Origin of the sequence: Thioalkalivibrio sp. ALJ2 (assembly GCF_000378325.1) — a bacterium.
Classification (GTDB): domain Bacteria; phylum Pseudomonadota; class Gammaproteobacteria; order Ectothiorhodospirales; family Ectothiorhodospiraceae; genus Thioalkalivibrio.
In genome coordinates this window covers 1-56,784 of the sequence record NZ_KB899560.1, presented here as the reverse complement: position 1 = coordinate 56,784, position 56,784 = coordinate 1, and the positions used below count along the sequence as shown (strand labels likewise).

The 56,784-nt window shown below is 66.4% G+C and carries 51 protein-coding genes, 2 tRNA genes and 1 pseudogene; 20 read left to right on the top strand and 34 right to left on the bottom strand.

Annotated features, from left to right (window positions below; genetic code table 11):
• Positions 1–164: 164 nt before the first annotated feature.
• On the bottom strand, positions 165–776 hold the full coding sequence (locus F468_RS0112695) for a bifunctional 2-polyprenyl-6-hydroxyphenol methylase/3-demethylubiquinol 3-O-methyltransferase UbiG (protein WP_018995313.1): 612 nt from the start codon (positions 774–776) through the stop codon (positions 165–167).
• Between the two features lie 113 nt (positions 777–889).
• Between F468_RS0112695 and F468_RS0112690 the strand changes: the two genes are divergently transcribed.
• Entirely contained in the window at positions 890–4,024 is a 3,135-nt protein-coding gene (locus tag F468_RS0112690) for an error-prone DNA polymerase (RefSeq protein ID WP_018995312.1), read from the top strand.
• A 27-nt stretch (positions 4,025–4,051) separates the two neighbouring features.
• Here the strand turns inward: F468_RS0112690 and F468_RS0112685 are convergent, their stop codons facing one another.
• Positions 4,052–5,482 (bottom strand): mannose-1-phosphate guanylyltransferase/mannose-6-phosphate isomerase, encoded by a 1,431-nt coding sequence (locus F468_RS0112685; RefSeq protein WP_018173901.1) that lies wholly within the window; start codon positions 5,480–5,482, stop codon positions 4,052–4,054.
• A 5-nt stretch (positions 5,483–5,487) separates the two neighbouring features.
• The gene (locus F468_RS0112680; protein ID WP_018173902.1) at positions 5,488–6,834 is read right to left on the bottom strand and encodes a phosphomannomutase/phosphoglucomutase; all 1,347 of its coding nucleotides are present in this window, start codon (positions 6,832–6,834) and stop codon (positions 5,488–5,490) included.
• Positions 6,835–7,017: 183 nt separating this feature from the next.
• Between F468_RS0112680 and F468_RS0112675 the strand changes: the two genes are divergently transcribed.
• Complete coding sequence (locus F468_RS0112675) at positions 7,018–7,779, top strand: class I SAM-dependent methyltransferase (protein ID WP_018994312.1); 762 nt, start codon at positions 7,018–7,020, stop codon at positions 7,777–7,779.
• A 78-nt stretch (positions 7,780–7,857) separates the two neighbouring features.
• Here the strand turns inward: F468_RS0112675 and F468_RS0112670 are convergent, their stop codons facing one another.
• From F468_RS0112670 to F468_RS0112655, 4 genes are all read right to left on the bottom strand, one after another.
• Positions 7,858–9,132: a sensor domain-containing diguanylate cyclase gene (locus F468_RS0112670; protein ID WP_018649555.1), complete on the bottom strand. Its 1,275-nt coding sequence runs from the start codon at positions 9,130–9,132 to the stop codon at positions 7,858–7,860.
• A 68-nt stretch (positions 9,133–9,200) separates the two neighbouring features.
• A complete protein-coding gene (locus F468_RS0112665; RefSeq protein ID WP_018995311.1) occupies positions 9,201–9,593 on the bottom strand; it encodes a CBS domain-containing protein in 393 nt (130 codons plus the stop codon).
• 13 nt (positions 9,594–9,606) lie between these two features.
• On the bottom strand, positions 9,607–9,954 hold the full coding sequence (locus tag F468_RS0112660) for a hypothetical protein (RefSeq protein ID WP_018173905.1): 348 nt from the start codon (positions 9,952–9,954) through the stop codon (positions 9,607–9,609).
• Entirely contained in the window at positions 9,951–11,471 is a 1,521-nt protein-coding gene (locus F468_RS0112655) for a DUF1538 domain-containing protein (RefSeq protein ID WP_018139704.1), read from the bottom strand. The genes F468_RS0112660 and F468_RS0112655 overlap by 4 nt, the downstream gene beginning before the upstream one ends.
• 60 nt (positions 11,472–11,531) lie before the next feature.
• On the opposite strand from F468_RS0112655, the gene F468_RS0112650 reads away from it, so the two are divergent.
• Both F468_RS0112650 and F468_RS0112645 read left to right on the top strand, forming a co-directional pair.
• Positions 11,532–12,236 (top strand): SDR family NAD(P)-dependent oxidoreductase, encoded by a 705-nt coding sequence (locus F468_RS0112650; protein ID WP_018173907.1) that lies wholly within the window; start codon positions 11,532–11,534, stop codon positions 12,234–12,236.
• A gap of 92 nt (positions 12,237–12,328) precedes the next feature.
• Positions 12,329–12,979 carry an OmpW family protein gene (locus F468_RS0112645; protein WP_018139702.1) on the top strand — a complete coding sequence of 217 codons (651 nt, stop codon included), beginning with the start codon at positions 12,329–12,331 and terminating at the stop codon, positions 12,977–12,979.
• 6 nt (positions 12,980–12,985) lie between these two features.
• On the opposite strand, the gene F468_RS0112640 is transcribed toward F468_RS0112645, so the two are convergent.
• The 3 genes from F468_RS0112640 to F468_RS0112630 are packed head-to-tail and all read right to left on the bottom strand — an operon-like array spanning position 12,986 to position 16,522.
• Positions 12,986–13,405, bottom strand: coding sequence for an HIT domain-containing protein (locus F468_RS0112640; RefSeq protein ID WP_018995310.1), 420 nt, complete (start codon positions 13,403–13,405; stop codon positions 12,986–12,988).
• Positions 13,402–15,378, bottom strand: a complete 1,977-nt coding sequence (locus tag F468_RS0112635) for a M1 family metallopeptidase (protein WP_018995309.1) — start codon at positions 15,376–15,378, stop codon at positions 13,402–13,404. The genes F468_RS0112640 and F468_RS0112635 overlap by 4 nt, the downstream gene beginning before the upstream one ends.
• 13 nt (positions 15,379–15,391) lie before the next feature.
• A complete protein-coding gene (locus F468_RS0112630) occupies positions 15,392–16,522 on the bottom strand; it encodes a ChaN family lipoprotein (protein ID WP_018139699.1) in 1,131 nt (376 codons plus the stop codon).
• Positions 16,523–16,645: 123 nt separating this feature from the next.
• Between F468_RS0112630 and F468_RS0112625 the strand changes: the two genes are divergently transcribed.
• Together F468_RS0112625 and F468_RS0112620 are read left to right on the top strand one after the other, a co-directional pair.
• The gene (locus F468_RS0112625) at positions 16,646–17,434 is read left to right on the top strand and encodes an FkbM family methyltransferase (RefSeq protein ID WP_018995308.1); all 789 of its coding nucleotides are present in this window, start codon (positions 16,646–16,648) and stop codon (positions 17,432–17,434) included.
• Between the two features lie 32 nt (positions 17,435–17,466).
• The gene (locus F468_RS0112620; protein ID WP_018139697.1) at positions 17,467–18,270 is read left to right on the top strand and encodes a creatininase family protein; all 804 of its coding nucleotides are present in this window, start codon (positions 17,467–17,469) and stop codon (positions 18,268–18,270) included.
• Between the two features lie 8 nt (positions 18,271–18,278).
• On the opposite strand, the gene F468_RS0112615 is transcribed toward F468_RS0112620, so the two are convergent.
• The gene (locus F468_RS0112615; protein WP_018995307.1) at positions 18,279–19,670 is read right to left on the bottom strand and encodes a M17 family metallopeptidase; all 1,392 of its coding nucleotides are present in this window, start codon (positions 19,668–19,670) and stop codon (positions 18,279–18,281) included.
• Between the two features lie 88 nt (positions 19,671–19,758).
• Between F468_RS0112615 and F468_RS0112610 the strand changes: the two genes are divergently transcribed.
• From F468_RS0112610 to mnmD, 4 genes are all read left to right on the top strand, one after another.
• Positions 19,759–20,736 carry an ABC transporter ATP-binding protein gene (locus F468_RS0112610; protein ID WP_018995306.1) on the top strand — a complete coding sequence of 326 codons (978 nt, stop codon included), beginning with the start codon at positions 19,759–19,761 and terminating at the stop codon, positions 20,734–20,736.
• On the top strand, positions 20,733–21,515 hold the full coding sequence (locus F468_RS0112605) for an ABC transporter permease (protein ID WP_018995305.1): 783 nt from the start codon (positions 20,733–20,735) through the stop codon (positions 21,513–21,515). The genes F468_RS0112610 and F468_RS0112605 overlap by 4 nt, the downstream gene beginning before the upstream one ends.
• A 264-nt stretch (positions 21,516–21,779) precedes the next feature.
• Positions 21,780–23,150, top strand: coding sequence for a peptidoglycan DD-metalloendopeptidase family protein (locus F468_RS0112600; protein WP_018993152.1), 1,371 nt, complete (start codon positions 21,780–21,782; stop codon positions 23,148–23,150).
• 60 nt (positions 23,151–23,210) lie between these two features.
• The gene (mnmD, locus tag F468_RS0112595) at positions 23,211–25,070 is read left to right on the top strand and encodes a tRNA (5-methylaminomethyl-2-thiouridine)(34)-methyltransferase MnmD (RefSeq protein WP_018995304.1); all 1,860 of its coding nucleotides are present in this window, start codon (positions 23,211–23,213) and stop codon (positions 25,068–25,070) included.
• Between the two features lie 26 nt (positions 25,071–25,096).
• Here the strand turns inward: mnmD and F468_RS0112590 are convergent, their stop codons facing one another.
• The 4 genes from F468_RS0112590 to F468_RS0112575 form a co-directional block, all read right to left on the bottom strand.
• A complete protein-coding gene (locus F468_RS0112590; protein ID WP_026296540.1) occupies positions 25,097–27,373 on the bottom strand; it encodes a diguanylate cyclase in 2,277 nt (758 codons plus the stop codon).
• Positions 27,374–27,521: 148 nt separating this feature from the next.
• A tRNA-Leu gene (locus tag F468_RS0112585) sits at positions 27,522–27,608 on the bottom strand.
• A gap of 43 nt (positions 27,609–27,651) precedes the next feature.
• Positions 27,652–29,625, bottom strand: coding sequence for a M48 family metallopeptidase (locus F468_RS0112580; protein WP_018994302.1), 1,974 nt, complete (start codon positions 29,623–29,625; stop codon positions 27,652–27,654).
• 9 nt (positions 29,626–29,634) lie between these two features.
• Positions 29,635–30,219: a LemA family protein gene (locus F468_RS0112575; RefSeq protein WP_018139689.1), complete on the bottom strand. Its 585-nt coding sequence runs from the start codon at positions 30,217–30,219 to the stop codon at positions 29,635–29,637.
• Between the two features lie 139 nt (positions 30,220–30,358).
• Between F468_RS0112575 and F468_RS0112570 the strand changes: the two genes are divergently transcribed.
• From F468_RS0112570 to F468_RS0112550, 5 genes are all read left to right on the top strand, one after another.
• Complete coding sequence (locus F468_RS0112570) at positions 30,359–31,183, top strand: motility protein A (protein ID WP_018995302.1); 825 nt, start codon at positions 30,359–30,361, stop codon at positions 31,181–31,183.
• A 2-nt stretch (positions 31,184–31,185) separates the two neighbouring features.
• Positions 31,186–32,004, top strand: a complete 819-nt coding sequence (locus tag F468_RS0112565) for an OmpA family protein (RefSeq protein ID WP_018139687.1) — start codon at positions 31,186–31,188, stop codon at positions 32,002–32,004.
• Between the two features lie 119 nt (positions 32,005–32,123).
• Positions 32,124–33,029, top strand: a complete 906-nt coding sequence (locus F468_RS0112560; protein WP_018139686.1) for an HPP family protein — start codon at positions 32,124–32,126, stop codon at positions 33,027–33,029.
• Positions 33,030–33,104: 75 nt separating this feature from the next.
• A tRNA-Arg gene (locus tag F468_RS0112555) sits at positions 33,105–33,181 on the top strand.
• A gap of 62 nt (positions 33,182–33,243) precedes the next feature.
• A complete protein-coding gene (locus F468_RS0112550; RefSeq protein WP_018139685.1) occupies positions 33,244–33,570 on the top strand; it encodes a hypothetical protein in 327 nt (108 codons plus the stop codon).
• Here the strand turns inward: F468_RS0112550 and F468_RS0112545 are convergent.
• A complete protein-coding gene (locus F468_RS0112545) occupies positions 33,478–34,245 on the bottom strand; it encodes an arylesterase (RefSeq protein ID WP_018995301.1) in 768 nt (255 codons plus the stop codon). The two genes, F468_RS0112550 and F468_RS0112545, sit on opposite strands and share 93 nt — an antisense overlap.
• Here F468_RS0112545 and F468_RS0112540 point away from each other — a divergent pair.
• Positions 34,244–34,954 (top strand): ABC transporter ATP-binding protein, encoded by a 711-nt coding sequence (locus tag F468_RS0112540; protein ID WP_018995300.1) that lies wholly within the window; start codon positions 34,244–34,246, stop codon positions 34,952–34,954. The genes F468_RS0112545 and F468_RS0112540 overlap by 2 nt on opposite strands.
• Positions 34,951–37,473: an ABC transporter permease gene (locus F468_RS0112535; RefSeq protein WP_018995299.1), complete on the top strand. Its 2,523-nt coding sequence runs from the start codon at positions 34,951–34,953 to the stop codon at positions 37,471–37,473. The genes F468_RS0112540 and F468_RS0112535 overlap by 4 nt, the downstream gene beginning before the upstream one ends.
• Before the next feature lie 15 nt (positions 37,474–37,488).
• Here F468_RS0112535 and F468_RS0112530 read toward each other — a convergent pair whose 3' ends face one another.
• On the bottom strand, positions 37,489–38,370 hold the full coding sequence (locus F468_RS0112530; protein ID WP_018995298.1) for an undecaprenyl-diphosphate phosphatase: 882 nt from the start codon (positions 38,368–38,370) through the stop codon (positions 37,489–37,491).
• Between the two features lie 258 nt (positions 38,371–38,628).
• On the opposite strand from F468_RS0112530, the gene F468_RS0112525 reads away from it, so the two are divergent.
• The gene (locus F468_RS0112525) at positions 38,629–39,060 is read left to right on the top strand and encodes an Rrf2 family transcriptional regulator (RefSeq protein ID WP_018995297.1); all 432 of its coding nucleotides are present in this window, start codon (positions 38,629–38,631) and stop codon (positions 39,058–39,060) included.
• Between the two features lie 24 nt (positions 39,061–39,084).
• The gene (locus F468_RS0112520; protein WP_018995296.1) at positions 39,085–40,749 is read left to right on the top strand and encodes an ExeM/NucH family extracellular endonuclease; all 1,665 of its coding nucleotides are present in this window, start codon (positions 39,085–39,087) and stop codon (positions 40,747–40,749) included.
• Here F468_RS0112520 and F468_RS0112515 read toward each other — a convergent pair.
• The 11 genes from F468_RS0112515 to F468_RS0112465 form a co-directional block, all read right to left on the bottom strand.
• On the bottom strand, positions 40,746–41,678 hold the full coding sequence (locus F468_RS0112515; RefSeq protein WP_018995295.1) for a mechanosensitive ion channel family protein: 933 nt from the start codon (positions 41,676–41,678) through the stop codon (positions 40,746–40,748). The genes F468_RS0112520 and F468_RS0112515 overlap by 4 nt on opposite strands.
• A gap of 11 nt (positions 41,679–41,689) precedes the next feature.
• A complete protein-coding gene (locus tag F468_RS0112510; protein WP_018139677.1) occupies positions 41,690–42,496 on the bottom strand; it encodes a hypothetical protein in 807 nt (268 codons plus the stop codon).
• 57 nt (positions 42,497–42,553) lie between these two features.
• Positions 42,554–43,639 carry a PA0069 family radical SAM protein gene (locus F468_RS0112505; RefSeq protein WP_018139676.1) on the bottom strand — a complete coding sequence of 362 codons (1,086 nt, stop codon included), beginning with the start codon at positions 43,637–43,639 and terminating at the stop codon, positions 42,554–42,556.
• 287 nt (positions 43,640–43,926) lie between these two features.
• Complete coding sequence (locus F468_RS0112500; protein ID WP_018139675.1) at positions 43,927–44,295, bottom strand: DUF1992 domain-containing protein; 369 nt, start codon at positions 44,293–44,295, stop codon at positions 43,927–43,929.
• 3 nt (positions 44,296–44,298) lie between these two features.
• Positions 44,299–44,790, bottom strand: coding sequence for an O-acetyl-ADP-ribose deacetylase (locus F468_RS0112495; protein ID WP_018995294.1), 492 nt, complete (start codon positions 44,788–44,790; stop codon positions 44,299–44,301).
• A gap of 7 nt (positions 44,791–44,797) precedes the next feature.
• Entirely contained in the window at positions 44,798–45,262 is a 465-nt protein-coding gene (locus F468_RS0112490; protein WP_018139673.1) for a hypothetical protein, read from the bottom strand.
• A gap of 123 nt (positions 45,263–45,385) precedes the next feature.
• Positions 45,386–46,423 carry a dihydroorotase gene (gene pyrC / locus F468_RS0112485; RefSeq protein WP_018995293.1) on the bottom strand — a complete coding sequence of 346 codons (1,038 nt, stop codon included), beginning with the start codon at positions 46,421–46,423 and terminating at the stop codon, positions 45,386–45,388.
• A gap of 66 nt (positions 46,424–46,489) precedes the next feature.
• Entirely contained in the window at positions 46,490–46,747 is a 258-nt protein-coding gene (locus F468_RS0112480; RefSeq protein ID WP_231373187.1) for a DUF167 domain-containing protein, read from the bottom strand.
• A gap of 5 nt (positions 46,748–46,752) precedes the next feature.
• A complete protein-coding gene (locus tag F468_RS0112475) occupies positions 46,753–47,499 on the bottom strand; it encodes a class I SAM-dependent methyltransferase (protein WP_018994211.1) in 747 nt (248 codons plus the stop codon).
• A gap of 71 nt (positions 47,500–47,570) precedes the next feature.
• Positions 47,571–48,464, bottom strand: a complete 894-nt coding sequence (locus tag F468_RS0112470; protein WP_018995291.1) for a hypothetical protein — start codon at positions 48,462–48,464, stop codon at positions 47,571–47,573.
• Between the two features lie 164 nt (positions 48,465–48,628).
• Positions 48,629–49,486 carry an alpha/beta hydrolase gene (locus F468_RS0112465; protein ID WP_018995290.1) on the bottom strand — a complete coding sequence of 286 codons (858 nt, stop codon included), beginning with the start codon at positions 49,484–49,486 and terminating at the stop codon, positions 48,629–48,631.
• A 118-nt stretch (positions 49,487–49,604) separates the two neighbouring features.
• On the opposite strand from F468_RS0112465, the gene F468_RS0112460 reads away from it, so the two are divergent.
• The gene (locus F468_RS0112460) at positions 49,605–51,806 is read left to right on the top strand and encodes a bifunctional (p)ppGpp synthetase/guanosine-3',5'-bis(diphosphate) 3'-pyrophosphohydrolase (RefSeq protein ID WP_018995289.1); all 2,202 of its coding nucleotides are present in this window, start codon (positions 49,605–49,607) and stop codon (positions 51,804–51,806) included.
• A gap of 108 nt (positions 51,807–51,914) precedes the next feature.
• Here F468_RS0112460 and F468_RS0112455 read toward each other — a convergent pair whose 3' ends face one another.
• The 6 genes and pseudogenes from F468_RS0112455 to F468_RS14355 all read right to left on the bottom strand — a co-directional run.
• Complete coding sequence (locus F468_RS0112455) at positions 51,915–52,298, bottom strand: flagellar protein FliT (RefSeq protein ID WP_018995288.1); 384 nt, start codon at positions 52,296–52,298, stop codon at positions 51,915–51,917.
• Between the two features lie 49 nt (positions 52,299–52,347).
• Positions 52,348–52,761, bottom strand: a complete 414-nt coding sequence (fliS, locus tag F468_RS0112450) for a flagellar export chaperone FliS (protein ID WP_018173933.1) — start codon at positions 52,759–52,761, stop codon at positions 52,348–52,350.
• A gap of 38 nt (positions 52,762–52,799) precedes the next feature.
• On the bottom strand, positions 52,800–54,161 hold the full coding sequence (gene fliD / locus F468_RS0112445) for a flagellar filament capping protein FliD (RefSeq protein WP_018995287.1): 1,362 nt from the start codon (positions 54,159–54,161) through the stop codon (positions 52,800–52,802).
• Between the two features lie 529 nt (positions 54,162–54,690).
• A complete protein-coding gene (locus F468_RS0112440) occupies positions 54,691–55,902 on the bottom strand; it encodes a flagellin (protein ID WP_018995286.1) in 1,212 nt (403 codons plus the stop codon).
• 226 nt (positions 55,903–56,128) lie between these two features.
• Positions 56,129–56,404, bottom strand: a pseudogene (locus F468_RS14775) (flagellar protein FlaG); the annotation flags it as partial.
• Between the two features lie 230 nt (positions 56,405–56,634).
• On the bottom strand, positions 56,635–56,784 hold a 150-nt coding region (locus F468_RS14355; protein ID WP_255349417.1), incomplete at its 5' end, for a flagellin.

The following is a 56,784-nucleotide window of genomic DNA, read 5'->3' as shown; positions in this document are numbered from 1 at the left end:
CCCCAGCCTCGGCGGCGAACCAGCGTGCCACATGCCGCACGCGCCCCCTTCTCTCGTAGGAGCCCAGCCCTCTGGGCGATGGGGCGCTGGACATGCCTGATCGGCGAGGGGGCTCGCCTCCTACAGTGGGTAGACCCCAGCCTCGGCGGCGAACCGGCGTGCTTTCAGGCGGAGCTGGCGGGTCGGGCGATGACGAGGACGGATGCGCGCGAGCCGTGGCGTCCGAGTGTGGTGAACTCGTCGATCACAAACCCGGCCCCCGCCACCTGTTCCCAAAACGCTTCTTCGTAGGTCACGCGACCGAAATCGATGGTGGTGATGCGTCTGAGCAGCGGCTTGAAGCGTTCCATCCAGCGGGAGGGGCGGGCCTGGAAGGTCTGGGTGAAGAAGACCTTCCCCTCCGGCTTCAGCAGGCTGCGGCAGTGGCGCAGAGCGCCCTCGGGGTCCGGCAGGAGCATGAAGCTGGCGGAGAAGTAGATCGCGTCGTACGGGCCACCCGTGTGGTCGTAGATGGATTCGAGTCGGGCCTCGGCATGATCGGCCAGGGACGAGTCGCGCAGGGCTCGCCGGGCGTGCTGGATGTAGTCGGCATCGATATCGATCCCCGTGATGACGAGCCCCTTCTCGCGCGCCGTGTCGGCATTGGCGAGCAGCGCGCCGGCGGTGCCAATGCCCACGTCCAGCAGGGCCGCCCCGTCCGGCAGCCGCCGCATGACCTCGGCATACCACTGCGAGGTAAGGCGGAGGATCAGCAGGTTGTAGATAGCGCTGCGCATAGGGGAGTCGTCACTGGGATCGGCCGGTAGCGGGCCTACCATACCGGAGCCGGCGCACCGGCTCGAAGCCAGGGTTTCTTGCCAGCCCGTAATACTGTTTATATAAACAGTATATGGATGCCACTACCCCCGAACCATCGGAGTACGCCGAGCTGACGGCCGTCAGCAACTTCTCGTTCCTGCGCGGGGCCTCGCACCCGGAGGAGCTGGTGGAGCGGGCCCGAGCGCTGGGCTATCGCGCGCTGGCGCTGACCGATATCGCCTCGCTGGCCGGCGTGGTCCGCGCGCACGCGGCGGCGAAGGACTGCGGGTTGCACCTGATCCTAGGGGCGACCTTCCAGCTGGCACACGGCCCCGCCCTGACCCTGCTGGTGCGCAATGCGGCGGGCTATGCCGCGCTGTGCCGGCTGATCACCCATGCACGCGGGGCGGCGGACAAGGGGCACTACCACCTGACACAGGCGGACCTCGACGCCCTGCCCGCCGAGGCGCGTGCCGGCTGGCACGTCCTGCTGCGTATCGAGCCCGAGATCGCGGAGCCGACGCTCGCCGAAGCGGCCCGCTGGCTGGCCGGGTGGGCCGCGCCGGGGCAGGCCCATCTGGCGGTCAGCCAGCTGCGCACGCCGGAGGATGCCGCGCTGGCAACCCGCACACAGCAGCTCGCCGACACGGTGGGACTCCCGATCGTCGCTTGCGGCGATGTGCACATGCATTCTCGCGGCCGGCGTGCCCTGCAGGACGTGCTGACCGCGCTGCGCCTGCGCACCACAGTTGCCGAGGCGGCCCCGTCGCGCTTCCCCAACGGCGAGCGCTGCCTGCGCCCGCGCGACGACCTGGCCGCGCTGTATCCCGCCGCCTGGCTCGCGGCCAGTGTGCGGATCGCGCGGGACTGCGACTTCTCGCTGGACGCGGTCACCTACCGCTACCCGACCGATCCCCTGCCCCGGGACACGAGCCCGGCCGCCTACCTGCGCAAGGAGACCCTGAAGGGCGCGCGCGGGCGCTGGCCCGACGGCATCCCGCCGAAGGTGTCCGAACAAATCGAACGCGAGCTCGGGATCATCGCGCAGCTTGGCTACGAGCCCTACTTCCTGACGGTCTACGACATTGTGCGCTTTGCTCGCGGCCGCGGGATCCTGTGCCAGGGGCGCGGCTCGGCGGCAAACTCCGCCGTTTGTTATGCGCTCGGGATCACGGCGGTGGACCCCTCGCGCTCCAGCATGCTGTTCGAGCGCTTCATCTCCGCCGAGCGTGGCGAGCCGCCGGATATCGACGTCGACTTCGAGCACGAGCGCCGCGAGGAGGTGATCCAGTACATCTACCAGCGCTACGGCCGCGAGCGCGCGGCGCTGGCCTGCACGGTGATCCGCTACCGCCGGCGCAGCGCCCTGCGCGACGTCGGCCGCGCGCTGGGCATCTCGCGCGCGCGGCTGGATGCGCTGACCGCCAACCTCGCCTGGTGGGACGACGGCATCCCCGCCGAGCGCCTGCGCGAGGTCGGGCTGGATCCGGATGGTGCCCTGGCCCGACAGTGGCAGGCGCTGACCGCCGAGCTGCTGGGCTTCCCCCGCCACCTGTCGCAGCACACCGGCGGCTTCGTGATCGCCGAGGGCCGGCTGGACGAGCTGGTGCCAATCGAGAACGCGGCGATGCCGGAGCGCTCGGTGATCCAGTGGGACAAGGACGACCTCGACGCGGTGGGGCTGTTGAAGATCGACGTGCTGGCGCTGGGGATGCTCTCCTGCGTGCGCCGCGCGCTGGAGCTGATGGCGCGCCACCGGGGCCGCGACTGGGGTCTGGCCGACATCCCCGCCGAGGATCCGGCGGTCTACCACATGCTGCAGAAGGCCGACACCCTGGGCGTGTTCCAGATCGAGTCGCGCGCGCAGATGAGCATGCTGCCGCGCCTGAAGCCGGCGAACTTCTACGACCTGGTGATCGAGATCGCCATCGTGCGCCCCGGCCCGATCCAGGGCGAGATGGTGCACCCATATCTGAAGCGCCGTGCCCACCCGGAGCGGGTGCGTTATCCGAATCCCGAGATCCGGCGGGTGCTGGGGCGCACCCTGGGGGTGCCGATCTTCCAGGAGCAGGTGATCGAGCTGGCGATGGTCGCGGCCGGCTTCTCCGCCGGCGAGGCGGACGGGCTGCGCCGCGCGATCGGGGCCTGGCGCCGTACCGGCCAGCTCGCGCGCTACCGCGAGCGCCTGATGGACGGGATGCGGCAACGCGGCTATCCGGAGAAGTTCGCCGAGCAGCTGTACAAGCAGATCCTTGGCTTTGGCGAGTACGGCTTCCCCGAGTCGCACTCGGCCAGCTTTGCGCTGATCACCTATGTCTCGTCCTGGCTCAAGTGCCATGAACCGGCGATCTTTGCCTGCGCGCTGCTGAACAGCCAGCCGATGGGCTTCTACGCCCCTGCACAGATCGTCGCCGACGCGCGCCGCCACGGCGTGGAGGTGCGCCCGGTGGATGTGCGCTGCAGTGACTGGGACTGCACGGTGGAGCCGGTGGCCGGGAGCGACGCGCTGGCCCTGCGCCTGGGCCTGAACCGGGTCGGCGGGCTCGCGCAGGCCGTGGCCGAGCGCGTCGTCGCCGCGCGCACCGAGCGCCCGTTCGCGGACGTGCCGGATCTGGTCGCCCGCGCCGCCCTGACCCGTGCCCAGGCCAACCGCCTGGCCCGCGCCGACGCCCTGAAGGGACTGGCCGGCAACCGCCACCAGGCGCGCTGGGCAACCGAGGCGGTGGAGGAACCCCTGCCCCTGTTCGCCGACGCCCCGGCCGACACAGTGCGCGAAGCCGACGTGACCCCGCTGCTGCCGCGCCCGGATGCGGTGGATGACCTGGTGCAGGACTACGCCACCCAGGGCCTGAGCCTGGGCCCGCACCCGCTGGCGCTGATGCGCCCGTTCCTGGAGCAAAGACGTTTACCCACCGCCGCCCGGCTGCTGGAACGCCCTGGGCATCCCGGTGCCCGCTATGCCGGCATCGTCATTACCCGCCAGCGTCCCGGCTCGGCCAACGGCACGGTGTTCCTGACCCTGGAGGACGAGAGCGGCACGCTGAACCTGATCGTCTGGCCGGACCGGGTGGAGCGCTTTCGCGCCGAGGTCCTGCACGGCCGCCTGCTGGAGGCCCACGGGGAATGGCAGTACAGCGAAGGGGTCGGCCACCTGATCGTGCAGCGCCTGATCGACCGCAGCGCCTGGCTGGGCGAGCTGACCACCCGCTCCCGCGACTTCGGCTAGTGCGAGGGATAGCCGCTCGGGCGGTATTCAGACGCGGCCGTAGAGGTCCTCCAGCCGCACGATGTCGTCCTCGCCCAGATAGCTGCCGGACTGGATCTCGATCAGCTCCAGCGGGATCGCGCCCGGGTTCTCCAGCGAATGGATCTGCCCGATCGGCACATAGGTGGACTGGTTCTCCGTCACCAGATAGGTCTCCTCGCCGTTGCGCACCCGCGCGGTGCCGCTGACGACCACCCAGTGTTCCGCGCGATGGTGATGCATCTGCAGCGAAAGCTTCGCCCCGGGTTTTACGGTAATGCGCTTGACCTGATAGCGCCGCCCGACGTCGACACACTCGTAGCAGCCCCAGGGGCGATACACCGCCGGGTGGTCCACATGCTCGCTGCGGTTGTCCGACTTCAGCCGCTCGACGATGCGCTTGACGTCCTGCACGCGGTCGCGGTCCGCCACCAGCACCGCATCGCGGGTGGCGACCACCGCGAGGTTGCGCAGGCCAATCCCCGCGACCAGCAGGCCGTCGGCATCGACCACGCAGCCCTCGCTGTCCTCCAGCAGGCAATCGCCGCGCAGGGTATTGCCCTGCGCGTCAGTGCCGCGCACCCCAGCCAGCGCGGACCACGAGCCGATATCGCTCCAGCCCGCGGCCAGGGGCGTGACCGCCGCGCGGTCGGTGCGCTCCATCACGGCGTAGTCCACCGAGATGTTCGGGGCCCGGGCAAACGCCTCCGGGGCTACGCGCAGGAAATCGAGGTCCTCGCGCGCCCCCTCCAGCGCGGCCTGACAGGCCGTAACGATCTCGGGCTCGAAGCGCTCCAGCTCCTGCATATACTGCGAGGCACGGAATACGAACATGCCGCTGTTCCAGAGATAGCCCCCCTGGCTCAGGTACTCGCGCGCCGTGGCAGCATCGGGCTTTTCGACAAAACGCGCGACCCGCGCACCGGCCTCGCCCAGCGACTCGCCCTGCTGGATATAGCCATAACCGGTCTCCGGCGTCACCGGCACGATCCCAAAGGTGACCAGATAGCCGGCCTCCGCCAGCGCCACGGCGCGGCCCACGGCAGCCTTGAAGGCATCGCCATCGCCGATGTGGTGATCCGCGGCCAGGACCAGCAGCAACGGGTCGTCGCCTTCCGCGCGGGCCTGCAGCGCCGCCAGGGCAATCGCCGGGGCCGTGTTGCGCCCCTCCGGTTCCAGCAGGATGCGCGCCTGTTCGACACCAATCGCGCGCAATTGCTCGGCGGCGAGGAAGCGGTGCTCCACGTTGGCCAGCACCATTGGTGCCGCCGCATGCAGGCCCTCCAGGCGCGCGACAGTTTGTTGCAGCAGCGTCTGGTCGCCGGTCAGGGGCAGGAACTGCTTCGGGTAATGGCTGCGCGACACCGGCCACAGCCGCGTGCCGGTACCGCCGGCCAGGATCACCGGTTGCAGCTGGTTCTGGGTATCGGCAGGCGCCATCGTTGTTATCCCCGTATCAGGCGGGAAAGCTCTTCCACGCGACGCTCCAGCAGGGCCGGATCAGCGCGGGTCTCGACGTTCAGCCGCAACAGCGGTTCGGTGTTGGAGCTGCGCAGGTTGAAGCGCCAGTCCGGGAACTCGAGGCTGACGCCGTCGGTGCGATCTTCCTCGCCACCCTGACCCTCAAGGGCCGCGAGAACGCGATCCGTGGCGGCTTCGACGTCCGCGACCTCGAAGTTCAGCTCGCCGCTGCAGGGGTAGCGCGCCATGCGCTCGGCCACCATTTCGCCCAGCGACTGACCTCGGCGCCCCATCAACTCGGCGACCCGCAGCCACGGCAGCATCCCGCTATCGCAGTAGTAAAAGTCCCGGAAGTAGTGATGCGCGCTCATCTCGCCGCCGTAGATGGCGTCCTCGTGGCGCAGGCGCTCCTTCATGAATGCGTGCCCGGTCTTGGACTGGACGGGCTCGCCACCCGCCGCTCGCACCATCTCGATGGTGTTCCAGGTCAGCCGCGGGTCGTGGACGATCCGCTCGCCGGGTTGCCCGCCTTCCAGGCAGGCCTGAGCCAGCAGCCCCACAATGTAGTAGCCCTCGATGAAATTCCCCGCTGCATCGAACAGGAAGCAGCGATCGAAGTCGCCATCCCAGGCCACACCCAGATCCGCGCCATGCTTGCGCACGGCGTCGGCCGTGGCCGCACGGTTCTCCGGCAACAGCGGGTTGGGGATGCCATTGGGGAAATGTCCGTCCGGCTCGAAATTCACGCGGATCAGCTCGAACGGCAGATGAGGCTCCAGTGCCTCCAGCACCGGGCCCGCACCGCCATTGCCCGGGTTTACGACTACGCGCAGCTTCGGCAGCGCCTCTCGGTCGACCGATGCGAGCAGCCGGGCGATATAGTCCGGCCGATGGTCCAGCGGATGTACCTGGCCTTGTGGCATGGGGCGGAAGTCGCCGCGCTCTGCGCATGCCTGGATCGCCTGCAGCCCGGAGTCCCCGCTGATCGGTCGCGCCTCGCCGCGCACGAGCTTGAGCCCGTTGTAATCCAGTGGGTTGTGGCTCGCGGTAACCATCACCCCGCCACCAGCCCCGTAGTGCGCAGTCGCAAAGTAGACCTCTTCGGTCCCGCACAGACCGATATCGGCCACGTCGCTACCGCCGGCGGTGAGTCCTTCGATCAGGGCCTGGGCCAGTGTCGGGCTGGAGAGGCGGATATCGTGTCCGACCACCGTACGGCCGGGCCGGACCTCTTCGGCAAAGGCGCGTCCGATGGCGTATACCACCTCGGGGTTGAGTTGATCCGGCACGCGGCCGCGTACGTCGTACGCCTTGAAGCAATCGATCTTCATGCAGTTCCCTTCCGGCCCCCTCCGACTCCCGGCACCGCCGGCAGCGCGCACTCCTTTCTCCTCATGATACATAGCAGAGCCGCAGCATGATGCGACGGAGGTTACAACGACCTCAGTAGGTTTACTTGACGCTTGCGGCTCATGCCCCTGAACATGGTGGGTTTATCCAACGAGGAGAAGCCGATGAGTGAGCCGCAAGTGAAGACCGAGGAGAAGAAGCAGCATTTCGACGATATCTACGTCGCCGAGACCCCGGTGCCGTTCAAGGAGCGCATCATCGACGCGCTCGATTACATCTCCGACGACTTCAACCGGCAAACCTTCGACCGGCTGATTCTCCCCTGGGCGCAGCAACAGGCTGACGCAGGCAAGACCCTGAATTACGTCGATCTGTGCTGCTGCTTTGGCAACACCACCATGGCGGCCGTGCACGGCATGGATGTCGAGGCAATCCGCGCCAACTGGGCCGACGAGCAGGCCTGCAAGACGGTTGCTGCCCCGCGCCGTCTGCCCATCAAAACGACCGGCATCGACATCTCCGGCAACGCCCTCGCCTACGGCAAGAGCTCGGGTCTGTTCGACCAGACCTTCGAGGCTGACCTGAACCAGGCCGACGCCGACACGCGCAACGCGATCGAGCAGTCGATGGAAGAGGCAGACATCGTCATCTCCACCGCATCGCTGGTCTATCTGGACCCCCCGGCCATCGAGAGCCTGGTGGACGCCTTCGCGCGGGGCAAGGGCGAAGGCTACATGCTGGTGAATTTTCTCAACCCCTTCGCACTAGAAAAAGCGGACGCCACCAAGCGTTTGTTGCTGAATCGTCTGGACTTTGTCGGCAGTACTGCGACCCGTCACCGTCGTATGTCCCCGCTGGAGCAGGAAAACTACCCCGGCGAAGACTGGGCCCTGCTGGAAATCTGGGTGCTGCGTCGCCGCGGGTAAGCCGTTACCGGCGCCTTCAGCGCATCAAGGAAAAGGCCGGCGTTCGCCGGCCTTTTTTGTGTCTCCGTCACCGGATACCTAGAGCGCGACCACACGATCGCGCCCTGCCCGCTTGGCCTGGTACATCGCCTCGTCAGCCCGCCGCGCGAGGAGCTTGGCGCTGTCACCGGAGGCCCGTTCGGCGACCCCGAAGCTGGCGGTGACGCCCGGCACCCCGGGCACGCTCATCGCAGCGACCGCCTGGCGCAGCTTTTCGGCCATGGCCGTCGCACCCACCAGCCGGGTCTCGGGCACCAAGATGATGAACTCTTCTCCGCCCCAACGACCGAGGGTATCCGCGTCGCGCAGTTCCGCACTCACGGTCTTCGCCAGCGCTTTAAGGACTTCGTCGCCGGCATCGTGGCCGTAACGGTCATTCACCGCCTTGAAGTGATCCAGATCGAACATGATCAGGCTCAGCGGACGACCATAGCGCTGGCTGCGCTCGATCTCCGCCTCCAGCGTGTTCCCGAGGCTCAGGCGATTCGCGACGCCGGTCAGCCAGTCGGTATGCGCCACACGCCGGATCTCGTCCTCCATGCGCACCCGGTCGGTCACGTCCTTGCCCAGGGCGACGTAATGCGAAATCTCGCCGTGGTCATCGAGTACCGGGGTGATCGTCTGCTCCAGATGGATCAGAGATCCATCGCGACGCCGATTCACGAACTCGCCCCGGAAGGTCTCGCCGCGCTCCAGCGACTCCCACATCCCGCGATAAAAGGCATCGTCGTGACTGCCCGATCTGAAGCGTCGCGGATTCGCGCCCAGGACATCGCGGCGCGAATAGCCCATGAGCTCCTCGAAGGCGGCATTAACGTAGGTAATCGTACCTTCAGGATCGGTGATCAGGACCGGATCACCCGACACTTCCAGCGCGGTCGACAGCAGTCTTAACTGCTCGTCGCGTTCCCGTTCGGCGGTCACGTCCTGCTGCAGTGATACGTAATGCGTAATCCGTTCCGGCGCATCGTCGGCATACACGGGCGAGATATGCCAGCGCACCACGTAGGTACTGCCATCCTTGCGATAGTTGATCGCCTCGCCGTCAAACATCTCGCCCGCATCCAGCGCGGCGCGCAGGCGGTCGAGGATTACCCGTGATGTCCGCGGCCCCTGCAGCAGGCGCGGGGTCTTGCCCAGCACCTCGTCGGCCGCGTACCCGGTCATCTGTTCGAAGCCGGCATTCACGTAGACGATGCGTGGCCCGTCGTCCAGGTCCGCGTCCGTGATCAGAACAGAGTGGCTCGACTGGTCGATGGCTGCATCCAGCAGCCGGAGTTTCTCGAACCCCTCGATGTACGCGACAGTGGCCACGGGACTCCTTTGAAATGGATCAGCCTGGGACCGGCACTACCGGTCCGAGTGTCCCGCGGCGGGGAGGTTCATTCCATATCCGCCATTTCGAGAATCGAGCCCACGATATCGCTGGTGGTAACGATTCCTTCCAGGGTATTGCCCCGCAGCACGACCAGGCGCCGGATGCCCTGATTGACCATCAGCCGCGCCACGTACTTCACGTCCATCTCGGCCGGCACGGTGATCACCGGCTTCGCACAGACATCGTAGACGTTGGAGAGGTCGATATCGCCCTCCTCCGCCACGATGGTCTTCAGGATTGTTGTGTAGGTGATGATCCCGTAGGCGTCGTGATCGTGCTGCTTGTCCACCACCAGGGACTTCACGTTGTGCCGCCGCATCAGCTGCATCGCCTCGCGCAGCGGCGCGAGCGGCGACACGGTAATCACATTGGGCTTCAGGATGTCGCTTACCAGCATGCTCGAGTCCTCCTCAGATCTCTTCCTTTACGTGTTCCTGGAACTGCTCGATCTGCTTGCGCCCGATCCCGGCCAGGTGGGCAATATCCACGGTGAATGCAACGCCGCGCGGGTCTCCTTCGAGTTCCAGGTCCTGACTGATGACCTTGAGCACGTTCAGCGCGACCTTCTTTTCCAGCACCCACATCAGCACCGACTGGCTGCCCTCGTAGGTCATGCCCAGAAACGTCTTGCGGGCCTCCGCGCCGATACCGCGGGCATCCATGATCGTGACGCCGCCGGCGCCCGCGGCCTTGGCCGTCTCGATGGCCCGCTGCTCGAGGTCATCCGGAAGCACGGCGATCAGTGCCGAAAATCTCATGGCGAATCCTCCTGTTGTGCGCGGCCCCTGCCGGTCCAGCGCTCGTAGATATCCACCAGGATGGCGTAGACCATCACGGTGACGATGGGGAAGATCGACGCGAAGGCGATCAGGCCGAAGCCGTCGATCAGGACATTACGGTCTTCCAGATGCGTGGCCAGCCCGATCCCGAGGGCCGTGACCAGGGGTACGGTCACCTCGGAGGTCGTCACCCCGCCCAAGTCGAAGGCGAGCGCCACGATCTGCTTGGGGGCGAGGATCGTCAGCACGATCACCAGCAGGTAGCCAGCCATGATGTATTGATGGATGGAGTCGCCCACCAGGATGCGGTGCACGCCAATGGTGATACCGATTGCGACCCCCAGCGCCACCAGGATGCGGATTACATTGCCGCGTAATGAACCGCGCGCCGCCTCCTCGGCCTTCTGGCCAATCGCGATGAGCGCGGGCTCCGCCATCGTGGTCGCAAATCCGATGGAAAACGCGAACAGGTAGACCCACAGGAACAGTTCGTTGGTGATCAACTGCTCGGCCATGCTCTCGCCGATCGGGAACAGGCCCAGCTTGAGCCCGACCACGAAGGCGTACAGGCCCAGCACGACCAGCACGAAGCCGAAAATCACCCGCGGCAGATACGGGATGCGCTTGCGCAGCACGAAGTACTGGAACACCACAATCACCGCGATGATCGGTGCGACATCGCGAAGCATCAGTAGCAGGTCCATCCCCATCGCGGAGAGCCAGTGTTCCTCGCCCGCACCCGGAAGGTCCGTGTCCGCATCCATGGCCGCGGTCTCGCCATTGCCCGGGGCGTCGACCTCCGCGCCGGCGAACACAATGATTCCGTAGAGCTGCACCGTGATCATTGGCACCATCACGGCAAGCGCCACCAGGCCAAAGCCGTCGCGCAGTGGATTGCGCCCGCTGATCGAGGCCGCCAGGCCGAGGCCCAGCGCCGCGACCAGCGGGACGGTCACGATGTTCGTGGTCACCCCGCCCGAGTCGTAGGCCAGGCCGACGATCTCCTCGGGGGCGAAGAAGGTGACCAGCACCACCAGCACGTAGCCGCTCAGAATGTACCAGTGCAGCGGATGGCCCATGACCGTGCGCAGGATGCCCAGCGCCACCACGGCACCCACGGACAACGCGACAATCAGGCGCAGGACCAAGCCCTCGATCCGTCCCTCGCTGATCAGCTCCGCCTGCTCCGCCACAGCGATCAGGGCCGGTTCCGCGATCACGGTAGCGAAGCCGAGGGTAAAGCCGAACGCCATCAGCAGGAGCAGCGAACCGCGCCGGGCCAGCGCGTTGGACAGGTTCTTGCCGATGGGGAAGATCCCCATCTCCAGGCCCTGCAGGAACAGTGCCACGCCAAAGACCACGATGGCCAGCCCGATCACCATGGACAGCAGGCCATCCGGCACCGTACGCAGCACCAGCGCCTGGAACACCGCAACCACGATCACGATGGGCGCAAGATTGCGCGCCGCATGGCCCAGCGTGTGGAGAAAGTTCATGCGCTCCCTTGCCGAGGCATGGCCCCGGAATCAATTCCCCGCGCCGTGGTCGCAGGCAGTATGGAATCCCTGCAGATACCCTATCGCGCCGTGGTCGTCGGTGCCACGGGCGGGCTCGGCGCCGCGTTTGTTGAGCATCTTGAAAACGACCCGAACTGCGGGTGCGTAGTGGCACTTGGCCGCCACAGCGAACCGCCCGTCGATCTCCTCGACGAAACCAGCATCGAACACGCCGCTGGCTGGCTACGCAAACAAGCGCCCGAATGGGATCTAATCCTGGACGCCACCGGCATCCTGACCATCGACGGCCACGGCCCGGAGAAGCGTCTGCGCGATCTCGATCCGGCGATCATGGCGCGCTCGTTTGCCATCAATGCCATCGGCCCGGCCCTGCTGTTCAAACACCTGGCACCTTTGTTGCCGCGTCAGCGCAAGGGCATCCTGGCGACCCTATCGGCCCGAGTCGGCTCCATCGAGGACAACCAGCTGGGTGGATGGGTGAGCTACCGCGCTTCCAAGGCCGCTCTCAACCAGATTGTCCGCACGACGGCGCTGGAGCTGCGCTTCAGCCATCGCCAAGCCGCGGTGATCGCCCTGCAGCCGGGGACCTGTGCGACCCGCCTGTCGGAGCCCTATCGGGCCCGCGCCCCGGAAGTGCTCGCGCCGGAATACGCCACCGGCGAACTCCTGAAGGTGCTGGATCGTCTGGAGGCATCGGACTCCGGGAACTTCTACGACTTCGAGGGCCAGCGGCTGCCGTTCTGAAAACTATTGTCGCTCGTGATCTGCATCAACAAGTGCTAATACCAGGCGGGCAATAGTACCTCTGAACCATCACATTGTCGGAGGAACCGAACATGCGCCGTACCCTGACCTTTCGTGCCCTAGCCCTGGCCGGCCTGCTGGCCCCGGCGGCCCTCATCCCGGCCCAAGCGGCCGCCGCCAGCGCGGATGTCTCCGCCGGCGACTGGCTGCTGCGCGGCGGCCTGACCTACATCTCGCCGAAGTCCGACAACGGCGAACTGACGGGAGATGACCTGAGCGTGGACGTCGGTTCCAGCACGCGCCCGACCGGCACTGCGACCTACATGCTCACTGACAACCTGGGTCTGGAGCTGCTGGTCGGGATCCCGTTCAAGCACGACATCGCGTTGGAAGGTCTGGGCAACGTCGGCTACACCCGACACCTGCCGCCGACCCTGAGCCTGCAGTACCACTTCAACACCGGCTCGGCGTTCCGCCCGTACCTGGGGGCGGGCGTGAACTACACCCACTTCTTTGACACGACCACCCGCGGTGCACTGTCCGACAGCCGCCTGCGGCTCGACGACTCCTGGGGTGTCGCTCTGCAAGCCGGGATCGACATCGCGCTGGATGACAACTGGTTCCTGAACACCGAGGTGCGCTGGATCGACATCGAGAGCACCGCGCGTCTCGACGGCCAGCGTATCGGGACGGTCGAGATCGACCCGTGGACCTTCGGGATGAACGTCGGCTACCGCTTCTAAGCCGGCCTAGCCCAGTCGTTCCACGAGGCCGAGGACCCGCTGCATGCGGTCCTCGGCCTCGTTCTTTTCCAGGCCCCGCTCGGCGGGGACGCCCCAGACCGGGCCCGGCCAGGCCGGATCGCCCGGCTGACGGGCGACATGGTGCAGGTGCAGCTGCCCGACGATATTGCCCAGCTTTGCCACATTCAGCGTCTGCGGCTCGAAGGCCGCCTGCATCGCCCGCGCCAGGACCAAAGACTCCCGTGCCAGCATTGCCGCATCGTCGGACCCAAGGTCATGCAACTCGCGTAAACCTGCGCGGCGCGGGACCAGGATGAACCACGGAATTGCCGCATGATCCATCATCAGCAGCGTCGACAGGGGCCAGTCCGCGACAAACCAGGTATCGGCATGCAGGCGCGCATCCAGCTCGAACGCTTCCTTCATTGCAGCTCCTTCCAGATCCCCGGCGTGGCCCAGTGCCCCGTGCGGCGCTCTTCGCCTTCCAGCAGGACATAGCTGTAATGCGCGCGGTGGCGCAGCTCGCCCGCCAGCGCACGGCGTTGCTGCGCATCCGAGCCCGAAATCACGATCACATCCTCGCCGGGCACGGCCCAGGCGGCAGCGTCCGGGGGCTCGGGCAGATCACTGTCGATCGCCACCGGCGACTCCGGCCAGTCGCGGGCGCGCAGCCAGTCGCGCACCGAGTCCGGATCACCAAGCACGATGCGGGTACCCTCCACGTTCTGAGTTTGCTCGGGTGCGCGCCCCAGCCAGGGCGCCACCTCGACCGGCCGCGCCGAGCCCAATGCGATCACCTGTGTGTCCGGGTCTAGTGCGGCGCGGCGCAGGATCGCCGGGGATTCGTCTTCGGCCAGATGGCGAAACAGCCGCCAGTCCGGATCGGCGGCGACGCGCAGCGGCGCGGCATCCAGATCCACCTCGAACGCCTTTTCACGGTCGGCCAGCGCAATCCAGAACGTCTCCGCCCCCTGTTTGGTCTCGACCACGAGGGGTACACGCAGATCCCACGGTTCGTCATCGCCGGACTGACGCAACGTACCCGACAGCGTCCACCCATTCGTCTCCTGTTCGACGGCAAGATCGGCCAGTTCAAGTGCCGACGCACCGCGCCGATCAACCCACTGGCGGAAGAACGGTTCCAGATCCTCGTCGGTGGCGGAATCGAAGGCCGCGATCAGCGCATCCCAGTCCGCCTCACGCCCCTTCCAGTCGTTGTAGAGCGTGCGAGCACCTTCGAGAAACGCCTCGCGCCCGATCCAGTCCTCCAGCATCCGCCAGATCATCGCGCCCCGGTGATAGCCGGCGATGCGCAACGCGCCCTGGTTGCCGCCCTGGTACTCCCCATGGGCGCGATCCTCGTCCGCCGGGAGTGCCGCGTAGTCGCGCAGCCACTGGGCTCGCTCCTCGCGCCCCTCACCCGCCTCACGCTTGAACTGGTAGTCCGCCATGTAGGTGGTCAGCCCCTCCGACCAGTTGCCGCCCGAGCGATCGACATAGACCCCCGTGCCCCACCACATGTGCAGGACCTCGTGCCCCAGCGAGGTATGCGGAATGAACGGGAGCGGGATGACTTGTTCGCCCAAGAGCGTAAAACCGGAGAACGCCAGCCCCACCGGCTGCGGCGAGGCCGCCACGGTCAGGCTGCTGTACGGATACGGTCCGATCTCCGATTCGAAACGCTCGATGTACTCGACGGTCTTCTCGCGGTAGGTCTCGCCAAAGGCCTCATGCAGCGACTGCGGGAACAGGGTACGCACCTGCCACCCGTCGCCCTCGATCACGCCCAACTCCCAAATGCCGGAGGCGAGCGCCAGGTGGCGCGCAGCGGGGTGTTGGTAACGGGCCTGATAGCGCTCGCCCTCGCGCGTGTCATCGATCAGCGAGCCGGAGACCACGGCCTTCTGGCCACCGTCCACCGTCAGTTGAATCCGCATGGGCACGGGCTCGTCCTCCAGCGCGGGATACCAGCCCGCCCCCGCTGGCAGAAACCCGGCTTCCTCGCCCAGGAATCCCGAGCCGGGACGCGCCTGATCAGGCCGCGACAACCGAGCGCCATACGCGATCACCAGGAGCCCGGCATCGCGATCGGACAGCGCGCTCCCCAGTTCCAGCCAGCCCGACTCGGTCAGCTCGTGTTCGATGGAGTCACCATCCAGGGTCACGGCATCCACTCCCATGGCGGGATCGAGGCGCAATCGGCTCGGCGGGTCCCGGTCCAGGAGCTCCAGATCCAGCGCCAGACGCCCGTCGAAGGTCGATTCGCCCGGGTGCAGGTGCACGCTCAGGCCGAGCGGGAAGTCGGAATCGGGTTCGGCGTAATCGTTACCGGCCGCCGAAGCGACCGGGAAGCCCAGCAACGCCATAAGGCCCATCGAGATCCACCATGCCGCGCGCATATTGCCCCCTCGTTTAATCGGCGTACGGGAATCGGGCTACGCGCTCTTCGGCCTCGCCGTTGCGCTCGATCTCCAGCGGCAGCCAGGTGCCCGGTGTCACGCGCTGGACGATCCGTTGCAGATCCGACGGGCGCTCCACTGGCTGGTCGCCGGCACGAAGGACTCGGTCGCCCCCCTCCAGGCCCGCGGCCTCACCCACGGAGCCCGACTGCACACCCTGGATGGTCACTCCGCCGTCCTCGTCGCCGCGCAGCTGCACGCCGAGCATCGGTGAAGCGCGGTCAAAGCGATCTCCATCCGTGATGCCGAATACCGCCCGGGCCAGGCCCGGATCGGCCGCGGAACAGTCCTCCCGGTACTCGCGGGGCAGCAGGACCGGGGCCTGTTCATAGCCCAGATCGGCCAGCTGATGCGGCACGCCATGGCCATATTGCAGGTGGCCGGAACCGATGATCCCGACCACCAGCGGCGGCTCGTCCGAAGCCTCCAGGACCTCGGCGATGCCGGCGGCCATCATGCGGTCCCACGCCAGCTGCGACCCGATGAACCGGTCGGAGTCTCGCTCCATGCCCGCCGGATGGCGTTCCATCACCTCCACCAGATACTCGCGGTAGGCCTCGGGCGGATCGGCCGGCTGGCTGACGCCGTAGCGCTCATCCTCCGGGACCGCGTCCCAGCCTTCCTGTCCGAGCCGCTGAACCAGTGCACGTTCGGCGTTCAGCGCCACCAGCGGGACATCATGTACACGGGCAAAATGGAGAATCGGCCAGTACAGCTCCGGGTCGAAGCCCCAGTGGGTATACCAGTCGCTGTCGCGCAGAAATGCATCCGCGTCCAGTTCGCCGGCCACCCACTGATCCAGCACCGGTTGCACGGAGCGCGGCAGCATCTCGAGGCCGATGACCATGTCCGGGCGCTGCCCGTGCAGGGCAGCCAGTGTTCCCAGCTGCCAGCGATGGTGATCCATGCGATCGTGGCGCTCGCCCAGGAGCACCGCATCCGCCTGCGCCAACTCGGCGAACAGCTCCGCGCGATCCAGCTCCTCGCCGGCCGGCGTGGCCCATTGCCCCGGGGCCGGACACGCCGCGCTGGCCACACCGGGCACCAGCGGCGCGGCCAGCATCGCGGCCAGCATCACGCCCATGCCATGCCGTCGGATTACTCTGCCTTGCATGCAATTCTCCTGTTTGAGGCACCATCCCCGGTGATAGACCTACTCTCGGACCCCCCGATGGCCGGCACGTTCCGCGTCCGGTAGCCTGCCGACATGGACACGCCCGAGGACACCGACGCGCGCAACCGGCTCCCCCAGCACCTGCAGGCATGGCTGGGCACCCTGCGCTCGATGGCGATCTACTGGCGACCCGGGCGCCAGGCCGGCCTGCGCCGCCTCTACGCCGCGTTCGTGCGGCCCGGTGACCTCGTGTTCGACATCGGCGCCCATATCGGAGATCGCACCCGCGCCTTCGCCGCACTCGGGGCGCACGTGATCGCGCTCGAGCCGCAGCCCCATATCCTGCGGCTGCTGCGCAAGGCGACCTCCAGGCTCCCCGGCGTGCGCGTTCGCCGCGAGGCCGTGGGGCCCGAGAATGGTACCGCGCAGCTCGAGGTCAGTCGCAGCACCCCGACCGTCTCCTCGGTCTCGCGACGTTTCACAAGCGAGATCGCGAAACGCAATCGCAGCTTCCGCAAGGTGACCTGGGACGACCAGATCGCGGTTCCCATGGTCACCCTGGACCAGCTCATCGCCGATCACGGCCTGCCGGCCTTCTGCAAGATCGATGTCGAGGGTCTGGAGGCCGAGGTCCTGCGCGGACTCAGCCAACCCGTCCCGGCGTTGTCCTTCGAGTTCGTCGCCGGCGCCGACGAGGTCACCGAGGAGTGCCTGGCGCAACTGACCGCCCTGGGTGCCTACGAGTACAACCTGATCGTGGGTGAACAGCGCCGCTTCCGGTTCGACACCTGGCAGAGCGCGGATGCCATCCGCGCCTGGCTGGAACAGCATGTGGAGCGTGTAGGTTCCGGCGACATCTACGCCCGGCTGCGCGGGGCTTGACCCGGACCGCGCTCGCGGACAACGCTGCCTGAATGGACACCCGCACCCTGATCCGCTGGCAGGACCTGACCACCGAGGCCATTGCCGACCATGCCCGTCGCGACGCGGTCGTGGTGCTGCCCATGGCCGCGATCGAGCAGCATGGCCCCCACCTGCCGCTGGAAACGGACCTGCGCATCGGCCTGGGCCTGCTGGACGCGGCGGCGACGATACTCCCGAGCGATCTCGAGCCGCTGGTGCTGCCGCCGCTGGCGATCGCCACCAGCGCCGAACACACCCATTTCGCAGGGACGCTGAGCCTCACACCGGAGACGGCGCTCGCGGTGTTGCGCGAGATCGGCGCGGGCGTCGCCCACGCCGGCTTTCGCCGCCTGGTGCTGGCCAACAGCCACGGGGGCAACACCGCGATCATGGAGCTCGCCGCACTGGATCTGCGCCGGGACCATGGACTGCTGGTCACCAAGCACCACTACTTCCTGCAGCCACTGCCGGACACCATCGACATCCCCGAACGCGAGTGCCGACATGGCCTGCACGGTGGTCTGAGCGAGACCGCAATGATGCGTGTGCTGGCACCGACACTCGTCCAGATGGACCGCGCGCCGGACGCCCGTTCGCTGGGCGAGGATCTCGAGGGCACGACCGGACGCCTGGGTCCCACCGGCGAGACTGCGTTCGCCTGGATGGCGGATGACCTCAATCCAGAGGGCGTCGTAGGCGCCGCGGACCGCGCCACGCCCGAGTTGGGTCAGGCCCTGATCGACCACTACGCCGAGGGGCTGGCCCAGGCGATCACTGATACCGCCGCCTTCCCGATCGAACGCCTCGCCCGCTGAATCCCCGCTTACGCTTTCTGGCTGGCGTAGCGCTCTTCGAGTGCCCCGTGCAGCGCGCGCAGCCCCATCGCCTCGCCCCCCTTGGGGCGGCCCGGCCGGGCGCGCACGTTGAACGCCATGATGTCGAAGTGCAGCCACGGCACGTCTTCCGGCACGAACTCCTTCAGGAACAGCCCTGCGGTGATCGCGCCGGCGTAGCCACCGGTCGAGCTGTTGACGATGTCGGCGACATCGCTGTCCAGCATGTAGCGATACGGAGCATGCAGCGGTAGCGGGCAGACCGGGTCGTCCCAGGCTCTGGCCGGGGCTTCCAGCGCGTTCGCCCAGTTTTCATCGCTGGCAAAGACAGCGCTGATCTCCGTCCCCATCGCGACGCGGGCCGCGCCGGTCAGGGTCGCAAAGTCGACCAGCAGGTCCGGGTGGAAGCTGCCCGCCCGGTCCAGCAGGTCCGCGAGCACCAGCCTTCCTTCCGCGTCGGTGTTGTCCACCTCGATCGTCTTGCCATTGCGCGCGGTCAGCACGTCCCCGGGGCGGAACGCACGCGAACCCACCGCGTTCTCGACCGCGCCGATCAGTACTGTCAGCCGAACCGGCAGTTCCGTCGCCATGATCAGGCGCGCGAGCCCCAGCACGATCGCAGCCCCGCCCATGTCCTTTTTCATCTGGCGCATGGAGTTGCCCGGTTTCAGGTTCAGGCCTCCGGAATCGAAACAGACGCCCTTGCCCACCAGCACGACGGACGGGGCACCCGCGGGGCCCCAGGTGAGTTCGATCACCCGCGGGCCGTGCGCACTCGCCTCGCCCACCGCGTACACGCAGGGGAACGACTTCTCCAGCGCGTCGCTGTCGCTGACCACGTGCAGGCTGCAGCCAAAGGCCTCGGCAAGCTCGCGCGCCGTCAGGGCGAGGTTCGCTGGCATCATGTCGGCGGCCGGGGTGTTGATCAGGTCCCGGGTCATGGCGATGGAATCGATATAGGCCATCACTCGCTTGCGATCGACCGCCTCGGGCCAGACCAGCCTGGGCGCCGGCCGATCCTCGGCCGCCCGATAGCGGTCGAAGCGGTAGCACCCCAGACCCCAGCCGATCGCGGCCTGCTCCTGAGTGGTCGGGTCGAGACCCTCCGTGACCAGGCGATAGTGGCCCGTCGCCAGGATCTCGGCCGCCGCGGCTAGCATCCACAGGGGTGTCTCGGCATCGAATCCCACCAGGACCGCGGCAAGCTGTCCCTGATCCCCGGGAACACGCAGGACCTGCCCGTCCTTGCCCTCGAAGCGCCCCGCCTCGGCCCAGGCACGCCACGTTGGCGGGGCCGCCTCGAGACGGGACTCCAGGGTGTCGGTGGTGACGGGTACCAGATCGATGGCATCGTCGGCGGCTTCAACAAAGGCAGAATCCACGCGGCTTTCCTCCCGGTTCGGTCAAAATGGCCATAATAACGCCCGTCGGCCGCCCCGGCCGGTACACCCACCGTCACAGGATGTGAGCATGACACCAGCGCTGGAAATTCGCGGCCTGCGCAAGACCTACAAGAACGGATTCGAGGCCCTCAAGGGCATCGACCTGGAGGTGGCGCCCGGGAGTTTCTTCGCCCTGCTCGGGCCCAATGGGGCGGGCAAGTCGACCACCATCGGCATCATCACCTCGCTGATCAACAAGACGGCCGGTGAGGTGCGCGTGTTCGGACACGACCTCGACCGCGATCAACAGTCCGTGAAGCGCTCGATCGGCCTGGTCCCGCAGGAGTTCAACTTCAACAACTTCGAGCCGATCGGCGAGATCGTGGTGAACCAGGCGGGCTACTACGGCATCCCGCGCCACGAGGCCTGGCGCCGCACCGAGCACTACCTGCGCGAGCTGGGGCTGTGGGAGAAGCGCAAGGACATGGCACGCACCCTGTCCGGCGGGATGAAACGGCGCCTGATGATCGCCCGCGCCCTGGTGCACGAACCGAAACTGCTGATCCTGGACGAACCCACGGCCGGAGTGGACATCGAGCTGCGTCGCTCGATGTGGGATTTTCTCCGTCGCATCAATACCGATGGCCGCAGCATCATCCTGACCACGCACTATCTGGAAGAGGCGGAGTCCCTCTGCCGCAACATCGCGATCATCGATGACGGCCAGATCGTCGAAAACACCACGATGAAGCAGCTCCTCGCGAAGCTCGAGACCGAGACCATGGTTCTGGACCTGAGCGAGCCGGTCCGGCAGCTGCCCCACGACTCCGAGATCCCGTTGCGGCAAATCGACGAACTGACCATGGAGGCCGACATCAAGCGCGGGCAGCACCTGAACGACCTCTTCCGTGTCCTGGACCATGCCGGGCTGCGGGTTCAGAGCATGCGCAACAAGTCGAACCGGCTGGAAGAGCTGTTTCTCCGCATGACCCGCAGCGACGCCGCCCCCAGCCACCTGACGCAGGGGGCCACGGGCGCCGCCGAACAGCCGGAGAACCCGCAATGAGCGAGCGCCACCTGCATGACTACTGGGTCGCCTTTCGCACCATTGTGGCCAAGGAGGTGCTGCGCTTCGCGCGTATCTGGGTGCAGACCATCCTGCCGCCGGTGATTACCACCGCCCTGTATTTCATCATCTTCGGGGGGCTGATCGGCGAACGCATCGGAGACATGGACGGCTTTCGCTACATGGACTTCATCGTCCCCGGGCTGATCATGCTCGCGGTAATCACCAACAGCTACTCGAACGTCGTCTCGTCCTTTTTTGGCTCCAAGTTCCAGCGCCACATCGAGGAGATGCTGGTCTCGCCGATCCCCAACAGCGTGATCATCCTGGGCTTTGTATTCGGGGGTGTCGCCCGCGGGCTCAGCGTCGGCGTGGCCGTCCTGCTCGTTTCCCTGTTCTTCAGCCCGCTCAGCATCCACAACGCAGGCGTCATGCTGATCGTGGTCCTGCTCACCTCGATCCTGTTCGCACTGGCCGGGCTGATCAACGGCGTGTTCGCGCGTACCTTTGACGACATCGCGATCGTGCCCACCTTCGTGCTCACGCCCCTGACCTATCTCGGCGGGGTGTTCTATTCCGTCAGCCTGCTCCCGGAGTTCTGGCAGGGCGTATCGATGCTCAACCCGATCCTCTACATGGTGGACGGCTTCCGCTACGGCAGCCTCGGGTCCAGCGACTTCCCGATCATGGTCTCGTTTGCCGTAATTGTGGCCTTCATCGCGGCCCTGTACACGGCGGCCCTGATACTGTTGAACAAGGGCATCGGGATCCGGTCCTGATGCATCACGAGAACGCCACCCTGCCTGCGACACCGCGCAACGTGGGCAAGAGGGGGTTTATTACCGGAAAAAACGTGGTATAAAGCGGAAACTTTTCCGGGCAGAGGCCATATGGGCGTCAAACGAAAGATCCCACCCGTCTTTCTTCTCGGCGCAGCCGGGGTCGCTGTTGCAATCAGCGCCAGTCTTCTTCTCGCTTCTCAGCCCGCAGAAACCTCGCAACCGCTCGATATCGCGGCGTTGCAAGCCGGGGCCAACGGCAAGATGTCGCCGATGGTCCCCACCGTTTCCCCCGATAGCCAGAACGGCCAGGCCGAGCAACTCTCCCAGCCGCATGGACCGGGAGCGGCCGGATCTGCCGGTTCGCACTTCGACGCCGAAGCCACCAAGGTCGCCTACGCAACCGACCTGATTAATGATTCCGGGTTCGACGACGAGACCGACTACCCCACTTCATACGAAACCTTCGACCTCGACGAAGGCGAGGACCGCGTGGCCGAAGAGGACCGCTCGGACTGGAACAACCACAAGCTCGAGAGCGGCGAGCGCCTGACCAGCCTGTGGCAACGCGACTGGGACCTGCCGCTGGCAACCCTCTACCGACTCCTGGACGATGACGAGAACGCATCGATCCTCAACCGCATACGGCCGGGGCAGGAGATCGAGTGGCAGGTGGACGAAGACGGCTACCTGACCCACCTGCGTCTCTGGACCGACCGCGCAAGCGGCTACGAATGGGTCCGCGAGGAAGATGGCTGGGATTTCCAGCGCGGTGAGGTCGAGAACGGGCGCGAAGTCAGCCACATGGTGATCAGTGCCGAGATTGAGGGCAATGTGTCCGCCGCGCTAGCACAACGCACCGACCTCTCGCCCCGCGCGGCCGGCGCCATCGCCGTGCTGCTGGACCGCTACCTCCCGGTCCGCACACACGCCCGTACCGGCGACGAGTTCACTCTGCTGCTGGAGATGGAAACCCTGGTCGGTGACGACACCCCGCACAATCTCCGCCTGCTTGCCTTCGACTACGAGGGACAGCGCATCACGGTACGCGCGGCCCGCAACTCCAATGGCCGCTTCTACACGCCGGACGGCGAAAGCCTTTTGCCACCATTTGATCGTCGTCCGTTCTCGGGCAATTACCGCATCAGTTCCGGTTTTGATCCGCGTCGGCGGCATCCGGTCACGGGCCGTGTGGCACCGCATTCCGGGACGGATTTCGCCATGCCGATCGGCACCCCGGTGAACGCGCCAGCTGACGGCCGCGTCACCCGTGTGGAGAACCATCCCTACGCAGGCCGCTTTATCGTGATCGAGCACGGGCAGGGCTACTCTACCCGGTACCTCCACCTGCACCGGCAACTGGTCAGCGTCGGAGACACCGTGGAACGCGGGGACCGTATCGCGCTGTCCGGCAACACCGGCCGCTCGACCGGGCCACACCTGCACTACGAGGTCCACGTGAACAACCAGCCGCGCGACCCGATGCGTGTGGAGCTCCCCGAAAGCGAGTCGCTCGCGGGCGAGGAACTGGAGAAGTTCAAGAGTTTGAGCCAGACCCTCCTGGCGCAACTCGACAACGGCGTGCGCAACACGCAGGTCGCGTTCACACCCTACGACGAGTTGCTGAGCCAGTAACGCATTGCTTTTGCCAAAGGTCGGCGCCCCACCCCTTTACAGGTGGGGCGCGCTTCGATTGTGACCCCCGCACATTCTCCCGCTATTCCATGTGAACCACTGGCGCAGGCGCGCCTCGTCTGGCGCGACGGGCGACCGTACGCACCCGAATACCAGGACGCCTATTTCGGCTCGGACGACCCCGGGGCCGAGGCCTTCGAGGTCTTCATCAAGGCCAACGACCTCCCGCGTCGATTTGCCGCCGGCGGAACGGTCGCCATCGGGGAAACTGGTTTTGGTACAGGCCTCAACGTCCTGCTGACGCTGCAACAGTGGCGGCAACACGCGCCGCCCGGGGCCTTCCTGTCGATACTGAGTCTGGAAGCCCATCCATTGTCACTCGACGATCTGCGGGAGGTCCATCGGCACCTGGACCTGGACGACGCCGATAGCCGGGCCCTCCGTGCGCAGTACCCCCCACCGATCAGTGGCCTGCACCGGATTGTGTTTCCCGGAGCCCGCGCAATCCTGACGCTCGGCCTGGGCGATGCCGCTCCCCTGCTGGCGCAGATCCGCGGCGGTATCGATGCCTGGTTCCTGGACGGTTTCGCGCCACGCTCGAACCCGGGCCTGTGGAACACGGCGGTCTTTCGCCAGATCGCGCGCCTTTCGCGCCCCGGCGCCACCTTTGGCACCTATACCGCCGCCGGACAGGTACGCCGGGATCTGGAGGCAGTGGGATTTGAAGTCCAACGTGCCCCGGGACATGGCCAGAAGCGTGAACGCCTGGAAGGCAGCTATCGCGGACCTGTACCCGACGCCCTCAAGCGGCCCCGGGTTGCGATCATCGGTGCCGGCGTTGCCGGGCTGGCCTCTGCATTTGCATTGCATAACAGAGGCTGCGAGGTTCGACTGTTCGACCCTGCCGGCGCCGGGGGCGGCGCATCCGGAAACCCGGCCGCGGTCCTGTTGCCGAACCCCCACCCCAGGGACACGGAGTTGAATCATCTGGCCCTGGCCGGCATGCGCTCGACCCGGGGCCTGCTCGGCGAGATTACCGCGCAAACCGGCATTGACCCCGTGCTGGCGGAAGGGGTCTCCTTTCATGGTGTCAGCGCCCACGGCCGCAAACGGGTGCAGCGCCTGCTGCGCGCTGGGCGGGAGTACACCGGGGCTTTGTTCGACCTCGAGGGCGGACCGGATTCGGGTCCGGAGCCACGTCTGTACTATCCCGGGGGCTGCGGCCTCAATCTCGCCCGGCTTTGTACGGCCCTCGCGCAGTCGCTCCCGCCTGTGGAGACCCGCCGGATCGCCGGCCTGCGCCTCACCGACGAGGGCCTGATACTGGAAGGCCAACCGGCCGGGTCCAGCGCCGATTCTCTCCCATGGGATCACGTAGTGGTCGCGACAGCGGCTCCCGGATTACACGCCCTGTGCCCCGAACTGGAACAGGTATCGACCGTGTCGGGGCAAATGACCCGGATCCGTGCCCCGCTCCCAGACTGGGGTGGCCAGGTCACGACGGGCCAGGGGTACTGCATCCCGCTAGGCCCGGGCGAGGCCTGGATTGGCGCTACGTATCGGCGGACACAGATGCCGGATGCAGTGGAAGCCGCACCCGACACCACGCCTCGCCGCCAGGACGACCAGCTCAACCTCGAGCACCTGAGCTGGGTTCCCGGTCTGGGTGACCCCGCCCAGGTCGTGACGCTGGAACGCTGGGCGGGTAACCGTGCCGTGGTACGTGATCGCTTGCCTCTGGCCGGTGCGAGTCTTCGCGACCCCGGCCGCCGCGTCTGGCTCAATGTGGCCCACGGCTCGCGCGGGCTGTTGTACGCACCCCTGGCCGCGGAATTGGTGGCCGACCGCCTGTTGGGTCTGCCAGAGCCCTTGCTGGACAGCACCGCCGGCCGCCTCGACCCGCAACGCCCGCTCGCCTAGTCGTCCCATTCGCCGGTTGTTGTGGACTACACCCTCGGCGTGGGGCGCCCATGGTTAGGGGGGGCATCACCGGCCAGGCCGACATCATTGCGCCCCTGCGCCTTCACCTGATACATGGCCCGGTCGGCTGCGACCATCAGGTCCGACAGATGCCGGCCCACATCCGGATAGAAGGCCACACCAATACTGGATGTGACCTTTAGCTCCACGAATTCGCCAGGACCGGTGTGGACCTCGAACGCGTTATCGAGATCCTGCTGCACCCGCTGGGCCAGATGAAGGCCCTCTTCACGCTCCTCCAGCGGCGCGGTCAGGACGATGAACTCGTCCCCGCCCAGACGGACGAGGACGTCGTCCGGGCGCAGATGCGATTTCAGCCTTTCCGCGACCCGGCGCAAGAGCTGATCGCCCACGACATGGCCATAGCGATCATTCACCGGCTTGAAGTGGTCCAGATCGATGAACAGCAGCGCGAGGCGTCCCCCCTGACGCTCGGCACGCGCCACAAGCCGCGGGAACGCACGATCCAGTGCCGCCCGATTGGCCATCCCGGTCAGGGGGTCTTCCCAGGCCATGGTCTTCAGCTTGACCTCCAGCTCCCGCCGATCCGTGACATCAAGCGCGTGCCAGACGACTGCGGGGAGGCCGTTGATTGCGCGCGCCAGAGGCCGGATCCGTGCCTCGAACCAGCGCGCGCCGGTTTCATGCTCGGGAATCCCCAGGCGCTTCAACAGATCCACATCCAGGCGGTATTCGTGCATCTGCAGCGTCCCCTCATCGATCGCCCGGTTCACCATCTCGAGGAAGTTCGCCGCCACGTCCGAGGGAAACAACTGATCCAGGGTGTCGCCAAGGAGGGCCGGGGCCATCTCCTGTCGATGGCAAGCCTCCCCGAACACGTGTCGAACCGTGCCCTCCGAATCGACCACAAAGGCATACCCCGGAATGGCCTCGAACATCGCATCCTGCAGATCCCGCGCGGCGGTCAGGGCATCGAACAGCAATCGGTTTTCGTTGACGTCGACGAAGGTCAGCAGCCACGCACGGCCTCGCTCCCAGTCCACAGGCACCCAGCGCAACAGGAAAAAGCGGCATCCCCCGTGAAACACGCATATCCGTACCTCGCGTCCATGCGTCTCGGGAGGTGAATCGGTGAAATCGAGGTTGGGTGGAAGCCGGTCGAGATCATCCGGGTGCACAAGGTCCAACTGTGCCAGCTCCGTATTCACAGGCGGTTGTTGTCCCAGCATTCGAACAAACGCCGGGTTTGCCCAGAGGATACGTCGCCCGGACACCACGAGCGTCGGGTCTTCCAAGCGATTCACCAGGCCCCGGTAGCGATCAAGGTCACGTCGACGTGCCTGCATGCCCGTCCCGACGCGATAGGTGTAGCCGCCCACTGCCAGTGCGCCCACGAACCCCAATGCCCACCAGGCCATGGGACGATCCGTATCCCTGTGCGCCGGATCTACATCGGCCAGGAGTTGCCATTCGCCCCCCGGGAAACGAATCCGATGCCGGTGTGGCGCCTCCTCGGCGAGGTCATGAGGATTGTAGAAAAACGGGCCAGCCTCACCCACACCATCCCGGCCGCGCAGGGCAAGCAACAGCGTACCCAGTTGTTCACCGATGCCCGCACGCTCGAGCAAGGCCTCAAAATCCAGCGCTATGCTGCTGATACTCAGCTGGTCCATAGGCTCGTCAACGGCGAGGTGAGCAGGACTGTCTGGAACGGGCTCCGTGTCGACCGGGGCGCGCACCAGGAGCCCATAACCGCCCTGAACCAGCGGCCAGGGGCCCGCTACGACCACCTCTCGCTCGTTCAGGACTCGGCGAAAGGAATCCGCCTGTTCGGGGTGAGTGGCGAGGTTGAGCCCGACCACGCCTTCGTTCCCCTCAAGGGGATAGACAAATTCGACGATCGGCCCCCGGGCCAGCGTCAGGGAAATCACGAGGTCTTCATGCCCGCGGTAAATGCGCTCGGCTACGCGCTCGAACTCGTCGGTCCCCAGGTCCGGATGAACATAGGCGTAGGCCGCCAGCCCGATGGTCGAATGCACCAGCCCATTGATCACGCTTTCCACCTGCGTGCGCAGACTGGCGAGCTCGCTCGCCACCGCGGCACTCTGGCGATCTTCCAGCTCGATCTTCCAGGCGCGATCAATCAGCAGAAACAGCCCAAGGAATATCAGGGCGGCCACCAGGCCCAGGGCAAAGGGGCCCGCCGTGGACCCCGAATCCCGGCCCCTGTGGCGAGGCGCGTCGTGCGGGGCTTCCCTGTGGTTGTGGGTGCTGTCATCCATGCCCAGACCTGTCACTACCAGCGGTAGTACCCACTATGCGCCTAAAACACCCCCCTGTGAACGGTGAGATCGCTGCTCACCCGAGGCGCAGAAATATGCTTTTGGAAGTGACGATTAGCCGTGGCACTTCAAGTGCAAGGAAAGATAATGGTGGGGGCGGCCGGACTCGAACCGGCACAGCCTTGCGGCCGAGGCATTTTAAGTGCCTTGCGTCTACCCGTTCCGCCACGCCCCCGGGGACTCGCATCATACCGGCTACACCAGCCGGGTGTGGAGCCTTATCCCGCTGACCCGCTCCCCTGCGAGCCATCCGCCATCTCGGCGATGGGCAACGGGATGTGCAGCGCAGCGGCCATCGCGCGCAGCAACTCGATCTCGGCTACCTGGACGCCACCGCCGCGCTGAACCGTCGCCAGCATCGCCTCTACCAGCGTCCGCTTGTCCTTGACCCGCAGGTCGTCGAGCCGCTCCAGGGCCTTGTCCAGCACGGCTGCCCAGGCATTGCCGGTGGTGGCCTGCTCGAGTTCGGGCGGGGCCTCCGACTCCAGCGGCATGATGCCGGTCAGCGCCGCCACGCCGACATTGAACGCCGTGATGGCCGCATCGGGATCGTCGGGGTGCCCGTGGTGGGCCAGGACCGCCAGCACGTAGCGTGCCTGTCCACTGTTGTCGGCCAGCCGGCGGCGGCCACCTGAACGGGCCTGCGACGGCCGTTCGATATCCTGCAGCTGACGCCGTACAAGGCGCCCGAGCGCGTACTCGAAGGCCGACACCCGTCCATCGGCCTGAATCAGCTCATCTACAAGCCCTGACAAGACCTCGCGTTCCTGTGGGGGGTGACGGCGGAGCACGGGGAAGGCCATCTCCAGCACCGGGATGCGCAGATCGGGACTGAGCTCCGGTACTGCCTGCAGCAGGTCGCGCACGCGCTTCTCGCTGTCCTCGCCGCGCGTCTCGAGGATGCGCATCAGCTGGGCATCTCGCACCTCCGCGTCATTGGAGATCAACAGATACAGCACGGCCTCGGCGGCCCAGCGATCGGAATGCACCGAGCGTTCCAGGGCGCTGGGCACTGCGGCGACCAGGAAGCCGGCGCCGAGGATATGCGCAAGGCCGGGGTCGCCAATCGCTTCGAGCAGGGCCTCGGGGTGCAACGCCAGCCCACCCCCGGCCTTCGGCTCGGCCTGTTCGCGCGCGGCCTCGGCCTCCTGCTCCTCGCGCCGGCGCCGCGCATCGTCCTGCATGCGCTTTTGTACAGCCTCCAGCTCCGAGGGATCAAAACTCGGCTCGATCTTGCGGATACGATCTTCCAGCGGCGGATGGGTCGCAAACATCCGGCCCAGGCCCCCATTGACGAACAGCATGTGTCCGACCTCTTCGCTGTCCGCGTTGAGCCCGGAGTAGCTGGCCCCGATCTTCTTCAGCGCCCCCGCAATACCCTCCGGCTGGCGCGTGAACTGCACGGCTGAGGCATCCGCCAGGTATTCGCGCTGACGCGAAACCGATGCCCGGATCCAGCGGCCAAAGAACAGTCCGATATAGCCGACGATCATCAGCACCAGGCCCGCGACCACGATCCCACCGGCGTTCCGGTTGTTGCGGGAAAAGCGCATCGCCAGCAGCACACGCTGCCCGATCAGTGCCATCACCAGAATCCCGAACAGCATCCCCACCAGGCGGATGTTCATGCGCATATCGCCATTGAGGATGTGCCCGAACTCGTGGGCGACCACGCCCTGCAGCTCGTCCCGGTTCAGGTGTTCCAGCGCGCCGCGCGTCACCGCGACCGCGGCATCGGACGGCGAATACCCGGCCGCGAAGGCATTGATGCCCGGCTCCTGCTCCAGCACGTAGACCTCGGGCACCGGAACCCCCGAGGCGATCGCGACCTCTTCCACCACGTTCATCAGGCGGCGGCGCAACGGATCACGGGTGTCCCCTTCAATCCGCGTGCCCCCAAGCTCGCGCGCAACCGCGCCACCGCCATCGCGCAGGCTCAGCATGCGATAGAGACTGCCCAGACCGATCAGCCCCACGGTGAACGCACTGGTCCAGCCAACCACGTCCAGGTTGTCGCGGAGAAACGCCCGGGTCAGCCAGGGTTCGCCCGGTGCGGTCGCCTGCGCCTGGCCGAACAGCACCAGCGCGATCAGGTTCATCACCACCACAATCGCCAGCACAGCCAGCATGAACAGGCCCAGCAGCACCCGCGTGCGCCGCTGGGCACGGTCCTGATGTTCAAAGAAATTCATGCCCTGTCCCTAGGAAAAGTTGACCTCGACCGGCTCGCGCTTCTGCGGGTCCTCGATCTCCAGCAATTGCGCCGGGCGGAAGGCGAAGTTGTTCGCGATCAGGGTGTTCGGGAACATCTCGCGCAGGATGTTGTACTGCATCACCGCATCGTTATAGCCCTGACGCGCGAAGGCCACCCGGTTCTCGGTGCTGGTCAGCTCTTCGGAGAGCTGCATCATGTTCTCGTTCGCCTTCAGGTCCGGATAGTTCTCGGACAGCGCGAACAAGCGTCCCAGGGCGCCGGACAGCCCCTGCTCGGCCCCGGACAGCTGGCGCACGGCCTCGGTGTTCGTGGGGTCCCCGCCCACCTGCTTCAGCCGGTCCATCGCCTGATTGCGCGCCTGGATCACTGCTTCCAGCGTGTCGCGCTCATGGCTCATGTAGCGTTCCGCGACCTTCACCAGGTTCGGGATCAGGTCGTAGCGGCGGGTCAGCTGGACGTCGATCTGGGCAAACGCGTTCTTGTAGCGGTTGCGCGCCGTCACCAGCCGGTTGTATGTCCAGACCGCCCAGACCACGAGCAGCACCACAATCGCGATCAGCACCCATTCCATGCCGGCCTCTCCCTCAGCAAACAAAGCCCCGAGTGTACGCAGGAACGACGCCGCCGGCGAACGCCCGGGACTGCGTGAACCCGGCGCGGCCGTGCTATACCCTGACCCCCATCAATCCCGGAGCCTTACGGATTCCTGAATGAATCTCTCGACCCTTCTCGGCATCATCGGCAGCCTGCTGGTTTTCGGCAGCGTGATCGCCTTTTCCTCGCAGGACCTGCATGCCTTCCTGAACCTGCCGGGGCTGGGTATCGTGCTCGGCGGCACGATCGCCGCGACCCTGATGAGCTATCCCTTTCACGAGGTGGTGCGAGTCTTCCGTGCGGGGGCGCATGCCATCCGCGAGGAGCGCTACGACATCGCCAGCGACCTGGAAGAGATCGTTCAGGTCTCGCGCTACTGGTACTCGCAGAACCTGCGCGGCGTCCAGCAGCGCCTGGAGCAGGTCCAGAATCCGTTCCTGCGCACCGGCATCCAGCTGGTGATCGATGACACCCCGATGGACGACATCCAGGACCTGCTCAACTGGCGCATGGCCCGCCTGCGCGCCCGCGAACAGGCCGATGCGCAGATGTTTCGCACCATGGCCACCTATGCCCCGGCCTTCGGCATGCTGGGGACGCTGATCGGACTGATTAACCTATTGCTGACCACCGAGACCGATGACTTCACCATCATCGCGGTCAACCTCGGGATCGCCCTGATCACCACGTTCTACGGCATCCTGCTGGCAAACCTCGTGTTCCGCCCGATCGCGATCAAGCTGGAACGGCGCACCGAGGGCCGCGTGGTGCTGATGACGATGGTGCTCGAAGGCATCATGCTGATGCGCAAGGGCCGCACCCCGGGGTACATCCGCGAGACCCTGCGTTCGTTCATGGAGAACCACCGCGACGAGATCCGCCAGACCGAGTCCAACGGCGAACCCGATCCGGATGAAGCCGAACGCCAGGAACGCACCTGAGCATGCCCAGCCCCGGATACTCCACCTCCAACCGCGCGGCCATGCAGGCCGAGATGGATGCCCAGGCGGCCACGCGACCGGAACAGGCCTTTCTCGGCTCCTATCCGGGCGAGCGCCAGCGCGACGACGAGCACGCCTGGATCCTCACCTATCTCGACGTGCTCACCCTGGTCATCGTCATATTCGTGATCATGCTGACCTTCATGGACCCGCGCGACGACCGCCCACTGGCCAGCGCGGCCCAACCGATCCAGCTCGCCCACCCCGATCACCAGGCCCTCCTCGACCCGTTGGTCGCGCCCCTAACAGGAGACCTGGGCGATCTCGAAGGCCGGCTCCATGAACTGCTGCCGGAAGTGGACGACCCCGATCCCGAGGGCACGGCCACGACCGCATCCAGGATGCGCGAGCAGGCACCTCAGGGCGTCGAGGTCGTCGAGCACCCCGGCCGCACCGAGCTGCGCATCCAGGACGAGATCCTGTTCGCCAGCGGACAGGCCGACCTGCAACCGGAAGGCCGGGCGCTACTGGCGCAGCTGGAGACCCTACTGGACGAGCACGACGGCCTGGTTACCGTCGAGGGGCACACCGACAACATCCCGATTGGGACGGAGCGCTTTCCCTCCAACTGGGAGCTCTCCTCCGCCCGCGCCAGCGGCGTGGTCCGCTACCTGCTGGACCAGGGACTCGACGCCGAGCGACTGCGCGCCGTGGGCCGCGCCGACACCCAGCCTGTGGCCAGCAACGACACCGCACGCGGCCGTTCCGAGAATCGGCGCGTCGCGCTGATCCTCGAGTCTCCAACCGCCGCGGATCCATGACGCCCAAAGGATTCCCATGCCTTCCCCGGGAATCCCGCAGCACGCAACCCACCACTTGACCACGGGCCCTGCGCCCCTAAAGCTGTGCACTTTATTCAACTTATGAGCAACGGGCAGACATGCGCACAGGACGCGGCCTCCTACTCGGCGACTTCCTCGACACCACCAATCACAAGGACAAGCTGATCGCGCTGATCGGGGCCGTGATCGGCCTGTATCTGTCACTGGAGGTCGCGGCCTCGGTCACCGAAAGCGGGATCAACGGGCTCATCCTCGCCTCCCTGGGCGCTACCGCCGTCCTGCTCTTTGCCGCACCCCGGGCCGCGCTGTCGCAGCCCTGGAATGTCCTCGGCGGGCATGCCATTGCGGCTATGGTCGGGGTCGCCGTCCGTCACCTGGTCGATCACCCGCTGGTGGCCGCCGCACTCGCGGTCGGCCTCACCGTCTACGCGATGTACTACCTGCGCTGCCTGCACCCTCCCGGGGGTGCCACGGCGCTGTATGCCGTGCTGGGCGGCGCCTCGGTCGAGGAGCTGGGGTTGCTGTTCATCCTGCACCCCGTTCTCTCCAGCGTGGCCGTCATGCTGCTGGTCGCCTTCATGATCAACTACCCGTTTCCATGGCGCCGCTACCCGGCCGCCCTGGCGCGCCTGGGCGAGCCCTCGCCCGCCGGCCCATCCGGTGCACTGGAGCGTGCCGGCCTCAGCCAGGCCGACCTGGAACACGCGATGCGCGATCTCAATCTGTATCTCGACATGACGGAGGACGACCTGGCCCGCCTGTACCTCCTGGCACGACGCCACCATGCGCACCCGGACGCGATCGATCCTGCGGATGTTCGTCCCGGACAGTGCTACAGCAACGGCGCCGCGGACCACGCCTGGAGCGTGCGCAAGGTCCTGGCGCGAGATGGCGACCTGATCACGTATCGCGTCATTAGCGGCGCAGGCGTCCCCGAGGAAGGTCGCTGCCCTGTGATGGACTTTGTCGCCTGGGCCCACCATCGCCTGGACGTTCAAGGGTGACCGTCGCCACAGCCTGGGAACCGCCACATCGCTTTGGCGCGAATCCCGACACATGCTTATACTCGCGGCGCGGCTGTCTCCGTAGCTCAGCTGGATAGAGCAGCCCCCTCCTAAGGGGCAGGTCGCAGGTTCGAATCCTGCCGGGGACACCACCTTCCATTAGTGTTTCCTTAACGAACTGGTGTCGGCGGAAAATCCACCGTAAGGTACCCCAATGGAGACGCTCACCACGGAACAGGCCGAACGACTGGTCGATCTCCTGGCACCGCTGATCGGGGTGCAGGGGGAAGTGGATGGCCGCATGGTGGAACTGGTCGAGGTCCTCGACGAGGGCCCCCGCGGCGAGCCGGGTATCGCGTTGATGGAGACCGGCCTGGACCGCCCGATTCAGACGAATCAGTACGGCGACCCACTTTCGCGGCACTCGCTGGTTCGCACCCTGCCGCTGCTATCCGAGGTCGAACGCGATATCCATCCGGTGCTGCGCCAGCTCCTCCCCGAGGACGTCCTGACCGATCTGCGCCGCGCGCTCGGAAACTGAAACCGCGTCGTCCAGACAAGCCTCTATCCCGCGCATCATGGGCTCCAGATGAGGCCACACGGCATCCAGCATGTAGGGCTGCGCCTCGGGCGTCGGGTGGATCCCGTCATCCATGATCATCCCGTCGCGAAGGGCAACCTCGTGCAGGAAGAAGGGCTCGAACACCAGCCCACGCTCCCGGGCCAGATCGGCGAAGACGGCCTCGAAGCGCTGACTGTACTGGGGGCCGTAGTTGGGCGGAATGCGAATCCCGAGCAACAGCGTCTGGGCGCCCGCCGAGTCGATCGCCTCCAGCATCGCCTCCAGGTTCTCGCGCATGGCCCGTGGCGAGAGCCCGCGCAGGCCGTCATTGCCTCCCAGGGCCAGGATCACGAGGTCAGGGCTCTCGCGTTCGAGGACCTCAGGCAGCCGTTCGCGCCCCCCGGCCGTCGTCTCGCCACTGATCGAGGCATTGGCCACACGCCAGGGATGATTGCGCTCGCTCAGACGCGCCTCCAGGAGCCCCACCCAGCTTTCGGAATCGTTCATCCCGAATGCCGCGCTCAGGGAATCACCGAACACCAGCACCTTCGCGGGTTCTTCCCCTGAATTTTCCGAGCTGATGGAATTCGCAAGGCCAAGCGGACTCCATAGCAACGCGAGCCACGCAAACATGACCAGGGAATAACGCCACATGGATGCATCCTCATCTTCGGTTCTGGAAGCCCGCGACCTGCAACAGCGGATCGCCGGCCCCAGCGGTGTACTGGATATTCTGCGCGGAGTCTCGCTCGCGGTGCACGCCGGCGAGACGGTCGCCATCCTCGGCGCCTCCGGCTCCGGCAAGTCCACATTGCTCGGACTTCTTGCAGGTCTGGACGCCCCAAGTGCCGGAGAAGTTCGCTTGCTCGGCCAAACGATCAGTGAGCTGGACGAAGATGGCCGGGCCGCCCTGCGCGCCGGGCGCGTCGGCTTCGTGTTCCAGTCTTTCCAGCTCCTCCCGGCACTGACGGCCTTTGAAAACGTGCTGCTGCCGCTGGAGCTTAACCCCGAGCACGAGGCGCGCTCGCAAACCGAGATCTCCGGCTGGGCCCGCGACGCGCTGAAGCGCGTCGGGCTCAGCGAGCGCGAAGCCCACTACCCGCACCAGCTCTCGGGAGGCGAACAGCAGCGCGTCGCCATCGCCCGCGCGATTGTGGATCGCCCGGCCGTGTTGTTCGCGGACGAGCCCACCGGCAATCTCGACGGTCAGACCGGTAGCCGCATCATCGAACTGCTGTTCAGCCTGGCCCGAGAACCGGATGACCAGGGCCAGCGCACGGCGCTGATCCTGGTGACACACGACGCCGATCTCGCGCAGCAATGCGATCGCATCCTTCATATCGAGGACGGCGTGCTGGCATGACCTGGCTTTCTAGGCGCGGCGGTCCGCGCGAATGGATTCGTGGCACCTGGCGCGAATGGCGCAGTGCCGAACTGCGTGTGCTCGCCGCAGCCCTGGTCGTCGCGGTGGCGGCGGTCGCGGCGGTCGGGTTCTTCACTGATCGGGTGGATCGCGGCATGGCGCAGCAGGCGACCCTGCTGCTGGGCGGTGACATGGCCGTGGTCGGCGACCAGCCGATCCCGGAGGACTGGCTCGCGGAGGCCGAACGTCGAGGCCTGCAGACCGCCCGCACCGCGGCCCTGCCCAGCGTGCTGTTCACCCCCGAGGACGACTCCCGCCTGTCCGCGCTGCGCGCGGTGGATCGTGACTGGCCCCTGCTGGGCGAGGCCCTCGTACGAACCGACCCGGACGCGGACCCCGAGGTACGCACCCAGGGACCGGAACCCGGTACGGCCTGGCTGGAGGGCGCCCTGCTGCAGGCGCTGGAACTGGAGGTCGGCGATACCGTCGAGGTCGGCGAACTGGAACTGCAAGTGGCCGGCGAGATCACGCGGGAGCCGGACCGCGGCAGCGCCCTGCTGGATATCGCACCCCGGCTGATGCTCGCCTATAAGGATCTCGAGGTCAGCGGCCTGATCGGACCCGGCAGCCGCGTGCGCTACGAGCTCTTCGTGACCGGCCCGGCGGCCCCGATCGAAAGCTACCGCGACTGGATCGAGGAGCGCCTGGAGCCGGGCCAGCGACTGCGCGGGCTGGACGACGCCAATCCGCAGTTGCAGGTCGCGATCGAGCGAGCCGAGCGCTTCCTCGGGCTGGCCTCTCTGATGGCGGTCCTGCTGGCCGGCGCGGCGATCGCGGTGGCCGCCCATCATTTTGCCCAGCGCCGTGCGGACGCCGCCGCGGTCATGCGCGCGCTGGGGGCCAGCGGACGCCATGTACTCAGGCTTTATTTTGGCCACGTCCTGATCATTGCGCTGCTGGCCAGTGCACTGGGCCTGGCCATTGGGTTCGCGGCGCAGTTCGTGCTCTCCGCGCTGCTCGGTGAGTGGCTGGCGGGCGACCTGCCGCCCCCGGGGTTACGCCCAGTAACGGCGGGCCTCGGTGTGGGCCTGATTACCGCGATCGGCTTCGCCCTACCCGCGTTGCTGCGCATCGGCCAGGTGTCCCCCCTGCGCGTACTGCGCCGTGATCTGGGGCTCCCGCCCGCCTCCGTCTGGCTGTCGGGGCTGCTGGCCCTTCTGGCCTTCGGTGCGCTGTTGTACTGGCAGGCGGCCGACCCGCGCCTGGCCGCCTGGGTCCTGCTGGGGACCGCGGGCGCCCTGGTCGTACTCGGCGCACTGGGCCTGCTGCTGGTGCTGGCCCTGCGCCCGCTGCGCAATCACGGGGGCATGGCCATGCGCTTTGGTCTGGCCAACCTCTCCCGCCGCGGCGGGCTGAGCGCCGTGCAACTGGTTGCCTTCAGCATCGGCATCCTTGCGCTATTGCTGCTGGCGATTGTGCGTGTGGACCTGCTCTCGGCCTGGGATGCCAGCATCCCCGCCGATGCACCAAACCAGTTCTTCGTCAATATCCAGCCCGGACAGGAAGAGGCGTTCGCCGACCGGATCGAGGCCTCCGGGCTCGAACGCCCGCAGATGGACCCGATGATTCGCGGACGCCTGATCGCGATCAACGACCAGCCGGTCCAGCCCGATGACTTTGACGACGACCAGACCCGGCGCCTGGTGGATCGCGAGTTCAACCTCTCCTACGCGGAGGAACCGCCGGAGCACAACCGCGTGACGGAGGGCCACTGGTTCCACCACGGGCCGACCGGCGAGGCGGCCGACGGTGCCTGGTCCGTCGAGGCCGGGCTGATGGAACGCTTTGGACTGGAGATCGGCGACAGCCTGACCTTCCGGGTGGGCGGGCAACCCGTGCGCGGGGTCATCGCCAACGTACGCGAGGTCGACTGGGACAGCTTCCGGGTCAATTTCTTTGTGATCGGCCCGCCCGCCCTGCTGGGCGAGCAGCCGCGCACCTATATCACCGCGCTGCATGTGCCGGAAGGTATGGGAGCGGAGCAGAACCGCTGGCTGCGCGAATTCCCGGCCGTCTCCGCGATCGACGTCGGCGCGATCATCGAGCAGGTCCGCGACGTGATGGACCAGGCCACCCGCGCGGTCGAGTACGTCTTTCTGTTTACCCTGGTCGCGGGCCTGACCGTGCTGTTTGCGGCGGTACAGGCCACGCGCGACGTCCGCCGCCGCGAGACCGCACTGCTGCGCACGCTGGGGGCGCGGCGGCACCACATCCGACGGGCACTGCTGGCCGAGTTCGGCAGCCTGGGTTTTCTGGCGGGTCTGCTGGCAGCCATCATCGCCACCGCGGTGGGGGCCCTGCTGGCCTGGCAGGTGTTCGAGTTCGACTACCGGGTCAATCCGATGACCTTCGTCTTCGGGATCGTCGGCGGGACCCTGGGGATCGCGCTGGCCGGATGGCTGGGGACGCGCAGCGTACTGCGCCAGGCGCCACTCGGGGTCCTGCGCGGCCCCGAGTGATGCGCCCGACGACCATCAGTGGCCGTACATGATGTCCACGTCGAGGAAGCCGAACAGCACCAGGGCCGCCAGCGCCCAGACATAGAAGGAAAAGACCTTCAGGCGCGCGCGATAGAGGAAGAACAGCACCATCTTGAGGGAGACCACCCCGACCACCGCGGAGACCACGAACCCGACGATCAGCGGCGTCCAGGTCAGATCCCCCAGCCCATTGCCATTCGTCCAGACATCCAGCGACTGAACGGCGGTGGCCGCCAGGATCGTCGGGATTGCGAGGAAGAAGCTGTATTCGGCTGCCCAGCGCCGCTTGAGGCCCGAGAACAGCGCGAAGGTGATGGTCATCCCGCTGCGGCTCAGCCCGGGGACCAGCGCAAAGCCCTGGGCCACGCCAATCACCGTGGCGATCTTCGGCCCCAGCTTGCGCAGCCCCAGCGGACGTCGGCTCAGGCGATCCGTCCACCACAGCAGGATGCCCGTCAGCGTGAGGGTGCCGGCGATCAGCGTCGGATTCGCGAACACGTGCTCAAAGCTCGCCTTCAGCGTAAAGCCGATTGCGGCGGTGGCGAAAACCGACAAGCCGCAGAGCAGCGCGAGGCGCAGGAACAGCATCTCTCGGCCCGCGCTGCCACCGGCCGACGCCCATTGCCAGCTCTCGCGGGCGATCCCGCCGCTCAGGCGCCAAAGACTCTGGCGGAATACGTAGACAATCGATACCAGCGTGCCGACATGCACAACCAGGTCGAACAGGATCATCTCCGGGCTTTCCGGCGGCGGCAGCGGCTCGCCACTGAGAATCAGCCAGTGCTGGGTGAGCACCAGGTGCGCGGTCGAACTGACCGGCAAGAACATGAAGATGCCCTGCACGACGCCGAGCAGGGTGGCAACCCAAACTGTCATTCCGATTCCGGTTTTGTCCCAAAGGCGGGCGCAGTATACGGAAACGGCCCGGGAAACGGTGTTACCGGGTTCGCGCCCCGGCACTCGCTTTCATATACCCAACGTACTTGTTTTTGCGCCAGTACACCCTTATCTTGCCGTTATACATTCACATAGCCGTATATTTGGCAGCCGACCAACCGAACCCGTGCGACCCGCGAGAACGTACGGGACCTGGCGAGCGCCGATCTGGCCTGCAAACCGCCAACGAGTCACCCCATGCAACTAACTCGCTTCACTGATTTCTCCCTGCGCGTCCTGATGTACCTCACGGTCCAGCCCGACGACCAGCGCGTCACCGTCACCGAGATCTCCGAACGCTTCGGCATTCCGCGCAACCACCTGGTCAAGATCGTTCACCAGCTGGGCCAGAAGGGGTATCTGATCACGCGCCGCGGCAAGGGCGGCGGCATCTCGCTCGCTCGCGCCCCCGAGTCGATCAATATCGGGGCCGTCGTACGCGACATGGAGCCCAACCTCAAGGTCGTCGATTGCGAGAGCCCGATATGCCCGATCCTGCCCGGCTGCCAGCTGCGCGGGGTACTGGACGACGCCCGCGATGCCTTCCTCGCGGTGCTCGATCAATACACGGTGCGCGATGTCACCCAGTCACCCGAGCACCTGCGGTCCCTGCTACGCTATAGCGCCTGACCCCACTGCCCCGAGGACGCCGCCATGGATCGGCACGTGACCTCCCGCCGACCGCTATCGGCCGCAACCCCGCTGCTTGTGGCCCTTGCGCTTGCCGCACCGCCTGCGCTTGCGCTGGCACCCGCCTGCCCGTCCGACAGAGCCAGCCTCACGACCGACGAACTGCTGGCCGAACCTCCGGCGGACGACGCCTCCGTCGTTCTGGAGGGCATCGTGACCGGCGTCTTCATGGGCGACGATCAACTGGGCGGCTTCTACCTGCAGAACGACGAGTCCGACAGGCCAACCGGGCTGTTCGTCTATGCCCCGCGCCAAGAGCCGGTTACGCCGGGTGATCGGTTGCGCGTACAGGGCCGCTTTGGCCATCACCACGGCCGTCCCCAGCTCGCCCGCATCGACGGCATCGAGACCTGCGGAAACGGTCGGCTGCCCGAGCCGGTGACACTCGAGCTCCCGCGCGACGCCGAACGACTGTCTGACTTCGAGGACGTGCGCGTGCGCTTTGATCAGACGCTGACCGTATCGGGCCACCATGAACTCGAGCGCTACGGCAACCTGAAACTCTCCGCCGGCGGGCGCCTGTGGCACCCGGGACAAACGGGCGCGTTCGACGACCACGACCATGCCGAACGCCGCATCGTGCTGGACGATGGCAGCTACCGCGCCCGTCCGGACCCCATCCCCTATCTCGACGACCAGGGGACGCGGCGCGTCGGCAGCCAGGTCACGGGCCTGACCGGCATCCTGACCCACGCCTTCGATGCCCACCGCCTGCATCCGACCGAAACGCCTGAGTGGGAGGGGGGCACCCGACCCGAGGCGCCGAACCCGGCGACAGGCGGTGCACTGCGCATCGTTACTGCCAACATGGAGAATGACTTTGTCACGCTGGGCGAGCGTGGCGCGGCCAATCGCGCCGAACGCCAGCGGCAGGAGGCCAAGCTGAATGCCGCCCTGCTCCCTCTGAACGCCGACCTGATTGCGGCCATCGAACTGGAAAACCGCCCCGTCGCCCGCGAACGCCTGATCGAGCGCCTGAATCAGCACGGCGACCTCACCTACGAGGCGGTACGGCATCCCGCGCCGGGGACGGACGCGATCAAGGTGGGCATAACCTACCGCCCCGATCGGCTGAAATTACTGGAAGTCGTCGCCGACGAAGACCGTGTGCATCACCGTCCACCGCTGCTTGCATGGTTCGGCACACCGGAAGGTGAACCCCTGTTCGGAGTCGTGGCGGTGCACTTCAAGGCCAAATCCGGATGTCCGTCCAGCGGTGACGTCGATCACGGCCAGGGCTGCTGGAACGAGCGGCGCACGGCCCAGGCCGAACGCCTGGCACAGTGGATCGAACAGGAGCGTCGCGACGGGCTGCCCGTGATCATTGCCGGCGACCTGAACGCCTACGCCGCGGAAGACCCGCTCCGTGTGCTACGCGAGGCGGGGAAACGGGATCTGGTCCATACCGAGCCTGACCGGGCCTACAGCTATGTCTTTCGCGGCCAGTCCGGGCAACTGGACTACTTGCTCGGCCCCGGGGGAATCGCTGAACACGTCGGGGACGCCGGCTCCTGGGCGATCAACGCCGACGAACCGGCCTTTCTGGGATTTGACGGGAGCCAGCCCGTCGACGGGCCATGGCGCGCCTCCGACCACGACCCCGTCTGGCTGGACCTGCGGGTCGACTAGTCACGCGTCGAGGGCTGCCCTGACTCTGCAGCCTCGGCGTCGCCCCCCGATTCGGCAGCCTTTTGGGCGGCTTCGGCCTCCTCCTCGCTCAGATTGTCCTGGATAAGCCGCACGGGGATCGGCCCGCCATCGATATGGCTCAGCGTGCGCTGCGGGAACGGGATCTCGATACCCGCCTCGTCCAGAGCGGCCTTCACCTGCATGTGCATGCTGTTGCGCAAATCCAGGAATTTCTCGCGCCGCGCCCAGACGGACAACTGAATCTTCAGCGCGGAATCCCCGTACTCGAGGAAGATGAACAGCGGTTTGGGTTCCTCCAGACAGACCGGATTGCGATCCGCCACGTCCATCAGAATGTCGCGCAGCGCCTTCAGGTCGGTGCGATAGGCCACCCCGATCTGCATGTCCAGGCGGCGGATCGGGAAGCGCGTCATATTGGTGATCTGCGACTTCACCAGGCTCTCGTTCGGCACCCGCACCAGTAAGTTGTCGAAGGTACGCAGCTTCACCGATAGCAGGTCGATGGACAGCACCTCCCCGGTCGCGTCCCCCACCTTGATGATGTCACCCACCGAGAAGGGCCGCTCCCCGATCAGGAACAGCCCCGAGATCAGGTTGGACGCCGAGGTCTGCGAGGCAAAGCCCAGCGCGACCGTCAGGATGCCGGCCGCCCCCAGCAGCACGGTGAGATCGAAACCCAGCTCGCGCAGCCCGGACACAACCGCCAGGACGATAATCACGTAGAAGCTGATGCGGCGCATCAGCATGATCTGCTGGGCATCCATATGCCGGCCGAAGGCACGCGTAAGGTTGCGCGAGACCAGTCGCGCCACGATCAACCCGACGACGATGTAGAGCGAGGCCCGCAGCGCGGCCAGAAAGCCGTCGCTGGTCAGAAAGTCCATGGTGCCTTGTATCCAGCCGTCCATTCAGTGTTTCCCTATTGGAACAGGGCGCTGAACGCCCGCACCATCACATGCCGCCCGCCCACCTCGCGCGGCTCGGCGATCCGCTCGGCCCCCTCGGCCTCAGCGGGCGGCCCGGCATCGATCTTCATCGCCGCCATGTCCTTGTCTTCCTCGCGCTCCATGCGGACCGCCGGGGTCCACAGGCGGTTGTGGCGATCGGCATAGACCGGCAGACGCGGCACCGGCAGGTTCACGCGCTCCAGGAACAGCGCATCGAGCGCCTTGTTGTGGATCGTCAGCGGCGTGACCACGCGGTGCGGACGCTCCGGGACATCCTCCAGAGCCAGCCGCGCCTGGGTGCGCGTGGCGTAGCACAGCTCCCCCTCGACCGTACTGGGACCGAACCAGGTGTCCGAAGGCACATAGACCGGGAATTCATGTGCCCGCGCATCGCCCAGATAGAACTGGACCCAGGCGGGCGAACTCAGAAACAGCGTGACCCGGCCCTGAGCCGGCACGTAGAACGGGTTTTCCGGCCGACTGACCATCGGACGGTCGGCCAGAGCGATCCGCAGTTCCGGTTGGGTGTCGCCGGTAGCACCGGCGAAGCGCAGACGCTCGGAGAGCGACTCGGGCCACTCGGCGTCGGTCGGTACCTCGATATCCAGCGTCGCATCGGCGGCGTCGCGCGGCCGGTCCAGGCCCAGGCGCCATTCCGCCGGGGTATGTTCGAGCCAGATATCCAGCGGCCCGACGGACCAGCGTCCGATACGCCCCTGTGGCAACGACCAGCGCCCCCACCAGGTCGGCCGCTTCCCTGTCTTGTCCTTGTCGGTCATCCCTGGTGGTGTCCTGTGTCCGTTGCCGATGTGCTCGACGACCACTGTAGCGCACTCCTAAAACAGATCCATCTGGGGGCCGCGGTCGGCCTCCGGTGCTGCCGGCGGGGAGAAGCGCGTCGTATCCAGTTCCGCCAGGCGGCCGGCCAGACCCGCACGGCGCCGGGCCAGGCGAAAGCGCTGACGCAGCAGTGTTGCATAGGGGCCCGCCCCGACCATCCGGTGGCCGAAGGTCGAATCGTACAACTGGCCCCCGTGCGCCTCGCGCAAGCGCTGCAGCACATGGTCCGCTTTCAGCGGGTGGTACGTGCGCAGCCAGTCCTCGAACAACGGCGCCACCTCCCGCGGCAGGCGCAACAGGACATAGCCGGCGCTGCTCGCCCCGGCCTCGCGCGCTGCGTCCAGCAACGATTCGAGCTCGCCGTCAGTCAGCACCGGGATCAGGGGCGCGACCAGCACCGCCACCGGCACCCCGGCCTCGCTCAGTCGCCGCATGGTTTCCAGACGCCGCTGGGGCGCGGCCGCGCGGGGTTCCAGATGGCGCGACAGCGCCCGATCCAGCGTGGTCACGGAGACCGCCACCTGAACCAGCCCCTCCTCCGCCATGGGTCCCAGCAGGTCGAGGTCCCGTTCAACCAGCGCGGACTTGGTCACGATCGAGACCGGATGCCGCGCCTCGGCTAGCACCTCCAGGACCTCCCGCGTAATACGCCACTCGCGCTCCACGGGCTGATAGGCATCCGTATTGATGCCCAGAGCCAACGGGGTCACGCGGTGCGCGGGGCGTGCCAGTTCGCGGCGCAGGCAGTCGGCCGCGCCCACCTTGGCGAATAATCGGCTCTCGAAATCCAGCCCCGGCGACAGCCCGACATAGGCATGTGCCGGTCGCGCGAAACAGTACGCGCAGCCGTGCTCACAGCCCCGGTAAGGGTTCAGCGACAGCTCGAACGGGACATCCGGCGACTGGTTCCAGGACAGCGCCTTGCGTGGGTGCTCCGGTGTCACCTCGGTGCGCAGCGGCCGAGGCTCCTCGTCGTCGCCCACCCAGCCATCGTCAAACGCTTCGCGGTGGGTGGTTTCGAAGCGCGCGAGGGGCTGGATCGTCGCGCCGCGGCCACGAACCGGTCCATCACGCTGGTTCATCGGCGCGGGCCGTCAAGGGAAGCACTGATCCATGTACACGCTCGCGCTCGAGTCGCTTTAGCGTGCGAACAAGGCGCGGCGACTGCCGTGCAGTCATTCTGCACAAGGGAGCCGCAACGCCGTGCGCGCACCCGTTTTTGATAACAACGGGCGGCCGAGCCCCTTCGGGGTTGGCACCCCAGGTTCCCCGATCCCGCGTTGCGTCCCTTGTCGGTAGAACCACTACCGGCTACGCACCGCGCCCTGTCTCGGAAAACCTGGGGTGCCAACGCGAGTGTGTACATGGATCAGTGTTTCCCTAGCCGCTCGCAGAGCTGGCGAAAATACCCGGATTCGGAGATCAGGCCGCGCCCCTCTTCCGACTGGTTCAGCCGATCCAGCAGCATCCGCAGGCGCCGCGCCGCCCGGTCGCGGGTGGCCGCGTCGTCAGCGGCTTGCAGCAAGGCCTCCGCCGAGGCGATATCGCCGCGCAGGCGCACGGCCTCCGGCACATACCCTGCGTTTTTCATCACTCGAAATGCCAGCCGCAGCTCCTGTGGCACATCGCGGTCATCGTCGAGTTCCAGCGGCCGCCCGACCCCGGGCAGATCATCGAACTCGCCCCGCCGAGCGGCCTCGGCGAGCTTCGCCTCGACTTGTGTCTCGGAGAGCAGCATGCGTCACCGCTCGAGCCGGATGCGGTAGACATCCGCATCCGCCGCACTGAATGCGCAGACCACCAGGCGGCGAAACTGGTCCTCCTGCGCCCGCAGCTGTTCCAGCGCGATACCGGCCGCGCGGTCCTTGGGAAAGCGGTAGACGCCGGTGCTGATCAGGGGAAAGGCCACCTCGCGCAGGCCATATTCGATCGCCAGTTCCAGGCTTGCGCGGTAACAGGAGGCCAGCAGTGTGTCCTCGCCTGCCTGGCCGCCCTCCCACACGGGACCGACGGTGTGGATCACGTACTCGGCCGGCAGGCGAAACCCGGGGGTGATGCGCGCCTCGCCGGTCGGGCAGCCACCAAGGGCCCGGGTCGCCTCCAGCAGCTCGGGGCCAGCGGCGCGATGAATGGCCCCGTCGACACCGCCGCCGCCCAGCAGGCTCTCGTTGGCGGCGTTGACGATCGCATCCACCTCCAGGGTGGTGATGTCGCCCTGTACGACCGAGATCATGGCTGCCCTACGCCGGCACCATCCAGAGGGTCAGTGACAGCAGAATGGCCGTCATGCTCAGGCCGATCACCGGCAGCATCATGACTCCGGCCAGCGCCTCGCGCCGGAACAGGCGGAAGGCCATCCCGATGAGCGTCAGGGCCCAGCCGAAGGCGACGAAAAACGCCAGTGCAAAGATCTCGTTGCTCCACAGCACGATCAAGGCCACCGGCAGCGCCAGATTCAGGAACACCACGCCCAGCTCCTGCGAGCCGGCGGCACGCCCCGCGGTCAATGCGTAGCCATAGGCGGCCCAGACCATCACCATGCCAAACGCCAGCGCGCCTGCGGCCGGCGACTCCAGCGGCGCGCGCAGGATAGCCGCGCCATGCGGCTCCAGGCCCACGCCCAGCGCGATGATCAGCAGGCCTACCCCCACACTGATCAGCAGCCAGAACCACAGGGTTCCGCGTTGTACGTCCGGTTCGGTCATGTGCCCTCCCTGGGGTCGGAATTGGATACGTCATGCAAACAATGTCTGTACTACCGGGGACCACGGGGACGGCTCGAGGTTCGGACCCGCCACCGTCGGTGCCGGGTCCGTCACGCCGCGAGGTCAGTGGCGCGCCAGCTGCCAGGCGACCGTCTCGCCCGCACGCAGGGGTACGCCCGGGTCGTGGCCGAACAGCACCGCTTCGGGCACGGTCCAGTCCACCCGCTCCAGCGTGATGGTGTCCGTGTTGCGCGGCAGCCCGTAGAAATCCGGGCCGTGGAAGCTGGCGAAGCCCTCCAGTTTGTCCAGCGCATCCACAGAGGCGAAGGCCTCGGCATAGAACTCGATCGCCGCGTGGGCTGTATAGATGCCCGCGCAGCCACAGGCGGACTCCTTCGCATGCCGCGGGTGCGGGGCGCTGTCGGTCCCGAGGAAGAAGCGTGGGTGCCCGCCGGTAGCAGCACGCAACAGGGCCTGGCGGTGGCGCTCGCGCTTCAGGATCGGCAGGCAGTAGTGATGCGGCCGGATGCCGCCGACGAACAGCGCATTGCGGTTGTACAGAAGGTGCTGCGGGGTGATGGTCGCGGCGATATTCTCCGGGCCCGATTCGACAAACGCCACCCCCGATTCGGTCGTGGTGTGCTCCAGCACCACCCGCAGGTCCGGAAACTCGCGAATCAGCGGCTGCAGGTGGCGTTCGATAAACACCGCCTCGCGGTCGAAGATGTCGACCTCCGGATCGGTCACCTCGCCATGCACCAGGAGCGGCAGGTCGACCCGCTGCATCGCCTCGAACACGGGGTAGCAACGCCGGATATCCGACACGCCGCTGGCTGCGTTGGTCGTCGCCCCCGCCGGGTACAGCTTCACGCCGTGAATGAACCCGCTGGCCTTTGCCGCCTCGATCATCCCGGGCGTGGTCGCCTCGGTCAGATAAAGCGTCATCAGCGGCTCGAAGTCCGCTTCCTCCGGAAGCGCCGCGAGGATGCGCTCGCGATACTCGGCCGCCGCCTCTACCGTCGTCACCGGCGGCTTGAGGTTCGGCATGATGATCGCGCGGCGAAAACGCCGGGCGGTATCCGGCAGCACGCTGCCCAGCACATCGCCATCACGCAGATGCAGGTGCCAGTCGTCGGGTCGGGTAATCGTCAGACGGTTCATGGGATCCTGGAAGTGTCGCGGGAGCCCTGGCGGCCCCATTGAGGAAACGCTGATTGTATCCGGCGATCAGGATAACGCGCGGCGGATTTGCTCCTCGCCGTAACCCTCGATCGCCACGGTCTTGTCGCGCGCGGTCGCACCCGCCACGACGGTCACGTCACGGGCCGAGCAGCCCAGCGTCTTCGCCAGCAGGGCGCAAACGGCCTCGTTTGCCCGGCCTTTCTCTGGTGGGGCCTGCACGCGAAGCTTGAGGATATCCCCCATCCAGGGGCCGATAACATCGCGCTTGCTGCCCGGCGCCACGCGGACCCTAAGGCGAGCCAAACCGCCTAGTCGGCCGGCCGCGTCGCCAGGTAGGCGCTGAACACGCCGAGCTGCACTTCACGCTCGACGTCGCAGAAACCGACATCCTCCAGCACGCCCATGATCTTCTCCGGCGGCACGCACTCGTTGATCGTGTCCCAGAAATAGCGCATCAGCAGATGTCCATCCGGGTCACGGGTCAGCAGGCGGCTGAGAAACGGGATGAAGTCGCGAAAGTAGAACCGCGCCATCTTGAACTGGCGCTCCGTGCTGGGGCGCGAGACCTCGAGGATCATGCAGCGACCGCCCGGCTTGAGCACACGGAAGTACTCGCCAAACAGCTCGTGCAGGTCGCGCACATGGCGCAGGCCGTACCCCATGTACACGCGGTCGAACTGTTTGTCCGGCAGCGGCAACTGCTCGCCCAGACCCTCGATGAAGCGCGCCTTGATCGAGCGCCGGGCCACGTCGATCATGCCGCGGCTGGGATCGACACAGGTGATGTTCTCGTCACCGACCACCTTGCGCACCTCGCGCGCCACCGGGCCCGTGCCCGTCGCGACATCCAGGACATCCATACCGGGCTTCAGGCCGGACTGCTTCAGCGCGTAGCGGCGATACGCCTGGCCAGTGCCCAGAAAGCCCCAGCGCAGGATGCGGTCGTAATGCGGTGCCGTCCGGTCGAACAGGTCATCGACAAACGCCCGCTTTTCCGACTCGTCGCCGTAATAGTCCTTCAATACCGGATGCGGCTTGTACCCCGGATCATTCATCCACTTCCCCCTTCTGCGCGCCGCGCGCGCCCAATGCCAGTTCAATGCCCGCGAGAGGCGGGGCCTGCGGGCTAGCCCTCGCGGTACAGCCCTTCGATTTCCACTAACAGTTCGCTGCGGCAGATATCCCCATGCAGCAGCAGGATGTCGACGTCTTCGCCCAGGCACTCGCGCAGATGCCGCTGCGCGCGAGCACCGTCTGCCCGGTGGCGCAGATAGACCTTCAGCATCGAGAGGTCGCCGGGATCGCGCAGAGCCACAGCGCCCTCCTCGGAGGCCGCCGCCAGCAGCACCCCGATATTGCGCAGGCTCTCGTCGATCTGGGCCTCGAGATCCTCCGCGTGCCGGCTTTCGTGGCCTACGATGCTGGCCGTGCCGGAGATGAACAGTTCCGCGGCCCCGCACGCCTCCTGGCTCATCCGCGCCCGCGCGAACGACGGGCTGCGCGGCCCGTACTGCCGCGGATAGCGAAACGCGCTGACCTGGCGCGGATTCTCGATCCGCAGCGTGGCCTCGCGCATGGCGATGAAGTAGATCAGCATGCCGTCGGCATGCGTGCCAATGGCCGTCGCCGCCGGCAGGTGCCGCTCGAAATCCGGCAGGGCCTCGAACACCCGGGCACGCCCGGCACAAAAACTGCGATAGCGCTCCTGGCCGTTCAGTTCCTGGTTGATCGCAGGGAAGTAGTTCCAGGCCCGCACCAGGTGTTCGAACCCCCGCTCCTGGCATGCCTCGAGGATCGCATGATAGGCCTGCTCGGTGATGGCCCCGGGGTCCTCGGCGGCGCCATGCGGCCGATACCAGCAGCCCACGAGCCGGTCCCCCGCATGCGCCAGCATCAGGTCATCGATCTGCTCGGTGCGCACCGCACCCGCTGCGTACCAGAGCTCGGGCGCCGCCTCGCGGCCTTCCGGGATCTCCAGCGGCTCGAGGCCAAGGGCAATATCGATGCCGTCCGGGCGCAACGTGGCCCCGGTAACGGGACCGAAACGCAGCGTGAGTACCGGTGCGTCACCCCGGCCTTCCTGCCGGCTGATCGCGAGACCCGGTGGGCCTAATTCAAGCTGAGGCATTCATGCGTCCATGCCGTTCAAGACGGGCACAAAAGACGCCGATTCTAGCACCGCACCTACTCCCCGTCCCCATTCGTCGCATCCCGCGGGCGCAGCTCCAGACCTGCATCCTCCAGAAACGCGCGCAGCCCCTCGATGTAGCGCGAACCGGTCGCCCGAAAGGCGTCATTGTGCCCGCCGTCCATCTCCATCAATTGTGCCCCATCGCCGCCCGCCTCCAGCAGGCGTTCGGCATGCGCAAACGGCACGATCTCGTCCTCGCGCGCATGAGCAAACAGCAGCGGAGCCTCGATCGCCCCCACCCGTCCGAGCACGTCGTACTCATGCCGGATCAGCGCCCGCACCGGGAGCCAGGGGTAGACCTCCGCGCCGAGATCGGCGGCCGAGGTGAAGGCCGCCTCCAGGATAACGGCCGCAGGGCTCTTGGTCTCGGCCAGCCGCGCCGCCACGGCTGCGCCCAGGGAACGGCCGAACAGTACGATCTCCTCGGGTTCGTACTCCAGATGCTCGCGTAGCCAGTTCCACGCCGCACGGGCATCTTCATAGGTGCCCTCCTCGTCAGGTCGCCCCTGGCTGTTGCCGTACCCACGGTAGTCGATGATCAGCACCGCGAGCCCCAGATGATGGAACTGCTCGAGCGACTCCAGGCGGTGGCCGATATTCCCCGCATTGCCATGCAGGAACAGCAAGACCGGCGCATCATCCTCCGGACCCGGCAGGTACCACCCTTGCAGCCGCACGCCGTCTTCGGTCTCCAGCGTCACGTCCTCGTACTCCAGGCCGATATGCGCGGGACTGCCGACCACATTGCTGCTGGGCATGTAGATCAGCCGGTCCTGCGTCAGGTAGATCAGCCCCACGAACAGGGCATACCCAACCGCCAGAATCAGCGCCAGTTTGAACAGGTTCAGCATGATCCGATCGTGACCCGGCATGGGTCCGATGGCAAGCCAAACCGGTAGGCCGTCGTATGAATCCCCTTCGGACAAAGCCTTTGCCCGGCGGACGGCTGACGTACAATACCTAGCGATCATGCGCCATTCGCTACTCACCAACACCGAGCTGCAGGGCCTGGACCGCGACCAGCTGGTCGCGCGCTTTGCCGGGCCCAACGGCGATGCCGCGTCGGCAACCGCGCTGGCGGATGCGCTGGACCTGGCGCTGGCTTCGGTGGATGCCTCCGGCCTGGAGTCTCATCCGCTGGACGTGGCCGAGGTCCTGCGCCATCTGAACGTGGACCGGCAGACCATCACCGCCGCGCTCCTGGTCAGCGCCTATCTGGCCCGACAGATCGACGAGCGCGCCCTCAAGGAGCGCTTTGGCGACTCGATTGCGCGCTTGACCGTCAACGTCGCGGCCCTGGTCAGCCGTCGCTTCGAGGCCCCGGTCGGACGACCGGAACAGGCCGAACGCCTGCGCCGCATGCTGATGGCGATGGTCGACGACGTGCGCGCGGTGCTGATCAAGCTCGCCTACCGGGTGCAGCACCTGCGCCTGACCGTGAAGGAGCCGGACGACGGCGCGCGTGTGCTCGCCCAGGAGACCCTGGACGTGATCGCCCCGCTGGCGAACCGCCTGGGCGTGGGCCAGCTGAAATGGGAGATGGAAGACCTCGCGCTGCGCATCCTCGAACCCGAGACCTACCGCGAGATCGCCAAGGGGCTGGAGGAGAACCGCACTGAGCGCGAGACGTATGTAGAGCGCTTCGCCCATACCCTGCGCGACCGGCTGGCCGAAGCCGGCATCCAGGCGCGCGTGTTCGGACGGCCCAAGCACATCTACAGCATCTGGAAGAAGATGCAGCGCAAGCAGACCTCGCTGGACGAGCTCTACGACCTGCGCGCCACCCGCGTAATCGTCGATGAGCTCGCCACCTGCTACACCGTGCTCGGCATCGTGCACAACGACTGGCGCCACCTGCCCAGCGAGTTCGATGACTACATCGCCAATCCCAAGGACAACGGCTACCAGTCGTTGCACACGGCGGTGGTCGGCCCCGAGGGCAAGGTCGTCGAGGTGCAGATCCGGACCCGCGAGATGGACGACTTCGCCGAACTCGGGGTCGCCGCGCACTGGCGCTACAAGGAGGGTGGGCGCGAGGATCAGGCGCTGAACCGCGCGATCAGCAGCCTGCGCCAGTTGCTGGAGGCCGCCGACAACTCCGACCAGAACCTGCTCGACGAGATCCAGAGCGAGCCGCTGCACCAGCGCGTATTTGTGCTCACACCCCAGGGCGAGGTGATGGACCTGACCCAGGGCGCCACGCCACTGGACTTCGCCTACGCCGTGCACACCGAGGTCGGCCACCGCTGCCGGGGGGCCAAGGTGGACGGGCATATCGTCCCGCTGACCTACAAGCTGAAATCCGGCGAACGCGTCGAGGTGCTGACCACCCGCGAGGGCGGCCCCAGCCGCGACTGGCTCAACCCCAATCTCGGCTACCTGAACACCGCCCGCGCCCGCTCCAAGGTACGCACCTGGTTCCGCCAGCAGCACCAGGACGAACACCTGGCCACCGGCAAACACCTGATCGACCGGGAATGTCAGCGTCTGGGCTGCGGTTCCAATCTGGACCGCAATGCGCTCGCCGAAGCCATGAAGTTCCAGACCTTCGACGAGCTGCTGATCGCGCTCGGCGCCGGGGATATCACCACGAACCAGATCGCCGGGCGCATCTCCCAGCAGCTGCGCGAGCAGCGCCAGGCGGAAAAGGCCCGTGCCGAACAGGCGGCCCCCCCGCAACCCGCAGAACCGCGCCGCGAAGAACGCATCCAGGACGACGAGATCCGCATCCGCGGCGTCGGCGGCCTGCTGACCTCCCGCGCGCGCTGCTGCAACCCGCAACCGGGCGACCCGATCGTCGGCTTCATCACCCGCGGCGCCGGCGTCTCCGTCCACCGCAGCGACTGCGTCAACATCCTGCGCATGCCGGAGGAGAAGCGCGGCCGCCTGATCCCCGTCTCCTGGGGCGACGAACCCGAACGCGAACCCATCACCCTCGAGCTCGAGGCCCACGACCGCGCCGGCCTGCTCGGCGAAGTCGGCAATGCCTTCTCCGCCAGCGGCATCAACCTGCTGCGCGTGAACACCCGCACCGACCCCTACGACCGCAGCGTGCACATGGAACTCGAAGCCGAGATCACCGACCTCGGCGAACTCAGCACCCTGTTCGACCGCCTGCAATCCCTCGGCAGCGTCCAGTCCGTGCGCCGCATCCCCAACCCGTCAGCCTGAGCCCGGCTACGTAAGCACTACTGCATCGTCCAGAGGGCTGGCCTCCTACGCCAACACGGCCACCTGTAGGAGCGCAGCCCTCTGCGCGATCCAACGTTGGACAGGCCCCTAACCGCCGGGCTTCATCGGCCCGGAGCGCATGGAGTTACGGCGGGTATTCTCGTAGGCGTTGGTGCCTTTCCGCCCCGCGCGAAGTTCACGCAACTGGCGGCTGGCATCGCCGCGGCGCTCGGCCAGGATCGGGACGGTTTGTTCATAGAACATCGACAGGCGTTCCAGTGCGCTGCGCAGTGCCTCGCCCGTGTCATCGCGCAACGGTACGGGCTCCTCGCCAAAGGCGCGCTCGACCAGCACACGCGCCTTCAGATCCAGCTCTTCCAGGCGGTCCCAGTCTTCTTCGCGGATGGCCTGGTCCATCAGGCCGCGTACGGCCTCCACCGCATCCTCCAGCGTTGCACCGGAGTCCTCTGTACCCGCATCGTTTGTCGTCATGATCGGCGAACGACAGCACGCGGCAATCCCGCGGTCAAGGTCAGACGCCTCAACCGGCCTTGCGCTGACGTTCCTCGGGCGGAATCTCGTCCCAGCCGGCCTTGATCTCGCGCAGAAGCTTGGCGACCTCGTCCAGCGCCGCCGGGTCGTTTTGCGCATTGCCTTCCAGCAGACGGCGGCTCATGTATTCGTACAGCGCATCCAGGTTCCCGGACAGTTCGGGGTTGTGCTTGTGGTCCAGTACCGCACGCAGTGACTCGACGATATCGATCGCCTTGCCGATCTTCTCGCCCTTCAGGCCCACATTGCCCTGTTGCATCGCGCCCTTGGCCACCGCAATGCGCTCAAGCGCGCCCTCAAACAGCATCTGGATCAGCCGGTGCGGATTGGCCACCTGCGCCTCGGCCAGCGCGCCGGCCTGACGATATTGGTTGACCCCTCGATTCGATGCCGGTCCGTACATCTGTCTGTCTCCGTTATCCATTCACCGCGTGGCGGCGACTATCGCCGAGAGTTGTTCTGCGCCAGCGGCATGTTCGCCAGCTGATTGGTCAGGAAATCACCAGTGCTCTGCATTTGTGCAACGGCGGAGTCCATTCGAGAGAACTGCCCGATAAGCCGGCTCTCCATTCGCTCAAGCCGCACATCAAGCCTTTCCCGTTGCTGTTCTATACGCTCCAGATCGCCGCGAAGTCCATCGGTCCGATTCCCAATCAGCCCATCCGGCCCAACGAAGGTCCTCGCCACCTCTTCCATGCGCCCGCCGACCTCACGAACTACCTCCGAAATACTTTCGAAGTCGTTGTTATCCATTGCCTGATTAAAGCGACTGGTGTCGAAATTCAGCGTCCCGTCGCGATTCGAGACGATCCCCAGCTCGGCCAGCGTCTGCACCCCCGAATCCGGCACTCCGGCCGGCTGCAGCAGGGCCTCGCTCAAGCGGCTGCGTACACCCCGCACGGTACTGTCACCCGTCAGCACGGACGGCTCGTCGTCCTCCACGTTGTAGGACGTCAGTTCTCGGGTTTGTCCGACCAGCGTGTTGTACTGCTCGACAAAGCCCTGCAGAGCCTCTCGCAGTGCGCTCTGATCTTCCCGCACCGAGACAGTAGCCGGCGCCGCGGAGGTGCCCTGCAATTCGATCGTGACGCCTTCGATGGTGTCGTCCAGGGTGTTGGTGGCGCTGGTCACGGTCACGCCGTCGATTACCGCCTCGGCATTCTGCGCCGCACGCGTCTCGACCAGGTTGCTGCCATCCAGGCGCGACAGGCCACTACCGGCCGGGTCCTCGGTCGCGGTCAGCGAGATCGTGTTGTCCGCCCCCGTCTCGGAGGCGTTCAGCACCAGCCGCGCGCCGTTACCATCGTTCACAATGGACGCACGCACGCCCGCGCCGGCCTCGTTAATGGCATCGCGCACATCGCGCAGCGTGTCGCCTTCCTCGACATTGATCGTCACCGGGCTGCTATCCCCCAGCTGCAATTGCAGCTGCCCGGCCCCGACCTCGGCATCACCGTCCGCAAAATCCCCTGCGGTGGTGGCGAGGGCCTGGGCCTGCGCCAGCTGGTTCACCTGCAGCGAGAAGGCGCCATTGTCGGCGGTGCCATCGGCACTCACGGTTGCCACGCTCTCGTCGGAGATCGAGGCCGTCTGATTCAGTTCGAATCCGGACAGAGACAGCAGCGAACCCTGGAGCTGTTCGATCCCGTTGCGCAGGTTTCCGAAGGCCGAAATCTGCGCCTCGATACGCTCTTCGCGTTGATTGAAGCGCTCCTCCTTGGGAACGCGTTCGGCGTTCAGCAGGTCGCCTACAATCTGGTTCAGATCCAGGCCGGACCCCACACCCATCGCACTGATTGCCATCGTATTGCTCCTCGCAGGTCGACGTCTCGACCGCCTCTGTGCACGTACACCTTCTATAACGACAGCCTAGCGCAAATCTTGATCCCCTACTTCGAAAAATCTTCGCCGCTGCAACACGGAAAGGCCGCACCCGTTTGGATGCGGCCTAAGGAAACGCTGATTGAATCGCACGTCCGCGTTGGTGCCCCCTGTTTTCCGAGACAAGGCGCGTCGTGCAGCGGGTAGTGGTTCTACCCGCAAGCGGCGCAACGCAGGATCGGGGAACAAGGGGCACCAACCCCACAAGCCCTTGAAAGCAGGGGCTCGGCCGCCCGTTGTTGATCAAAAACGGGCGCGGGAACGGCGTTGCGGCTCCTTTGTGCAGAATGACTGCACGGCAGTCACCGCGCCTTGTTCGCACGCAAAAGCGACTCGAGCGCGAACGTGCGATTCAATCAGCGTCTCCTAAAGAAACCGGGCAGCGCTCTCGACCGGCGCCAGCGGTCCCGAGGCCGTGCGTGCCATCATTCAATGGCCAGCACGGCCCCGCTTACTGCAGCAAGGCCAGCACGTTCTGCGGAACGGCGTTCGCCTGCGACAGCACCGATGTGCCCGCCTGCTGCAGCACCTGCGCCCGCGTCAGCTCCGCCGTCTCCGCCGCGAAGTCGGCATCACGGATCCGCGAACGCGCGTCCGACAGGTTCTCGGAACTCACACCCAGGTTGTCGATGGTGGACTCGAACCGCACCTGCACCGCACCCAGCTCCGCGCGCAGGCTGTTCACCTGGGTCAGCGCACCGTCCAGCGCACCGATCGCCTGGCTAGCGCTCTCGCGAGTGATTACGTCGATGTCGTTCAGGTTGACCTGGGTTGCAGGCACCGGATCACCGAAGACCGGATATGCCAGGGCACCTCCGTCCAAATCCGTGACCGTAATGTCATCGCGCACGTCGAATTCAGCATCAAAGGCCCCGTTGATCACAATCCCCGTATTGCCCTCATTGTCTACGCGCAGAGCCGCACTCAAGCCGGCATCGGTGATAGTGCTATTCCCTGCTGCGGCATCTTGGATCGCGCTGTTGATCTCGCGCACTACCTCATCCAGCGTGGTCGGCCCAGTAAAACTCGCTGTAACCACCTCACCGGTGAATGCCCCGTCTTCGTTAAGAACGATCTCAAAAGGTCCGACGAACTGGAATCCATCTTCGATCTGCTCCTGGCTGAATCGCGCGGCGGAGATCGCCTCGGTTGTACCAAGCTCGGAGGTCCGCGAATCCACGCCGCTGACCGCAATGGTCTGACCCTGGTTCGCACCCACCTGGAAGAACAGGTCCTGCACACTGCCGTCCAGCACACGGCCACCGTTGAACTCGGTGCTGTTGGCAATCCGCGAGACCTCGGACATCAGCTGCTGAACCTCGTCGTTCAGCGCCTGACGGTCCGAAGCCGAGTTGGAATCGTTCGCCGCCTGCACCGCCAGCTCGCGTGCCCGCTGCAGCGCATCGCCTACGGTCCCCAGCGCACCCTCGGCCGTCTGCGCGAACGAAATCCCGTCATTGGAATTGCGCACCGCCTGGTTCAGACCGCGAATCTGGGTGGTAAAACGCTCGGAAATGGCCAGACCGGCCGCATCGTCCTTGGCGCTGTTGATCCGCAGCCCCGAGGACAGGCGCTCCAGACTCTGCGCGAGCGCACCCTGGGAGTTCCCCAGATTGCGCTGCGCGTTCAGCGACAGAACATTGGTGTTGATGATCTGGGACATTATCCCCTCCCTGTAAGCCCCGTAAGCTGAGGCAATGAGGGCTCGATTAGCCCTCTTTATGCGCCTGTAACGGCCGGAAAACCCGCAGCTTTAGACTCAGCCGGCAGTTTTTTGCCGTGCGTCCGGCAACCCTCCGCCACCACAACCAAAAAGGGCCGACCCCGAACCCGGGACCGGCCCTTCTGGCCACCGTCATGCGCACCGGGGCGGCGCGCCCCGGACGGCATCAGGCCTGATCCACCAGGCCTGTACCACCCAGTTCCTGATCACTCTGGAAGCGCTCCACCAGGGCCAGCACAGCCTCTGGCGGGATCTGCCGGATTACCTGCTCCCGGTCACCGTCCATTACCGTGATCACCGTGCGACCACTGGTGTCGTCCACGCTGAACTCCAGCGCCCGCTTGGTGGATTGCAGGTAGGAATTGATCGACTCCACCACTTGGTTAACCTCGTCCATGTCCATGTCCATGGCCTCGATCGCAGGTCCGGTAGAACCTCGAGCCGATGATTCCGTGTTTCCGCCCGCACGCGCGACGGCCTCCGGCCGCCCCTCGCCACGAACAGGACCCGCACCGGGACCTGGGGCCTTCGCCCCCTCGCCCCCGCGCGGGTTCACTGCCACCAGCGGTGATGTGATACTGCCGATTCCATCACTCATATCGCTGTCCTCTTCAGAAGGGGTGGATGGCGGCCTCGCCATCCACCCTCAACCAGAAGCCCGAGTGATCGAGCTTACTGCAGCAGGGCCAGCACGTTCTGCGGAACCGCATTGGCCTGCGACAGCACCGAGGTACCCGCCTGCTGCAGCACCTGGGCGCGGGTCAGCTCCGCCGTCTCCGCCGCAAAGTCCGCATCCCGGATCCGCGAACGCGCATCCGACAG

Excerpts from the sequence above, each read along its gene's own strand:
- F468_RS0112580 (WP_018994302.1), bottom strand. The coding sequence starts at position 29,625 with ATGAATTTCTTTGAACATCAGGACCGTGCCCAGCGGCGCACGCGGGTG.
- F468_RS0112625 (WP_018995308.1), top strand. The coding sequence starts at position 16,646 with ATGGACACGCCCGAGGACACCGACGCGCGCAACCGGCTCCCCCAGCAC.
- F468_RS0112490 (WP_018139673.1), bottom strand. The coding sequence starts at position 45,262 with ATGACCGAACCGGACGTACAACGCGGAACCCTGTGGTTCTGGCTGCTG.
- F468_RS0112655 (WP_018139704.1), bottom strand. The coding sequence starts at position 11,471 with ATGAACTTTCTCCACACGCTGGGCCATGCGGCGCGCAATCTTGCGCCC.
- F468_RS0112620 (WP_018139697.1), top strand. The coding sequence starts at position 17,467 with ATGGACACCCGCACCCTGATCCGCTGGCAGGACCTGACCACCGAGGCC.
- F468_RS0112600 (WP_018993152.1), top strand. The coding sequence starts at position 21,780 with ATGTCGCCGATGGTCCCCACCGTTTCCCCCGATAGCCAGAACGGCCAG.
- F468_RS0112685 (WP_018173901.1), bottom strand. The coding sequence starts at position 5,482 with ATGGCGCCTGCCGATACCCAGAACCAGCTGCAACCGGTGATCCTGGCC.
- F468_RS0112525 (WP_018995297.1), top strand. The coding sequence starts at position 38,629 with ATGCAACTAACTCGCTTCACTGATTTCTCCCTGCGCGTCCTGATGTAC.
- F468_RS0112495 (WP_018995294.1), bottom strand. The coding sequence starts at position 44,790 with ATGATCTCGGTCGTACAGGGCGACATCACCACCCTGGAGGTGGATGCG.
- F468_RS0112605 (WP_018995305.1), top strand. The coding sequence starts at position 20,733 with ATGAGCGAGCGCCACCTGCATGACTACTGGGTCGCCTTTCGCACCATT.
- F468_RS0112515 (WP_018995295.1), bottom strand. The coding sequence starts at position 41,678 with ATGGACGGCTGGATACAAGGCACCATGGACTTTCTGACCAGCGACGGC.
- F468_RS0112465 (WP_018995290.1), bottom strand. The coding sequence starts at position 49,486 with ATGCTGAACCTGTTCAAACTGGCGCTGATTCTGGCGGTTGGGTATGCC.
- F468_RS0112610 (WP_018995306.1), top strand. The coding sequence starts at position 19,759 with ATGACACCAGCGCTGGAAATTCGCGGCCTGCGCAAGACCTACAAGAAC.
- F468_RS0112545 (WP_018995301.1), bottom strand. The coding sequence starts at position 34,245 with ATGTGGCGTTATTCCCTGGTCATGTTTGCGTGGCTCGCGTTGCTATGG.
- F468_RS0112570 (WP_018995302.1), top strand. The coding sequence starts at position 30,359 with ATGAATCTCTCGACCCTTCTCGGCATCATCGGCAGCCTGCTGGTTTTC.
- F468_RS0112650 (WP_018173907.1), top strand. The coding sequence starts at position 11,532 with ATGGAATCCCTGCAGATACCCTATCGCGCCGTGGTCGTCGGTGCCACG.
- F468_RS0112455 (WP_018995288.1), bottom strand. The coding sequence starts at position 52,298 with ATGACGACAAACGATGCGGGTACAGAGGACTCCGGTGCAACGCTGGAG.
- F468_RS0112660 (WP_018173905.1), bottom strand. The coding sequence starts at position 9,954 with ATGAGATTTTCGGCACTGATCGCCGTGCTTCCGGATGACCTCGAGCAG.
- F468_RS0112560 (WP_018139686.1), top strand. The coding sequence starts at position 32,124 with ATGCGCACAGGACGCGGCCTCCTACTCGGCGACTTCCTCGACACCACC.
- F468_RS0112690 (WP_018995312.1), top strand. The coding sequence starts at position 890 with ATGGATGCCACTACCCCCGAACCATCGGAGTACGCCGAGCTGACGGCC.
- F468_RS0112530 (WP_018995298.1), bottom strand. The coding sequence starts at position 38,370 with ATGACAGTTTGGGTTGCCACCCTGCTCGGCGTCGTGCAGGGCATCTTC.
- F468_RS0112695 (WP_018995313.1), bottom strand. The coding sequence starts at position 776 with ATGCGCAGCGCTATCTACAACCTGCTGATCCTCCGCCTTACCTCGCAG.
- pyrC (WP_018995293.1), bottom strand. The coding sequence starts at position 46,423 with ATGAACCGTCTGACGATTACCCGACCCGACGACTGGCACCTGCATCTG.
- F468_RS0112505 (WP_018139676.1), bottom strand. The coding sequence starts at position 43,639 with ATGAACCAGCGTGATGGACCGGTTCGTGGCCGCGGCGCGACGATCCAG.
- F468_RS0112475 (WP_018994211.1), bottom strand. The coding sequence starts at position 47,499 with ATGAATGATCCGGGGTACAAGCCGCATCCGGTATTGAAGGACTATTAC.
- fliD (WP_018995287.1), bottom strand. The coding sequence starts at position 54,161 with ATGGCAATCAGTGCGATGGGTGTGGGGTCCGGCCTGGATCTGAACCAG.
- F468_RS0112565 (WP_018139687.1), top strand. The coding sequence starts at position 31,186 with ATGCCCAGCCCCGGATACTCCACCTCCAACCGCGCGGCCATGCAGGCC.
- F468_RS0112630 (WP_018139699.1), bottom strand. The coding sequence starts at position 16,522 with ATGGGCGTGATGCTGGCCGCGATGCTGGCCGCGCCGCTGGTGCCCGGT.
- F468_RS0112635 (WP_018995309.1), bottom strand. The coding sequence starts at position 15,378 with ATGCGCGCGGCATGGTGGATCTCGATGGGCCTTATGGCGTTGCTGGGC.
- F468_RS0112440 (WP_018995286.1), bottom strand. The coding sequence starts at position 55,902 with ATGTCCCAGATCATCAACACCAATGTTCTGTCGCTGAACGCGCAGCGC.
- F468_RS0112550 (WP_018139685.1), top strand. The coding sequence starts at position 33,244 with ATGGAGACGCTCACCACGGAACAGGCCGAACGACTGGTCGATCTCCTG.
- F468_RS0112590 (WP_026296540.1), bottom strand. The coding sequence starts at position 27,373 with ATGGATGACAGCACCCACAACCACAGGGAAGCCCCGCACGACGCGCCT.
- F468_RS0112680 (WP_018173902.1), bottom strand. The coding sequence starts at position 6,834 with ATGAAGATCGATTGCTTCAAGGCGTACGACGTACGCGGCCGCGTGCCG.
- F468_RS0112460 (WP_018995289.1), top strand. The coding sequence starts at position 49,605 with ATGCGCCATTCGCTACTCACCAACACCGAGCTGCAGGGCCTGGACCGC.
- F468_RS0112540 (WP_018995300.1), top strand. The coding sequence starts at position 34,244 with ATGGATGCATCCTCATCTTCGGTTCTGGAAGCCCGCGACCTGCAACAG.
- F468_RS0112665 (WP_018995311.1), bottom strand. The coding sequence starts at position 9,593 with ATGCTGGTAAGCGACATCCTGAAGCCCAATGTGATTACCGTGTCGCCG.
- F468_RS0112500 (WP_018139675.1), bottom strand. The coding sequence starts at position 44,295 with ATGCTGCTCTCCGAGACACAAGTCGAGGCGAAGCTCGCCGAGGCCGCT.
- F468_RS0112535 (WP_018995299.1), top strand. The coding sequence starts at position 34,951 with ATGACCTGGCTTTCTAGGCGCGGCGGTCCGCGCGAATGGATTCGTGGC.
- F468_RS0112675 (WP_018994312.1), top strand. The coding sequence starts at position 7,018 with ATGAGTGAGCCGCAAGTGAAGACCGAGGAGAAGAAGCAGCATTTCGAC.
- F468_RS0112640 (WP_018995310.1), bottom strand. The coding sequence starts at position 13,405 with ATGAAGGAAGCGTTCGAGCTGGATGCGCGCCTGCATGCCGATACCTGG.
- F468_RS0112645 (WP_018139702.1), top strand. The coding sequence starts at position 12,329 with ATGCGCCGTACCCTGACCTTTCGTGCCCTAGCCCTGGCCGGCCTGCTG.
- F468_RS0112575 (WP_018139689.1), bottom strand. The coding sequence starts at position 30,219 with ATGGAATGGGTGCTGATCGCGATTGTGGTGCTGCTCGTGGTCTGGGCG.
- fliS (WP_018173933.1), bottom strand. The coding sequence starts at position 52,761 with ATGTACGGACCGGCATCGAATCGAGGGGTCAACCAATATCGTCAGGCC.
- F468_RS0112510 (WP_018139677.1), bottom strand. The coding sequence starts at position 42,496 with ATGACCGACAAGGACAAGACAGGGAAGCGGCCGACCTGGTGGGGGCGC.
- F468_RS0112520 (WP_018995296.1), top strand. The coding sequence starts at position 39,085 with ATGGATCGGCACGTGACCTCCCGCCGACCGCTATCGGCCGCAACCCCG.